The sequence below is a fragment of the Saccharopolyspora sp. NFXS83 genome (assembly GCF_026241095.1).
Taxonomy (GTDB): domain Bacteria; phylum Actinomycetota; class Actinomycetes; order Mycobacteriales; family Pseudonocardiaceae; genus Saccharopolyspora_C.
On the sequence record NZ_JAPFGB010000008.1, the window covers coordinates 227,674 to 284,590 of the forward strand.

At 71.3% G+C, this 56,917-nt stretch carries 51 protein-coding genes (2 of these 51 running past the window's edge); 21 read left to right on the forward strand and 30 right to left on the reverse strand.

The window, feature by feature from the left end; all coding sequences use genetic code 11:
• Positions 1 to 467: the 3' portion of a DUF349 domain-containing protein gene (locus tag OOZ19_RS11970; protein ID WP_266090146.1), read on the forward strand. The gene continues 862 nt to the left of window position 1, outside the view; the window shows 467 of its 1,329 coding nt (coding positions 863-1,329); its start codon lies off the left edge, out of view; it ends in the stop codon at positions 465 to 467.
• A gap of 233 nt (positions 468 to 700) precedes the next feature.
• On the opposite strand, the gene OOZ19_RS11975 is transcribed toward OOZ19_RS11970, so the two are convergent.
• Both OOZ19_RS11975 and miaB read right to left on the reverse strand, forming a co-directional pair.
• Complete coding sequence (locus tag OOZ19_RS11975; protein WP_266090147.1) at positions 701 to 1,291, reverse strand: Rv2732c family membrane protein; 591 nt, start codon at positions 1,289 to 1,291, stop codon at positions 701 to 703.
• Positions 1,288 to 2,769, reverse strand: a complete 1,482-nt coding sequence (miaB, locus tag OOZ19_RS11980) for a tRNA (N6-isopentenyl adenosine(37)-C2)-methylthiotransferase MiaB (protein WP_266090148.1) — start codon at positions 2,767 to 2,769, stop codon at positions 1,288 to 1,290. Before miaB ends, OOZ19_RS11975 begins: the two co-directional genes overlap by 4 nt.
• A 701-nt stretch (positions 2,770 to 3,470) precedes the next feature.
• Between miaB and OOZ19_RS11985 the strand changes: the two genes are divergently transcribed.
• From OOZ19_RS11985 to OOZ19_RS12000, 4 genes are all read left to right on the forward strand, one after another.
• Positions 3,471 to 4,199, forward strand: a complete 729-nt coding sequence (locus tag OOZ19_RS11985) for an amino acid ABC transporter ATP-binding protein (protein WP_266090215.1) — start codon at positions 3,471 to 3,473, stop codon at positions 4,197 to 4,199.
• A gap of 71 nt (positions 4,200 to 4,270) precedes the next feature.
• Complete coding sequence (locus OOZ19_RS11990; RefSeq protein ID WP_266090149.1) at positions 4,271 to 5,164, forward strand: glutamate ABC transporter substrate-binding protein; 894 nt, start codon at positions 4,271 to 4,273, stop codon at positions 5,162 to 5,164.
• A gap of 63 nt (positions 5,165 to 5,227) precedes the next feature.
• Positions 5,228 to 5,878 (forward strand): amino acid ABC transporter permease, encoded by a 651-nt coding sequence (locus OOZ19_RS11995; protein ID WP_266090150.1) that lies wholly within the window; start codon positions 5,228 to 5,230, stop codon positions 5,876 to 5,878.
• Positions 5,875 to 6,738: an amino acid ABC transporter permease gene (locus OOZ19_RS12000; protein ID WP_266090151.1), complete on the forward strand. Its 864-nt coding sequence runs from the start codon at positions 5,875 to 5,877 to the stop codon at positions 6,736 to 6,738. The genes OOZ19_RS11995 and OOZ19_RS12000 overlap by 4 nt, the downstream gene beginning before the upstream one ends.
• Before the next feature lie 13 nt (positions 6,739 to 6,751).
• Here OOZ19_RS12000 and OOZ19_RS12005 read toward each other — a convergent pair whose 3' ends face one another.
• Positions 6,752 to 7,369 carry a transporter substrate-binding domain-containing protein gene (locus OOZ19_RS12005; RefSeq protein WP_266090152.1) on the reverse strand — a complete coding sequence of 206 codons (618 nt, stop codon included), beginning with the start codon at positions 7,367 to 7,369 and terminating at the stop codon, positions 6,752 to 6,754.
• Between the two features lie 555 nt (positions 7,370 to 7,924).
• On the opposite strand from OOZ19_RS12005, the gene edd reads away from it, so the two are divergent.
• The 4 genes from edd to OOZ19_RS12025 all read left to right on the forward strand — a co-directional run bounded on the left by edd (position 7,925) and on the right by OOZ19_RS12025 (position 12,828).
• The gene (edd, locus tag OOZ19_RS12010) at positions 7,925 to 9,781 is read left to right on the forward strand and encodes a phosphogluconate dehydratase (protein WP_266090153.1); all 1,857 of its coding nucleotides are present in this window, start codon (positions 7,925 to 7,927) and stop codon (positions 9,779 to 9,781) included.
• Between the two features lie 105 nt (positions 9,782 to 9,886).
• Entirely contained in the window at positions 9,887 to 10,510 is a 624-nt protein-coding gene (gene eda / locus OOZ19_RS12015; RefSeq protein WP_266090154.1) for a bifunctional 4-hydroxy-2-oxoglutarate aldolase/2-dehydro-3-deoxy-phosphogluconate aldolase, read from the forward strand.
• Between the two features lie 129 nt (positions 10,511 to 10,639).
• Positions 10,640 to 12,058, forward strand: coding sequence for a polysaccharide deacetylase family protein (locus OOZ19_RS12020; protein WP_266090155.1), 1,419 nt, complete (start codon positions 10,640 to 10,642; stop codon positions 12,056 to 12,058).
• Positions 12,059 to 12,084: 26 nt separating this feature from the next.
• Entirely contained in the window at positions 12,085 to 12,828 is a 744-nt protein-coding gene (locus OOZ19_RS12025) for a hypothetical protein (protein ID WP_266090156.1), read from the forward strand.
• A 5-nt stretch (positions 12,829 to 12,833) separates the two neighbouring features.
• Here the strand turns inward: OOZ19_RS12025 and OOZ19_RS12030 are convergent, their stop codons facing one another.
• Positions 12,834 to 13,499, reverse strand: coding sequence for an HAD family hydrolase (locus OOZ19_RS12030; RefSeq protein ID WP_266090157.1), 666 nt, complete (start codon positions 13,497 to 13,499; stop codon positions 12,834 to 12,836).
• 112 nt (positions 13,500 to 13,611) lie between these two features.
• Here OOZ19_RS12030 and OOZ19_RS12035 point away from each other — a divergent pair, with 112 nt between their 5' ends.
• Positions 13,612 to 14,133, forward strand: coding sequence for a GNAT family N-acetyltransferase (locus tag OOZ19_RS12035; RefSeq protein ID WP_266090158.1), 522 nt, complete (start codon positions 13,612 to 13,614; stop codon positions 14,131 to 14,133).
• 73 nt (positions 14,134 to 14,206) lie between these two features.
• On the opposite strand, the gene OOZ19_RS30155 is transcribed toward OOZ19_RS12035, so the two are convergent.
• The 3 genes from OOZ19_RS30155 to OOZ19_RS12050 form a co-directional block, all read right to left on the reverse strand.
• Positions 14,207 to 14,965, reverse strand: coding sequence for a regulatory protein RecX (locus OOZ19_RS30155; protein WP_416309422.1), 759 nt, complete (start codon positions 14,963 to 14,965; stop codon positions 14,207 to 14,209).
• 104 nt (positions 14,966 to 15,069) lie between these two features.
• Positions 15,070 to 16,113, reverse strand: coding sequence for a recombinase RecA (gene recA / locus OOZ19_RS12045; protein WP_266090159.1), 1,044 nt, complete (start codon positions 16,111 to 16,113; stop codon positions 15,070 to 15,072).
• A gap of 500 nt (positions 16,114 to 16,613) precedes the next feature.
• The gene (locus tag OOZ19_RS12050) at positions 16,614 to 16,808 is read right to left on the reverse strand and encodes a DUF3046 domain-containing protein (RefSeq protein WP_266090160.1); all 195 of its coding nucleotides are present in this window, start codon (positions 16,806 to 16,808) and stop codon (positions 16,614 to 16,616) included.
• Between the two features lie 42 nt (positions 16,809 to 16,850).
• On the opposite strand from OOZ19_RS12050, the gene OOZ19_RS12055 reads away from it, so the two are divergent.
• Positions 16,851 to 16,976, forward strand: coding sequence for a hypothetical protein (locus tag OOZ19_RS12055; RefSeq protein WP_266090224.1), 126 nt, complete (start codon positions 16,851 to 16,853; stop codon positions 16,974 to 16,976).
• Here the strand turns inward: OOZ19_RS12055 and OOZ19_RS12060 are convergent, their stop codons facing one another.
• The gene (locus OOZ19_RS12060) at positions 16,977 to 18,749 is read right to left on the reverse strand and encodes an Hsp70 family protein (protein WP_266090161.1); all 1,773 of its coding nucleotides are present in this window, start codon (positions 18,747 to 18,749) and stop codon (positions 16,977 to 16,979) included.
• 139 nt (positions 18,750 to 18,888) lie between these two features.
• On the opposite strand from OOZ19_RS12060, the gene OOZ19_RS12065 reads away from it, so the two are divergent.
• Positions 18,889 to 23,475, forward strand: coding sequence for an ATP-dependent helicase (locus OOZ19_RS12065; protein ID WP_266090162.1), 4,587 nt, complete (start codon positions 18,889 to 18,891; stop codon positions 23,473 to 23,475).
• Here OOZ19_RS12065 and OOZ19_RS12070 read toward each other — a convergent pair whose 3' ends face one another.
• From OOZ19_RS12070 to OOZ19_RS12080, 3 genes are all read right to left on the reverse strand, one after another.
• Positions 23,476 to 23,991, reverse strand: coding sequence for a GNAT family N-acetyltransferase (locus OOZ19_RS12070; protein ID WP_266090163.1), 516 nt, complete (start codon positions 23,989 to 23,991; stop codon positions 23,476 to 23,478).
• Positions 23,992 to 24,272: 281 nt separating this feature from the next.
• Complete coding sequence (locus tag OOZ19_RS12075; RefSeq protein ID WP_266090164.1) at positions 24,273 to 25,055, reverse strand: maleylpyruvate isomerase mycothiol-dependent enzyme family protein; 783 nt, start codon at positions 25,053 to 25,055, stop codon at positions 24,273 to 24,275.
• Positions 25,052 to 25,582, reverse strand: a complete 531-nt coding sequence (locus tag OOZ19_RS12080) for an SAV_6107 family HEPN domain-containing protein (protein ID WP_266090165.1) — start codon at positions 25,580 to 25,582, stop codon at positions 25,052 to 25,054. The genes OOZ19_RS12075 and OOZ19_RS12080 overlap by 4 nt, the downstream gene beginning before the upstream one ends.
• A gap of 378 nt (positions 25,583 to 25,960) precedes the next feature.
• Here OOZ19_RS12080 and OOZ19_RS12085 point away from each other — a divergent pair, with 378 nt between their 5' ends.
• A complete protein-coding gene (locus OOZ19_RS12085; RefSeq protein ID WP_266090166.1) occupies positions 25,961 to 26,530 on the forward strand; it encodes a GNAT family N-acetyltransferase in 570 nt (189 codons plus the stop codon).
• A 49-nt stretch (positions 26,531 to 26,579) separates the two neighbouring features.
• Here OOZ19_RS12085 and OOZ19_RS12090 read toward each other — a convergent pair whose 3' ends face one another.
• Positions 26,580 to 28,259, reverse strand: a complete 1,680-nt coding sequence (locus OOZ19_RS12090) for a DUF885 domain-containing protein (protein ID WP_266090167.1) — start codon at positions 28,257 to 28,259, stop codon at positions 26,580 to 26,582.
• Between the two features lie 114 nt (positions 28,260 to 28,373).
• On the opposite strand from OOZ19_RS12090, the gene OOZ19_RS12095 reads away from it, so the two are divergent.
• The 3 genes from OOZ19_RS12095 to crtI all read left to right on the forward strand — a co-directional run bounded on the left by OOZ19_RS12095 (position 28,374) and on the right by crtI (position 31,761).
• On the forward strand, positions 28,374 to 29,054 hold the full coding sequence (locus tag OOZ19_RS12095) for a DUF3153 domain-containing protein (protein ID WP_266090168.1): 681 nt from the start codon (positions 28,374 to 28,376) through the stop codon (positions 29,052 to 29,054).
• Between the two features lie 170 nt (positions 29,055 to 29,224).
• The gene (locus OOZ19_RS12100; protein ID WP_266090217.1) at positions 29,225 to 30,301 is read left to right on the forward strand and encodes a polyprenyl synthetase family protein; all 1,077 of its coding nucleotides are present in this window, start codon (positions 29,225 to 29,227) and stop codon (positions 30,299 to 30,301) included.
• On the forward strand, positions 30,301 to 31,761 hold the full coding sequence (gene crtI, locus OOZ19_RS12105; protein ID WP_266090169.1) for a phytoene desaturase family protein: 1,461 nt from the start codon (positions 30,301 to 30,303) through the stop codon (positions 31,759 to 31,761). The genes OOZ19_RS12100 and crtI overlap by 1 nt, the downstream gene beginning before the upstream one ends.
• Positions 31,762 to 31,996: 235 nt before the next feature.
• Here crtI and OOZ19_RS12110 read toward each other — a convergent pair whose 3' ends face one another.
• On the reverse strand, positions 31,997 to 32,476 hold the full coding sequence (locus OOZ19_RS12110; RefSeq protein WP_266090170.1) for a VanZ family protein: 480 nt from the start codon (positions 32,474 to 32,476) through the stop codon (positions 31,997 to 31,999).
• Positions 32,477 to 32,959: 483 nt separating this feature from the next.
• Positions 32,960 to 33,325 (reverse strand): Rv2175c family DNA-binding protein, encoded by a 366-nt coding sequence (locus OOZ19_RS12115; protein WP_266090171.1) that lies wholly within the window; start codon positions 33,323 to 33,325, stop codon positions 32,960 to 32,962.
• Positions 33,326 to 33,518: 193 nt separating this feature from the next.
• On the opposite strand from OOZ19_RS12115, the gene pknB reads away from it, so the two are divergent.
• On the forward strand, positions 33,519 to 35,531 hold the full coding sequence (gene pknB, locus OOZ19_RS12120) for a Stk1 family PASTA domain-containing Ser/Thr kinase (protein WP_266090172.1): 2,013 nt from the start codon (positions 33,519 to 33,521) through the stop codon (positions 35,529 to 35,531).
• 106 nt (positions 35,532 to 35,637) lie between these two features.
• Entirely contained in the window at positions 35,638 to 37,251 is a 1,614-nt protein-coding gene (mptB, locus tag OOZ19_RS12125) for a polyprenol phosphomannose-dependent alpha 1,6 mannosyltransferase MptB (protein WP_266090173.1), read from the forward strand.
• 75 nt (positions 37,252 to 37,326) lie between these two features.
• Here mptB and OOZ19_RS12130 read toward each other — a convergent pair whose 3' ends face one another.
• The 9 genes from OOZ19_RS12130 to OOZ19_RS12170 all read right to left on the reverse strand — a co-directional run bounded on the left by OOZ19_RS12130 (position 37,327) and on the right by OOZ19_RS12170 (position 47,096).
• Positions 37,327 to 38,322 (reverse strand): zinc-dependent alcohol dehydrogenase family protein, encoded by a 996-nt coding sequence (locus OOZ19_RS12130; RefSeq protein WP_266090174.1) that lies wholly within the window; start codon positions 38,320 to 38,322, stop codon positions 37,327 to 37,329.
• 342 nt (positions 38,323 to 38,664) lie between these two features.
• The gene (locus OOZ19_RS12135; RefSeq protein ID WP_266090175.1) at positions 38,665 to 39,480 is read right to left on the reverse strand and encodes a carbohydrate ABC transporter permease; all 816 of its coding nucleotides are present in this window, start codon (positions 39,478 to 39,480) and stop codon (positions 38,665 to 38,667) included.
• Complete coding sequence (locus OOZ19_RS12140; protein WP_416309423.1) at positions 39,477 to 40,400, reverse strand: carbohydrate ABC transporter permease; 924 nt, start codon at positions 40,398 to 40,400, stop codon at positions 39,477 to 39,479. Before OOZ19_RS12140 ends, OOZ19_RS12135 begins: the two co-directional genes overlap by 4 nt.
• Positions 40,397 to 41,752 (reverse strand): ABC transporter substrate-binding protein, encoded by a 1,356-nt coding sequence (locus tag OOZ19_RS12145; RefSeq protein ID WP_507028806.1) that lies wholly within the window; start codon positions 41,750 to 41,752, stop codon positions 40,397 to 40,399. The genes OOZ19_RS12140 and OOZ19_RS12145 overlap by 4 nt, the downstream gene beginning before the upstream one ends.
• A gap of 22 nt (positions 41,753 to 41,774) precedes the next feature.
• Positions 41,775 to 42,536: a DeoR/GlpR family DNA-binding transcription regulator gene (locus OOZ19_RS12150; RefSeq protein WP_266090177.1), complete on the reverse strand. Its 762-nt coding sequence runs from the start codon at positions 42,534 to 42,536 to the stop codon at positions 41,775 to 41,777.
• A 406-nt stretch (positions 42,537 to 42,942) separates the two neighbouring features.
• A complete protein-coding gene (locus OOZ19_RS12155; protein ID WP_266090178.1) occupies positions 42,943 to 44,328 on the reverse strand; it encodes a class II 3-deoxy-7-phosphoheptulonate synthase in 1,386 nt (461 codons plus the stop codon).
• 200 nt (positions 44,329 to 44,528) lie between these two features.
• On the reverse strand, positions 44,529 to 45,566 hold the full coding sequence (locus tag OOZ19_RS12160) for a 6-phosphofructokinase (protein WP_266090179.1): 1,038 nt from the start codon (positions 45,564 to 45,566) through the stop codon (positions 44,529 to 44,531).
• A 181-nt stretch (positions 45,567 to 45,747) separates the two neighbouring features.
• Positions 45,748 to 46,248, reverse strand: coding sequence for a polyadenylate-specific 3'-exoribonuclease AS (locus OOZ19_RS12165; RefSeq protein ID WP_266090180.1), 501 nt, complete (start codon positions 46,246 to 46,248; stop codon positions 45,748 to 45,750).
• Between the two features lie 80 nt (positions 46,249 to 46,328).
• The gene (locus OOZ19_RS12170) at positions 46,329 to 47,096 is read right to left on the reverse strand and encodes a lysophospholipid acyltransferase family protein (RefSeq protein WP_266090181.1); all 768 of its coding nucleotides are present in this window, start codon (positions 47,094 to 47,096) and stop codon (positions 46,329 to 46,331) included.
• A 176-nt stretch (positions 47,097 to 47,272) separates the two neighbouring features.
• On the opposite strand from OOZ19_RS12170, the gene OOZ19_RS12175 reads away from it, so the two are divergent.
• Complete coding sequence (locus OOZ19_RS12175; protein WP_266090182.1) at positions 47,273 to 48,040, forward strand: alpha/beta hydrolase; 768 nt, start codon at positions 47,273 to 47,275, stop codon at positions 48,038 to 48,040.
• On the forward strand, positions 48,037 to 48,480 hold the full coding sequence (locus OOZ19_RS12180; RefSeq protein ID WP_266090183.1) for a DUF308 domain-containing protein: 444 nt from the start codon (positions 48,037 to 48,039) through the stop codon (positions 48,478 to 48,480). The genes OOZ19_RS12175 and OOZ19_RS12180 overlap by 4 nt, the downstream gene beginning before the upstream one ends.
• A 22-nt stretch (positions 48,481 to 48,502) precedes the next feature.
• Here OOZ19_RS12180 and OOZ19_RS12185 read toward each other — a convergent pair whose 3' ends face one another.
• The 5 genes from OOZ19_RS12185 to OOZ19_RS12205 form a co-directional block, all read right to left on the reverse strand.
• Positions 48,503 to 49,465, reverse strand: coding sequence for an ROK family protein (locus OOZ19_RS12185; protein WP_266090184.1), 963 nt, complete (start codon positions 49,463 to 49,465; stop codon positions 48,503 to 48,505).
• Positions 49,459 to 50,043: a hypothetical protein gene (locus OOZ19_RS12190; RefSeq protein WP_266090185.1), complete on the reverse strand. Its 585-nt coding sequence runs from the start codon at positions 50,041 to 50,043 to the stop codon at positions 49,459 to 49,461. Before OOZ19_RS12190 ends, OOZ19_RS12185 begins: the two co-directional genes overlap by 7 nt.
• Positions 50,040 to 51,278 carry an ArsA family ATPase gene (locus OOZ19_RS12195; protein ID WP_266090186.1) on the reverse strand — a complete coding sequence of 413 codons (1,239 nt, stop codon included), beginning with the start codon at positions 51,276 to 51,278 and terminating at the stop codon, positions 50,040 to 50,042. Before OOZ19_RS12195 ends, OOZ19_RS12190 begins: the two co-directional genes overlap by 4 nt.
• Before the next feature lie 182 nt (positions 51,279 to 51,460).
• Positions 51,461 to 51,901 (reverse strand): SRPBCC family protein, encoded by a 441-nt coding sequence (locus OOZ19_RS12200; RefSeq protein ID WP_266090187.1) that lies wholly within the window; start codon positions 51,899 to 51,901, stop codon positions 51,461 to 51,463.
• A gap of 85 nt (positions 51,902 to 51,986) precedes the next feature.
• The gene (locus OOZ19_RS12205; protein ID WP_266090188.1) at positions 51,987 to 52,775 is read right to left on the reverse strand and encodes a metallophosphoesterase family protein; all 789 of its coding nucleotides are present in this window, start codon (positions 52,773 to 52,775) and stop codon (positions 51,987 to 51,989) included.
• A 234-nt stretch (positions 52,776 to 53,009) separates the two neighbouring features.
• On the opposite strand from OOZ19_RS12205, the gene OOZ19_RS12210 reads away from it, so the two are divergent.
• A complete protein-coding gene (locus tag OOZ19_RS12210; RefSeq protein ID WP_266090189.1) occupies positions 53,010 to 54,812 on the forward strand; it encodes an AMP-dependent synthetase/ligase in 1,803 nt (600 codons plus the stop codon).
• 308 nt (positions 54,813 to 55,120) lie between these two features.
• Here the strand turns inward: OOZ19_RS12210 and OOZ19_RS12215 are convergent, their stop codons facing one another.
• Together OOZ19_RS12215 and OOZ19_RS12220 are read right to left on the reverse strand one after the other, a co-directional pair.
• Positions 55,121 to 56,377, reverse strand: coding sequence for a basic secretory protein-like protein (locus OOZ19_RS12215; protein ID WP_266090190.1), 1,257 nt, complete (start codon positions 56,375 to 56,377; stop codon positions 55,121 to 55,123).
• 144 nt (positions 56,378 to 56,521) lie between these two features.
• Positions 56,522 to 56,917 carry the final stretch of a C40 family peptidase gene (locus OOZ19_RS12220; protein ID WP_266090191.1) on the reverse strand. It continues 657 nt past the right edge of the window, so the window shows 396 of its 1,053 coding nt (coding positions 658-1,053); the start codon falls outside the window, past its right edge; its stop codon occupies positions 56,522 to 56,524.

Below are 56,917 nucleotides of genomic sequence, written 5' to 3' on the forward strand. Positions count from 1 at the left end.
GGTTCCGCTCCGCGCAGGACGCGTTCTTCGCCCGCCGCTCGGCGGCGTTCTCGGAACGCGACGCGGAGTTCGCGGAGAACGCCAAGCTGAAGGAGGCGCTGCTCACCGAGGCCGAGACGATCGACCCCGGTGCGGGCCTGGCCGCCGCGCAGGCGCACCTGCAGCGGATCCAGCAGCGCTGGGACGAGATCGGCAAGGTGCCCCGGGAGCGGATGCGCGAGCTCGAAGGCCGGTTGCGCACGGTCGCCGACCGGGTGCGGTCGGCGTCGGACGCGCAGTGGCGGCGCACCGACCCGGAGGCGCAGGCGCGGGTCGACCAGTTCCGCGAACGGGTGGAGCAGTTCGAGGCGCAGGCCGAGAAAGCTCGCGTGGCGGGCGATGAGAAGCGCGCCAAGAAGGCCGACGAGCAGGCCGGCCAGTGGCGCGTGTGGCTCTCCGCCGCGGAGCAGGCCCTTGCCGACCGCTGATCGATCCGCGGTGGGCGCCGATCGGCGCCCACCGCTCGGGGCCGCCCCGGAAACCTCACGACCTGTTCTTGCCCGCGAGCGACCGCGCTACGTGCCAACGGGTTCGTTGTTCGGTCAGAGGCGAAGCCGCTGGGCACCGGAGCAATCGGCATGGCAGTGGGTTCGCGGCGTTCTTCTCGCCGCGTAGAACGCCGCGGTTCCGCCGACCCCGTCCCCTGCGCGAAATCAGAACCTCAAGGCCGGGTCAGCACCACGCGGATCCATTGCACGGCCAGCACCACCATGCACAGCGCGGCGAGCACCAAACCCCACGAGGGGCCGCCCGAGGGCACGGTCTGGCGCGACCAGATCGCGATCATGCCTTCGAAGGACACGATGATGGCCGCCATCCCGGCCACCCACGCGATCGCCCAGCGGCGGGTGATGAGCGCCAGCGCACCGATCAGCACGCCGACGATGGTGGCGTTGAGCGCGAACAACCTGGGCAGCAGGCCGACGTCCAGAGCCGGGTCCGCTTGCCCGAGCAGGATCTCCAGGCCGGTCGAGTCCCCGATCCACGGCAGCAGCGAGCTGACGATCAGGACCAGGATGACGGCCGCGATGGTGACGGCCTTGCTACCGGGGTCGATGCGCCGGAGCAGGTCGCGTTCGGCCTGGGAGAGGCTCCGCCGGTCGGCGCGGTCCTGGTCGGTTCCGCTCGTGTCCGATGGTTCCGTGCGCTGCACGTCGGTCCCTTCCTGAGCGTCGAGGTCCGGGCGATCCGAGTCGCCGGGTTCCGCCGGTTCTTCCGGCTCGGGACGGGATCGCCGCTCGTCGTCGCTCAACAGCCACATCCTTGGTCGGTCGCGGGCGGCGCCGCCGGGGCGCCGAAGGTGGGCAGCCCCAGGCTGGTCCCGGAGGTCTTGGGCTTGCGCCCCTCCTCCCACCGGTCGCCGGCCTTGGTGCGCCGGTGCGCGGTGAGTTCACCGTCCGCGACGAGGTGGTGCGGGGCCGCCCTGGTGATGCTGGTGTGCACGATGTCGCCGGGCCGGATCTCGCGGTCGATGGCGCCGCCGGGGTGGAAGTGCACGAGCCGCCCGTCGCGGGCCCGCCCGGAGAGCCTGCGGGTCTCGACGTCCTTGCGGCCTTCGCCTTCGGCGACGAGCAGTTCGACGTCGTGGCCGACGAGACCCTTGTTGAGCTCCCAGGACATCTCGTTCTGCACCGCGACGAGCCGTTCGTAGCGCTGCTGCACGACTTCCTTGGGCAGCTGGTCGGGCAGCTCGGCGGCGGGGGTGCCGGGGCGCTTGGAGTACTGGAAGGTGAACGCCGTGCTGAACCGCGCCTGGCGGACGACGTCGAGGGTCGCTTCGAAGTCCTCTTCGGTCTCGCCGGGGAAACCGACGATGAGGTCGGTGGTGATCGACGCGTCCGGCATCGCCTCGCGCACCTCACGCAGGATGTTCAGGTAGCGGTCCGAGCGGTAGGACCGGCGCATCGCCTTGAGCACCCGGTCGGAACCGGATTGCAGCGGCATGTGCAGCTGGTGGCAGACGTTGGGCGTCGCGGCCATCGCCTCGATCACGTCGTCGGTGAAGTCGCGCGGGTGCGGCGAGGTGAAGCGCACGCGTTCGAGGCCGTCGATCTCACCGCAGGAGCGCAGCAGCTTGCCGAACGCGAGCCGGTCGCCGAACTCGACGCCGTAGGCGTTGACGTTCTGGCCGAGCAGCGTCACCTCGAGCACGCCCTCGTCGGCCAGCGCCTGCACCTCGGCGAGCACGTCCCCGGGCCTGCGGTCCTTCTCCTTGCCGCGCAGCGCGGGCACGATGCAGAACGTGCAGGTGTTGTTGCACCCCACCGAGACCGACACCCAGCCGGAGTAGGCCGATTCGCGCCGGGCGGGCAGCGTGGACGGGAACGTCTCCAGCGATTCGAGGATCTCGACCTCGGCCTCGTCGTTGTGCCGGGCGCGTTCGAGCAGCGTGGGCAGCGAACCGAGGTTGTGGGTGCCGAACACGACGTCGACCCAGGGCGCGCGGCGGACGATCTCACTGCGGTCCTTCTGCGCGAGGCAACCGCCGACGGCGATCTGCATGCCGGGGTGTTCCTGCTTCGCGGGGCGGAGCCTGCCGAGGTTGCCGTAGAGCCGGTTGTCGGCGTTCTCCCGGACCGCGCAGGTGTTGAACACGACGACGTCGGGGTCGTGGTCCTTCGCGGCGCGCACGTAACCGGCGTCTTCCAGCATTCCGGACAGCCGCTCGGAATCGTGCACGTTCATCTGGCATCCGTACGTGCGGATGTCATATGTCCTGGAAACGCTCATCGTGCTCACCCCGCCACCATATCGGCTGCTCAGGAGCGTTCGATGGCCGCCCGGAGACCAGTGCCGACGGCAGTGGCCGGTCCCGCGCGGGAGCTCCCGGAGCTGGGACGACCGCCGATTTCGGACGGGCGGCGAGCTCGTGCTCGCCGCCCGCCGACCGGCGCCGAACGATCGCCGCGCGGCGGAATCCGCGCGGACCCGCGCACCCCGGGAGCTTTCCGGACCGGCGCGGAAATCGAATGAAACGCCCCGCCGCACGGGCCGGTTCATTCATAGTGGGCATTGTTCGATCCGGTCGGCGGGCCCCGGCCGCGAGCACGAGATGAGTGGCGAATGGCGCAATCGAGCCTCACCCGCAAGCGCTACTACCAGTCACGCACGAACACCACCGCGCGGGCGAACCGGGAATCTTGCGAGTACGGACAGTCACCGGGCAGGGGCCGTTGGTACGCTCGGAACGATCATCGACCACGCGCCGGAACCACTGGCGGCGAGATGCTTACACGCAGTTGGCAGGCCTGCGGACAGATCTTGTAAGAAGCCGGGAAAACCCTCGCCTTCTCCGGACGCGTAACCGAGTTGCAACCTGCATTAACCCGCACCATATGGACTAATCGTGTCCGGCGGCTTAAATTTTCGCCATCAGATCCGGACTTCTCGGGCTAGGAGAGTGCATGACCGCAGGTTCCCCGGATTCGCCGATGATCCGCATGTCCTCGGTCGACAAGCACTTCGGGTCCCTGCACGTGCTGCAGGACATCGACCTGACCGTGCCGCCCGGCCAGGTCGTGGTCGTGCTCGGCCCCTCCGGATCGGGCAAGTCCACGCTGTGCCGCGCGATCAACCGGCTCGAACCGATCGACTCCGGCACCGTCGAGATCGACGGCAAGCCGCTGCCCGCCGAAGGACGCGCGCTCGCCGAGCTGCGCGCCGACGTGGGCATGGTGTTCCAGCAGTTCAACCTGTTCGCGCACAAGACGATCCTCGAGAACGTGCTGCTCGGCCCGATCAAGGTCCGCAGGCTCGACAAGGCCACCGCCGAGCGGGAAGCGACGGCACTGCTGGATCGGGTCGGCATCGCCGACCAGGCGCAGAAGTACCCCGCCCAGCTCTCCGGCGGCCAGCAGCAACGGGCGGCGATCGCCCGCGCTCTGGCGATGAAGCCGAAGGTCATGCTGTTCGACGAGCCGACCTCGGCGCTCGACCCGGAAATGGTCAACGAGGTGCTCGACGTGATGGCCGGGCTCGCCGCCGAAGGCATGACGATGCTCGTCGTCACGCACGAGATGGGCTTCGCCCGCCGGGCCGCGCACCGCGTGCTGTTCATGGCCGACGGCCGCATCGTCGAAGACTCCACGCCGAGCCGGTTCTTCGAGGCACCGGAGAGCGCACGGGCCCAGGACTTCCTGAGCAAGATCCTCACCCACTGACCTCGCGGTCCCCGCGCACGTCGCAGGACGCGCGCGGAGCGTTCGGTTCACCTCAGAGAGGGGCATTCGAGATGAAAGCGCGGAGCATGCGCTGGGGCGTGCTGGTGGCATCGGCGGCGCTGGCGTTGACCGCCTGCGGAGGCGGCGGGGGGAATCAGCTCGCGGGCGGCACCGACATCCCGGTCGACGCGAACGCCGAGTTCGCACCCGGCACCACGATGGCGAACCTGAAGCAGGCGGGCAAGATCCGCATCGGCACCAAGTTCGACCAGCCGCTGTTCGGCCTCAAGGGCCTCGACGGCACGCCGCAGGGCTTCGACGTCGAGATCGGCAAGATCGTCGCGGCCAAGATCGGCCTCTCTCCCGAGCAGATCGAATGGGTCGAAGCCCCGAGCAAGACCCGCGAGGAGATCATCGAGCAGGGCCGGGTCGACATGGTCGTGGCCACGTACACGATCAACGACAAGCGCAAGGAGCGGATCAGCTTCGCCGGGCCGTACTACGAGGCCGGGCAGGACCTGATGGTCAAGGGCGACAACGCCGAGATCACCGGACCGGAGTCGCTGCGCGCCAGCGGCGCCAAGGTCTGCTCGGTCACCGGCTCCACCCCCGCCGAAGAGATCAAGAAGTACGTCGACCCGCAGAACCTGACGCTGTTCGACGTCTACTCGAAGTGCTCCGACGCGCTGCGCACCGGCCAGGTGCAGGCCGTGACCACGGACAACGTGATCCTGATGGGTCTGGTGGAGAACAGCGGCGGGCAGTTCAAGCTCGTCGACAAGCAGTTCACCGCGGAGCCCTACGGCATCGGCATCAAGAAGGGCGACGTGCCGTTCTGCCAGTTCATCGACGACACGCTCACCAAGGCCGCGGGCGACGGGACCTACGAGAAGGCCTGGCAGTCCACCGCGGGCAAGGTGTCGCCGCAGACACCGGCGCTGCCGCAACTGGCCCCTTGTAGCTGATCGGATTCCGGTGCGGGGCGCCGCGACGGCGCCCCGCACCTGGCCGCAGAGCCGGAGACAACCGTGCACGTCATCACCGACAACCTGCCCCTGTACCTGAGCGGACTGCTGCGCACGCTGCAGATCTGCCTGTACGCGGGAGTGCTCGCAGTGGTCCTGGGGACCGTGATCGCGGCGTTCCGGGTGGCACCGCTGCCACCGTTGCGCGCCACCGGCACCTCGTGGGTCACCGTGTTCCGCAACTGCCCGCTGACCGTGGTGCTGTTCTTCATGGCCTTCGGGCTGCCCGAACTCGGGCTCAACGGCTCGTACTTCTGGTTCGGGACCATCGGTCTCGCCCTCTACACCTCGGCGTTCGTGTGCGAGGCGATCCGCAGCGGCATCAACGCCGTGCCGCCCGGCCAGGCGGAGGCGGCGCGCGCGATCGGCCTCGGGTTCGGCCAGACGCTGGGGCTGGTCGTGCTGCCGCAGGCGGTGCGCACCGTGGTTCCGCCGCTGGGCAACGTGATCATCGCAATGATCAAGAACTCGGCGATCGTGGGCGCGTTCGGCGTCGGCGGGGACCTGTTCGCCGTCGGCGACACGCTGACCTCGGCGCGCGGTGAAGCCGTGCTGCCGGTGCTCATCGGGGTGGTACTCGGCTACCTGGTGATCACGATCCCGGCCGGGCTGCTGCTCGGCGTCCTGGAGCGGAAGGTGGCGATCGCCCGATGACGAACTCGGTGCTCTACGAGGCTCCCGGCCCGGTCGCGAAGCGGCGTGGACTGGTGGTCAGCGTCGTCGTGGGCGCGCTGCTGCTGGCGCTGCTGGCGTGGGTGCTGGTGACGCTCGGCGCGAACGGCCAGCTCACCGTGGACAAGTGGGGACCGCTGATCGACCCCACCAACGGGACGTTCACCGCGCTGTGGAGCCTGCTCGGCACCGGGCTCGGCAACACGCTGCTCGCGGCCGTGCTGGCGATGGCGTTCTCCCTGATCACCGGCACGCTGCTCGCGGTCTCGCGGGTCGTGGCGGCGCCCTGGTACCGGTGGGCGGTGGTCGGTCTCGTCGAGCTGCTGCGCGGCGTGCCGGTGGTCATCGCGGTCTTCTTCGCCAGCCGGGTGCTGCCGTCGTTCGGCCTGGACATGCCGGTGATGTGGTACCTGGTGATCGGGCTGACCGCGTACAACTCGGTGATCATCGCCGAGATCGTGCGCGCCGGGATCCTGTCGCTGCCGCGCGGGCAGAGCGAGGCGGCTTACGCGATCGGGCTGCGCCGCTCGCAGGTGCTGCGCACCGTGGTGCTGCCGCAGGCGTTCCGGGCGATGCTGCCCGCGCTGATCAGCCAGCTCGTGGTGATCGTGAAGGACACCTCGCTGGGCTTCATCATCTCGTACGTGGATCTGGTGCGGCAGGGGCAGATCGTCATCCAGAACCTGAACAACCCGATCCAGACGTACTTCGTCATCGGCGTGGTGTTCGTGCTGCTCAACTACGCGTTGAGCCGCGCCGCAGTGTTCACCGAGCGCAGGCTCAGCCAGGGGCGCAAGGGCGGGTTCACCGCGCCTCGGAAGGCCCCGGCGGCCGGGGAGTGACCGGCGAAGCCGTTTAGCGCGGAGCGGGGCGGGCCTGCACTCCGGCCGGAGCGAGCGTGCCGTCGTAGGCCCGCTGCCAGCCGCCACCGCGCACCACCGCGGCGAGCGCCTCGGAGAGCTGATCGCGCATCGCGTCGTCACCGGACTTGATCACCAGGTAGTGCTCGGCACCGTCCGCGGTGACCGCGTACGGCCCGATCCCGGAGACGCCGGGGCCTGCCGGGTCCAGGCCGGCGAACTGCAGGTCCACGCTGCCCCCGGCGAGGGCGTCGGCTCGCAGCGTCTTCGGCAGCAGCCGGTAGGAGACCTGGGTGTCCGGGTTCAGGCCGAGCTCCTGGGCCACCAGCTTCGCGACCTCGACGTCGAATCCGCGGTAGCCGCCAGCGCCGTCGCGCGCGGCGAAGTCCGGCTCCTCCGCGCGGAGTCCGACCAGCAGCGAACCGCGCCTGCGGATCTTCTCCAAGGTCGGTGAGGCGTCGAGCTCCACCGGAGGCGGCGGTGCCACGCTCGTCGGGGGCGCCACCGGGGGCGGCGCGGCGTCGGGCGACCGCTCCGGTTCGCCGCCGCCGCCGGAACATCCGGCCAGCGCCACCGCGCTCGCCAGCACCACTGCCACCACACCGCTGCGCATGCGCCCATCCTGCCAGCCGGGCGGATCTTCGGGAGCCCCTCCACCGAACCGGCCATCCCGAACACGATCGGTGATCAACGGCGCGCCGATCCGGCGAGTCCGCCGCGCGACTCCGCCCGATCGAAGGCGAATCTCGCTCCACCGCGCGTCCGATTTTCGGGACCCGATCCCGAAGAGGTGATCTTCATCGGCGGGATCGCGGCCCCGAGAGGTCGTCGCAACCGGTCGGCAACGGCACCGCCACGCCGTCGACGCCCGGATCCGGGCTGATCGGCGGACTCGGGAAATCACCAGAACCTCGCTGGCCTCCTACGAGCGCCCGCCACGATCCGACATCTCGGACGCGTGAGCGTCGCTCCAGGTCAGTGCCGCTGAACGGACGCGTACCGCGGCTCGTCATCCATCCGACATCCCGAATTCACGATCACCGCCTGCTCTTTATCGGTTTTGATTTCCGCATCACACCCGTTAGTGTGGCTGGCGTCACGCAGATCAGAGGCGCCAGCGTCGTCGCCCGTGTGCGAAAGCAGCACCGAATCCGTCAGGAGGCGACGAATGGCGACGCGAGCGGCCATCCACCCCGTCGTGCAGCAAGTCACGGACCGTATCCGCAGCCGCAGCGAGCAGACCCGGCGCGACTACCTCGAACGCATCAGCGCCGCAGCGGCCGACGGACCGGTCCGATCCGGAATGCCCTGCAGCAACCTCGCCCACGGTTTCGCGGCGTGTAGCGGCGCCGACCGGATCGCGGTGCGCGGCGAGACCAAGCCGGGCGTGGCGATCGTGTCGGCCTACAACGACATGCTCTCGGCACACCAGCCCTACGCCGAATACCCGGCGCAGATCAAGGATGCGGTGCGCGAAGCCGGCGGGGTCGCCCAGTTCGCCGGTGGGGTTCCCGCGATGTGCGACGGCATCACCCAAGGCCGGGCGGGCATGGAGCTGTCCCTGTTCTCGCGCGACGTGATCGCGATGGCCACCGGCGTCGCGCTGTCCCACGAGATGTTCGACGGCGCGCTGCTGCTCGGGGTCTGCGACAAGATCGTGCCCGGCCTGCTCATCGGCGCCCTCGCCTTCGGGCACCTGCCGACGATCCTGGTGCCCGCGGGCCCCATGGCATCCGGCCTGCCCAACGGGGAGAAGAGCCGCATCCGGCAGCTGTTCGCCGAAGGCAAAGCCACCCGCGAAGACCTGCTCGAAGCCGAATCCGCCTCCTACCACTCCCCCGGCACCTGCACGTTCTACGGCACCGCGAACTCCAACCAGCTCGTCGTCGAAGTGATGGGGCTGCACCTGCCCGGATCCAGCTTCGTCGCGCCCGGCACCCCGCTGCGCCGAGCTCTCACCGAAGAGGCCTCGCGGCGCGTCGTGCGGCTCGCCGCCGGCGAGGAGCACACCCCGATCGGCCGGCTGCTGGACGAACGCGCGCTGGTCAACGGGGTCGTCGCGCTGCTGGCCACCGGCGGCTCGACCAACCACACGCTGCACCTGCCCGCCATCGCCGCCGCCGCGGGCATCGAACTCACCTGGGACGACTTCGCGGAGCTCTCCGCGATCGTGCCGTCGCTGTCGCGGGTCTACCCGAACGGTTCCGCCGACATCAACCACTTCGCCGCCGCCGGAGGCGTGCAGACCCTGGTCGGCCAGCTGCTCGACGCCGGACTGCTGCACCCCGACGTGCACACCGTCGCCGGGTTCGGCCTGGACCACTACCGCAAGCAGCCGTTCCTCGAAGACGGCGAGCTCGTCTGGCGCGACGCTCCCGCCGAGAGCCTCGACCCGGACGTGCTGCGCGGAGTGCAGGACCCGTTCGCGCCCGACGGCGGGTTGCGGGTGCTGCGCGGCAACCTCGGCAGCTCCGTCATCAAGGTCTCCGCGGTCAAACCGGAGAACCGCGTCGTCACCGCGCCCGCGCGCGTCTTCGACGACCAGCACGACTTCACCGCGCTGTTCCGGTCCGGCGAGCTAGACCAGGACGTCGTCGTCGTGATCCGCAACCAGGGGCCGCAGGCCAACGGCATGCCCGAACTGCACGGGCTCACCCCGGCGCTGGGCGTGCTCATGGACCGCGGGCACCAGGTCGCGCTGGTCACCGACGGACGGATGTCCGGGGCCTCCGGCAAGATCCCCGCCGCCATCCAGCTCACCCCGGAGGCGACCGCGGGCGGTCCGCTGGCGCGGGTGCGCGACGGCGACATGATCAGGCTGGACGCCGAGCAGGGCACCCTGGAAGTGCTCGTCGGCGACGAGGACTTCGCGGCCCGCGAACCGGCTCGCGGTGCCCCCGCCACCCAGCACGGCACCGGGCGCGAGTTGTTCGCGGCGTTCCGCCGGGCCGTCGGTCGCGCCGACCAAGGCGCTAGCGTGTTCGCGCAGCAGCGCACCGACGCGCCGAGCGACCTGCCCGTCTGATCCTCCGCCGAGAGCCGCGAACCTCCCGCGGCCCGCGCACGACATGACAGGATCAGTGCGATCGACCGCCTGAACTGGCGTTTACGGAAACAGGTGAACCCCGCCATGAACACTGCCTCCGAAGTGCTCGACATCAGTCCCGTCGTTCCCGTCGTCGCCCTCGACGACGCCGCCCACGCGGTCCCGCTGGGGCAGGCGCTGCTGCGCGGCGGCATCCGCACCATCGAAGTCACCCTGCGCACGCCCGCCGGGCTGCCCGCGATCGAACAGCTCGCCGCCGAAGTGCCGGAGATCGTCGTCGGCGCGGGCACCGTCACCGAGGTCGGGCAAGCCGACAAGGCCCGCGAAGCCGGGGCGCGCTACATCGTCACGCCGGGCAGCACGGATCGGCTGCTCGACGACATCGACGCCACCGGCCTCCCCTACCTCGCCGGGATCAGCACCGTGTCCGAGGCGATGCGGCTGGCCGAGCGCGGCGTGACGGCGATGAAGTTCTTCCCCGCCGAAGCCAGCGGCGGCGTGCCCTACCTGAAGTCCATCGCCGGGCCGTTGCCGCAGCTGCGCTTCTGCCCCACCGGCGGCATCGACACCGACAACGCCGGGCGCTACCTCGCGCTGCCCAACGTGGGCTGCGTCGGCGGGTCCTGGCTCGCCCCGAAGCAGCTGCTCGCAGCCGGGCAGTGGGGCCAGGTCGAGGCGCTCGCCCGGCAGGCCGCGGCCCTCGGCTGAGCACGACCGGTGCCATCCGCGGCTCGTCGCGGATGGCACCGGCACTCGTGCGAACGCGGTAGGTGGTGTCCCCTCCGCAGGCGATCCGGGCAGCCGTCGCCGGCTCGTAGCGTCGAAGGACCTCGACGCTTGGGCGGTCACCGAATGCACCTGCGCGACATCCGACACCGCTTGCCGGATCGCTTCGCCACGCACCGGCGAGCACCCGGCGCCCTGCTGCTGGCCGCCCTGCTCGGACTCGCCGCGGCGAGTCCGGTCACCGCCGCACCCGCGCAGCACTCCCCGCAACCGAACACCGTGGTCACGTTCACCTTCGACGACGGCAGCGCCTCGCAGGCCACGGGCGCCGAAGTCCTGCAGCGGCACGGGATGCACGGCACCTTCTACATCATCTCCGGCGCCGTCGCGAGCCCCGGCTACCTCGGTCACGACGAGCTGCGGCGCATCGCTGAGGAAGGCCACGAGATCGGCGGGCACACCGTCACGCACCCGGACCTGACCCAGGTCAGCTCCGACGAGATGCGCAGGCAGATCTGCGACGACCGCGCCAACTTGAGCCGGTGGGGCTACCAGGTCACCTCGTTCACCGCGCCGTTCGACGAAGTCGACGACGACGTGCGCGCCGCGGTCGATCGGTGCGGCTACAGCAGCGCGCGCACCATGGGCGGGCTCCGCGCGCCGCGCGACTGCCCGGACTGCGTCGACGCCGAATCCATGCCGCCCGCCGACGCCTACGCGATCAGGTCGCCGGGCATGCTCACGCGGGAAACGACCGTCGACGAGCTGAAGGAAACGGTGACCCGCGCGGACGACTCCGGGGGCGGCTGGGTGCCGTTGGTGCTGCACCAGACCTGCGACATGTGCGGTCCGCTGGCGGTGAGCCCGGGGGTGCTCGACGAGTTCGCGGCTTGGCTGCACGACCGCGGGACCGCCGTGCGCACCGTGCACGAGGTCATCGGCGGCACCGTCGCGCCGGTCCACCGGGCGCCGCCGCCGCAGCAGCGGGACCGGCCGGTGAACGCCTCGCTCGAACGGGCCGGTCCCGACGGCGTCCCGCTCGGGTGGGAAACCGGGGGCTGGGGCAAGAACACCCCGGTGTGGACCAGGACGCGCGATGCGCACGACGGGGAGTGGGCGCAGCGGCTGGACATGCCGCGGTTCACCGACGGGGACGCCAAGCTCATGTCCACCTTGGACCTCGGCGAGTACGCGCTGCCCGCGCGGAAGGGGCAGAACTACTCGCTGAGCACCTGGTACAAGTCCACCGCGCCCACCCAGCTCGCGGTGTACTACCGGGACCGCGTCGGCCAGTGGCGGTACTGGGCGGCGGGCCCGACGTTCGCGCCGGCCGAGCAGTGGGCGCAGGCGTCCTGGACCACTCCGCCCGTGCCCGAGGAGGCGACCGGGATCAGCTTCGGGCTCGCCCTGTTCTCGCGCGGTTCGCTCACCACCGACGACTACGGGGCGAGGGTGAACGCCGAAGCCAGCAACGACAGCGCCTGCCGTGAACTGGACTGGTGGGTTCCCCGGAGGTGGCTGTGCTTGTGATCTGCCCGGGACCGGGGTGAGCGCGCATGCCGCTGCCCCGGAGGCGCGCGACGGCGGCGCTGGCCGCGGCACTGTTCACCGCTTCCTGCTCGGGCGGTGAACAGGTGCACGGCCGCCAGTACCCGTGGCACACCGGCATCGTGGCGACGACCTTCTGGGTCGGTGAGGTCCTCGACCCGGACACCTCCGACGGCAGTCAGGTCATCTCGACCTACGACTCCGCCTGGCAGCAGCACTACGGCGGCTGCGATGGGGTCCTGCTCGACGGCCGGTGCGACACGGAGCCGCGGACCGCCGCCAACGGCTACTTCCCGACCAGGATGACGCCGCGGGAGAACCCGTTCTACCTCGATCTCCCCTTCGACGACCTCAACGACCCGATCGCCTTCGAGCAGCGCGGCGCCGTGGTGCCCTGGAGCCGGGACCCGGGCTACGCCGGGCGCGAACGGGACGAGTCGTTCAGCTACCTGAAGAACCGCTGGGTGCAGCTCACCAGGGGCGACGCCGTCTGCTTCGGGCAGGTCCAGGACGCCGGGCCCGCCGAATACCACGACGCCCGGTACGTCTTCGGGCACGACGACCCCCGACCGGTGAACACCCGGTTCAACGGGGCCGGGCTGGACGTGTCCCCCGCGTTGAACGGCTGCCTCGGCTTCACCCACCTCAACGGCGCACAAGATCGGGTCGACTGGCGTTTCGTCGAGGGGGCCGACGTTCCCGACGGCCCCTGGCGACGCGTCGTCACGACCTCGCCGCCGACGCTGTACTGATCCGGCTAGGCCGCGAGGTTCGTGGAGATCCGGTCCACCGCTTCGGGGATGGAATCGACGACGGGGACTCCGGCGGTTTCCAGCGCGCGACGGCTCATGACGCCCGTCGTCACCAGGACGCAGCCGGTACCGACCCGCTCGGCCGCGAGGGCGTCGTCGAGCACGTCGCCGATGAGCACCACGTCGGCCGGGTCGAGCGCCTGTTCCGCGAGGTGGTGGCGCAGGTGCTCGGCCTTGGCGCCGCCGCCGACGTCGGTGCGCAACCCGTCGACCCGTTCGAACAGCGGCAGCAGCTCCAGCCGGGTGATCAGCGGGACCAGCTCGTCGTGGAACCACATCGACAGCAAGGACTGCGTCCGGCCCGCTTCGCCCCACTCGCGCAGCACGTCCGGGACGCCCGCGGCCAGCTTCGCCGTGTGCAGCAGTTCCCGGTAGTGCTCGTGGTAGAGCACGTCGAGCCTGCTCCAGTCGGCTTCGGTCAGCGGGCGGTCCAGCAGCCGCTCGTAGCACTGCTGCAGCGGGCGGCTGAAGATCGACCGCCACTGCTCGAGGTCGACGTGCTCACGCCCGAACTCGGCGCACACGGCGTTCACCGCCGAGACGACCGCGTCGTTGTCGTCCAGCAACGTGCCGTTCCAGTCCCACACGATGTGCCGTGCCGCTGAAGTCATCCCACCGCCGACTCGCATAACGCCCCTGTCCCGATCGACTGCCGCCGCCCGATCCGGCAGCCTAGCGAAACCGGACGATCTCCCGTCATCCCCCGAACCCCGGAGAACGACCTTGCCCTACTCGCACCGCCTCGCCACCCGCGACGACCTTCCGGCCATCGTCGACATCTGCAACGCCGCCATCCCCGCCAAGACGAGCACGTGCGACCTCGAACCGATCGACGTCTCGGCACGCGTAGCGTGGTTCGACGAGTCGCACCCTGAGCGTCGTCCCATCTGGGTCGGGCACGAACCGGGATCGCCGCGAACGGTGACCGGGTACCTGTCGTTCGACCCGTTCCTCAACGGACGGGCCGGGTACGACGTGACCGCCGATCTCGCGATCTACCTGTACCCGGATCACCGCGGACGTGAGCAGGGCCACCACCTGCTGGACATGGCGATGGCACACGCTCCGAAGCTGGGAGTGCGCACCCTCGCGGCCAGCATCTTCGCCGCCAACGAGGCCAGCATCCGGCTCTTCCGTTCGCACGGATTCCAGCAGTGGGGACTGCTGCCGGGCGTCGCCGACCTGGACGGCGTGGTCCACGACCTCGTGTTCGTCGGACGCTCCGCCGGTGGCACGGCGCCATGAGCCGCGTCCGGCGGGTCAGCCCGTCGATCAGGCCGAGCGATCGGAAAGGCGGTGCGGGTGAAAGTCGTGTGGTTCACGGCATTTCCGGGTCTTCCGCACCGGCTTCCAGTTCCGATCGGTCGAGTTCGTCCTTGACCACCCGGAAGGCCATGCCTTCCGGGTAGCCCTTGCGGGCAAGCATTCCGACGAGACGGCGCAGCCGCTTCTCCGGGTCGTCCACGGTGATCGAGCGGAGCTTGCGGCGCACCAGTTCCCGCGCCCGCTCCTCTTCCGCATCCGCGTCCACAGTGGAGAGAGCTTCGGCGACCAGGTGTTCCTCGACGCCTTTGCGGCGCAACTCGTAGCCCAGCGCCTTGCGGCCCAGGCCCTGGTTGCGCTGCCGCTCGCTGACCCACGCCTCGGCGAACTCGGCGTCGTCGACCAGGCCCGCGTCGACGAACTTCTGCAACACCGCGTCCGCGACGTCCTCGTCGATCTCCTTGCGCAGCAAGGCCTGGCGCAGCTCGGCCCGGCTGCGGGCGCGCACCGCCAGCATCCGGTACACCACGTCGCGGGCCGACGCCTCCGGGGACTGCGGTACTCCCGGCGGGCACTCGTCGCGCTGCCGCCGCTTGCCGGTGCGCCCCGACGACCGAGCCGCTGACGATTCCGGGGACTCCGAGGATTCCGACATGGCACTGCGGCGGCGGCGCTTGCCGGTGCCCCGCGCGGCGGAGCCGTCCGGTTCAGCGGTCTCCGCCGCAGCCCGCGTCGTCGCGGTCTCCGCTTCGGATGAGCTCAGCCCCGCACCGGCGCCCGGCGAACCGGGCGCGTGGTCGGTACTGCGCCACACGCCCCGCCCGGAACGGCCGCCGCCGCGCTGCGAACCCGACGAACCCGCACGGGGCCGCGATCGGGGGAACTCCGCGGAGTCGTCGTCTGCCGACACCGCCGGGCTCAGAACTCGACGGGAGCCGGGTCCGCGGCCTCTTCGGCGTCCACCTTCGCCCCGATGCCGACCTTCTCCTTGATCCGCTTCTCGATCTCGTTGGCCACGTCCGGGTTCTCCCGCATGAACTTGCGGGCGTTCTCCTTGCCCTGGCCCAGCTGGTCGCCCTCGTAGGTGTACCAAGCGCCGGACTTGCGGATGATGCCCTGCTCCACGCCCATGTCGATCAGCGAGCCCTCGCGGCTGATCCCGATGCCGTAGATGATGTCGAACTCGGCCTGCTTGAACGGCGGCGCGGTCTTGTTCTTCACCACCTTCACCCTGGTGCGGTTGCCGACCGCGTCCGAGCCGTCCTTGAGCGTCTCGATCCGCCGCACGTCCAGCCGCACCGAGGAGTAGAACTTCAGCGCCTTGCCACCGGTGGTGGTCTCCGGGCTGCCGAACATCACGCCGACCTTCTCCCGGAGCTGGTTGATGAAGATCGCGGTGGTCTTGGCGTTGTAGAGGGCCGCGGTCAGCTTGCGCAGCGCCTGGCTCATCAGCCGGGCCTGCAAGCCGACGTGGCTGTCGCCCATCTCGCCCTCGATCTCAGCGCGCGGCACCAGCGCGGCCACAGAGTCGACCACGATGCAGTCCAGCGCGCCGGAGCGGATCAGCATGTCCGCGATCTCCAGCGCCTGCTCACCCGTGTCGGGCTGGGAGACCAGCAGCGCGTCGGTGTCGACCCCGATCGACTTCGCGTACTCCGGGTCCAGCGCGTGCTCGGCGTCGATGAACGCGGCGGTGCCGCCGAGCCGCTGCGCGTTGGCCACCGCGTGCAGCGCGACCGAGGTCTTACCGCTGCTCTCCGGGCCGTAGATCTCCACGATGCGCCCCCGCGGCAGGCCACCGATGCCCAAGGCCACGTCCAGCGCGATGGACCCGGTCGGGATGACCTCGACCGGTGCCCGCGTCTCGTCGCCGAGACGCATCACCGATCCCTTTCCGTACTGCTTGTCGATCTGGGCGAGGGCCAGTTCGAGCGCCTTGCCCTTGTCCGGTGTCGCTGCCATCGGGGGTCCACCTCGGTCAAGTCGAAGCTTCGTCGTGTGCGCACGACGCTACGGGTAGGGACCGACACTCCGGTGGACTGCCCTGGCCACCCGGCCGCCCGTTGCCCGGCGACGGGGCCCGGCGAACACCGAGGTCCGATCCGCGAATCCGATCATAGGCGAACGGATGTTCGATCATCGAGCCGACACGCCAACACCGTCACCCTTCCGCGTGAAGCATGATCGCCATCGAGCGGCGGCCTCCGCCTTCTACAGCGGCGAAGCCGTGCAGTAGGGCGGGGGCGGGCGAAGCCACGCCTGCCTCGCGGCCGAAGGCCGTGCCTGTACGCGCGCCAGCGCATAGCCCACGTCGAAAACCTGGTCACCCGCGGGTTCTCAGCGGCTTCCTCGCGAGGACGGCTTTTTCCCTCGTGGCGGGGCCACTCGGGAAAAAGATCCCGCAGCGAGGAAACCGCTGAGGTTCCGCCACCCCACCACCTACGCAAATCAAGCGAGGAGATTCAACGACGCGCGGTGGGCACTTCGAAGGTGTCGCAGAGGGCCAGCCACACCTGCTTCGGCGAGAAACCCGCTTCCAACGCCTCGTCCACGGTTCGGCCGCCGAGCTCCGACATCACGTGGTCCTCGGCGAGCATCTCGGCTCGCAACCGGCCGAACTCATCGGCCATGCGTTCGCGGAAATCGGTGTGTCGCATCGCGTCCAGCCTACCGAGGGCACCCGCGGGTACGGTCGTGGTGTGCTGCTGATGCAAGCCGACCCGACCGGACTGTCCGGCCCGCTGGGACAACTCGTGATCGCGGCGATGCTGCTGGTCGCGATCGTCGTCGCGCTGCGCTGGCTGTGGAACCAGCGCGGGCGCTGATCACGCCGCGCCCGGCTGCACGGTCCGCTCGAACTCGTCGGCCAGCGCGTCCGGCGTCAGCCGCCCGTCCCGGTTCGGCGCCAGCACCATGCCCACCACCGGCCGGTCGGCGACGGTGAACACCAGCGTCCCGGCGGTCTCCCCGGTGACCGCCCGGTAGCGGCCCGAGTAGCCGTTGCCGGACCAGTTCGCCTGCACCTGGTCACCGGTGGCGCCGTGGAACATCAGCAGCAGGTCCGCCCGCAGCCGCGCCTCCTCCGGCGAGTCCAGGTGCGTGTAGATCACCAAGGTGTCCTCGTTCGGGTTCCCCTCCGCGCAGGACACGACGGTGCCGTCGAGATCGCGCAGCCCGGCGACGAAGCGCTGCCAGCCCGGCACGCAGTTGGACCGCTCCGGCAGATCCCCGGCGAGCCTGCTCAGGCACGGCGTGAAGCCGGCGGCGTCCTCGGTGGTGGTGTCCCGGCACTCCTCAGCGGTGGGCGCCGCACCGCCCCCGCCGAGGACGGCCGCCAGCACCACGACCGCCACGAGCAGCAGCACCGCCGCGATCGACCCGCCGATCAGCCACGGGCGACGACCCCCGCGCGACGGTGGCCGCGGGCCGGGCGGACCGGGCGGCGCGGGCGGCTGCGCGACCGGCTGCGGAGGGCCGAACGCGACCTGCGGCGGGACGCCGCCGAGGTCGCCGGTGCGCAACGAGGCCCCGTCACGCAGGACGTGGTGCGCGCCGAGCGCCACCGCGGTCTCCGGTTGGTCGAGGCTGGTGGCGACGACGTTGAGCTGCTCCCCGATCAGGCTCGCCACCAGCGGCAACCGGCTCGAACCGCCGACCAGGTAGAGCCCCGCGAGGTGCTGCGGCGTCATCCCGTTCGCCTGCAGCAGCGCGGCGAGCATCTCGACGCTGCGGCGCAGGCTCGGCCGGGTCAGCGCCTCCAGTTCCTGGCGGGTGACCAGCACGTCGGCGAACGGTTCCGGCATGGGCACTTCGGTCTGCACGTGCCGGGACAGCACCTCCTTGGCCTCCCGGACGTCCTCGCGCAGCGTGCGCTGGGTGCGGCGGTCGGCGGTGGAGGCAGGGCGCAGCAGCGCCTGCCAGCGCTGCGGATCCTTGTTCGAGACCTGGCGGCCGACGTGTTCGAGCAGCGCCTCGTCGACGTCCAGCCCGCCGAGGTCGGCCAGCCCGTCCTCGGCGAGGACCGCGAAGCCGCTGTGGGTGGCGCCGACGATGGCGCAGTCGAAGGTGCCCGCTCCGAGGTCGTAGACCGCCAGCGCGCGGCCCTGCGGCAGCGAGCGGTCCGGGAAGGACGCGAAGTGCGCCGCGGCGGCCACCGGTTCCGGCACCAGCACCAGGTTGCTGCCGAAACCGGCGAGCCGGGCCGCCGACAGCAGCACGTTGCACCGGGTGGTGCCCCATTGCGCGGGGTGGGTGAGCCGCACCTCGTCGGGCTGGACGCCGCCGAGCTGGCGGGTGGTCTCCTCCGCGACGCGGTGCAGGACTGCGGCCATCGCGTCGGTGACGGTGATGATCGTTTCACCGAGCAGCAGGGTGCCTTCGTCGATGCGGCGCTTCGGGTTCGGCTCGAACCGGGACGGGTCGAGGCGCGCTCGGCGTTCCGCGTCGCGGCCCACGATGATCGCGCCGTCCTCGGTGGCGAACACCGCCGAGGGCATCGTCGACGAGCCGTCGACCTCGATGACCCTGGGTGGCCTGCCGTGCGCCGAAAGCACCGCCACCGTGTTGGAGGTGCCGAGATCGACCGACAACACGCGCACCGGTTTCGTCCTTCCGTAGCCAGATCCGGGGTGCACTCACCCGTTCTGCGGAATGTTGTCACGGTGGACGATCACAGGTGGGTGGTTCGGGCGAATCGCCGTCGGCGACGTTGTCGGTGCGGTGGTCCAGCATGGAGGGGTGAGCGACCCGCTGGACGACTTCTCCCCCGCGACCCGCGAGTGGTTCCGGGGCGCGTTCGACGCGCCGACCCAGGCCCAGGCCGGGGCGTGGCGGGCGATCGGCGCGGGCGAGCACTCGCTGGTCGTGGCGCCGACGGGGTCCGGCAAAACGCTCGCCGCGTTCCTGTCCGCGCTGGACGGGCTGGCCTCGGCGCCACCGCCGGAGGATCCGCAGCGGCGCTGCCGCGTGCTGTACGTGTCGCCGCTGAAGGCGCTCGCGGTCGACGTCGAGCGCAACCTGCGCGCCCCGCTCACCGGCATCCGGCAGGCCACCCAGCGCCACGGCGGGGTGCCGCCGGAGATCCGGGTCGGGATGCGGACCGGGGACACGCCCGCCGAGGAACGGCGGGCGTTCAACCGGACACCGCCGGACGTGCTGGTGACCACCCCCGAGTCGCTGTTCCTGCTGCTGACCTCGGCCGCGCGGGAGTCGCTGCGCGGCGTCGAGACGGTGATCGTGGACGAGGTGCACGCGGTGGCGGGCACCAAGCGCGGGGCGCACCTGGCCTTGTCGCTGGAACGGCTGGACGAGCTGCTCGCGGAACCGGCGCAGCGGATCGGGTTGTCGGCCACGGTGCGCCCGGTCTCCGAGGTGAGCACGTTCCTGGGCGGCGGCCGTCCGGTGCGCGCGGTGCAGCCGGAGCACGCCAAGCAGGTCGAGGTCACCGTCGAGGTCCCGGTGCCGGACCTGGCCGAGCTGGGACAGCCGACCGGTGAGGTGACGGGGTCGGCCGCGGGCGCCGAGCAGCGCACCTCGATCTGGCCGTCGGTGCAGGAACGCATCCTGGACCTGATCGGGCGGCACCGGTCGACGATCGTGTTCGCGAACTCGCGGCGGCTCGCGGAACGGCTGACGGCGGGCATCAACGAGCTCGCCACCGAGCAGGCGGGCGAGACCGCCGAGCAGACCGGGAAGTTCCCCGCGGAAGCGGTGGGCGGTTCCGGGGTCACCTCCGGCGCGGCGGTGACGGTGGCGCGAGCGCACCACGGGTCCATGTCGAAGGAGCAGCGCTCCGCGGTGGAGGAGGAGCTGAAGTCGGGCCGGTTGCCGTGCGTGGTGGCGACCTCCTCGCTGGAGCTGGGCATCGACATGGGCGCGGTGGACCTGGTGGTGCAGGTGGAGACGCCACCGAGCGTCGCCTCCGGGATGCAGCGCATCGGCCGGGGCGGGCACCAGGTGGGCGCGGTCTCGCACGGGGTGGTGTTCCCGAAGTTCCGGGGTGACCTGGTGGGCTGCGCGGTGGTGGCGGAGCGGATGGCCGCCGGGCTGATCGAATCGCTGTCCTTCCCTCGGAATCCGCTGGACGTGCTGGCCCAGCACGTCGTGTCGATGGTGGCGATGGAGCCGTGGGGCTTGGAGTCGCTGGCAAGGGTGGTGCGGCGGGCGGCACCGTTCGCGGGCCTGCCGGATTCCGCGCTGTACGCGGTGCTGGACATGCTGGCGGGGCGGTATCCGAGCGAGGAGTTCGGCGAGCTGCGGGCGCGCATCGTGTGGGACCGGGTGCAGGACGAGCTGCGGGCGCGGCCGGGCGCGCAGCGGCTGGCGGTGACCTCGGGCGGCACCATCCCGGACCGGGGCCTGTTCACGGTGACGACGCCGGGCGACGAGGAGGCCGGTCGCGGCGGCGTGCGAGTCGGCGAGCTGGACGAGGAGATGGTCTACGAGTCGCGGGTGGGCGACACGTTCCTGCTGGGCACCTCGTCGTGGAAGGTGCAGGACATCACCCACGACCGGGTCGTCGTGGTGCCCGCGCCGGGGCAACCCGCGCGGATGCCGTTCTGGAAGGGCGACTCCCCCGGCCGGCCGCTGGAGCTGGGCCGCGCCCTGGGCGCGTTCGTCCGGGAGCTGGTGGCCGCGGACCGGGAGGCGGCGACGGAGCGGATGACGCGCGCCGGACTGGACGAGTGGGCGCGGGACAACCTGCTGGCGTACCTGGCCGAGCAGCGGGACGCGACGCGGCACGTGCCGGACGATCGGACGATCGTGGTGGAACGGTTCCGCGACGAGCTCGGCGACTGGCGGATGGTGGTGCACTCGCCGTTCGGCGCGCAGGTGAACGGGCCGTGGGGCTTGGCGATCGGCGCCCGGTTGCGGGAGCGGCGCGGCATCGATCCGCAGGTCGCGTCCTCCGACGACGGGATCGTGGTGCGGCTGGCGGACGCGCTGGACGAGTCGGGCGCGGACGTGCTGCCGACCGCGGAGGACGTGCTGCTGTCCCCGGACGAGGTGCAGCGGGTGATCACCGATGAGGTCGGCGGCTCGGCGTTGTTCGCGGCGCGGTTCCGGGAGTGCGCCGCGCGGGCGTTGCTGCTGCCGCGGCGGGATCCGCGGAAGCGCTCACCGCTGTGGCAGCAGCGGCAGCGGTCGGCGCAGCTGCTGGCGGTGGCGGCGCAGTACGAGCAGTTCCCGATCGTGCTGGAGGCGATGCGGGAATGCGTGCAGGACGTCTACGACGTTCCGGGCCTGACGGAGCTGATGTCGCAGATCGCCGCCCGCAAGGTGCGGGTGGTGGAGGTGGAGACGCCGTCGCCGTCGCCGTTCGCGCGCAGCCTGCTGTTCGGCTACATCGGCATGTTCCTGTACGAGACGGACGCGCCGCTGGCGGAGCGCCGGTCGGCGGCGCTGAGCCTGGACTCGACGCTGCTTGCGGAACTGCTCGGGTCGGAAGCGCTGCGGGAGCTGCTGGATCCGGAGGTGATCGCGGAGGTCGAGCAGCAGTTGCAGCGGCTCGTCCCGGAGCGGCACGCGAAGGATGCGGAGTCCGCGGTGGACCTGCTGCGGTTCCTGGGCGACCTGTCCACTGCGGAGGCCGAGGAGCGCGGGACCCGCCCGGAATGGCTGGCGGACCTGCACGCGCAGCGGCGCGTCCTGGAAGTGCGCGTGGCCGGGGAGCCCCGGTGGATCGCGGTCGAGGACGCGGGCAAGGTCCGGGACGCGCTGGGGGTGGCGTTGCCGGTGGGCGTGCCGGAGGCGTTCACCGAACCGGTCGCGGATCCGTTGGGGGAACTGCTGATCCGGTACGCGCGCTGCCGCGGCCCGTTCGCGGCGGAGTCCGCGGCGCGGCGCTTCGGGTTGGGCGTCGCGGTGGTGCACGACGTGCTGGATCGGCTCGCGGGTTCGGGCCGGTTGGTGCGCGGCGAGCTGCGCCCGCTGGAATCCGGCGGCGGCCGGGCGCTGGAGTACTGCGACGCGGAGGTGCTGCGCCGGTTGCGGCGCGGTTCGCTGGCTCGGTTGCGGGCCGAGGTGGAACCGGTGGAACCCGCGGCGCTGGGCCGGTTCCTCCCGGTGTGGCACGGCGTCGGGGCCCGGTTGCGCTCGGCGCCGACGGTGGACGACGTGTATGCGGTGGTCGAGCAGCTGGCGGGCGCACCGGTGCCGGCGAGCGCGTTGGAGTCGCTGGTGCTGCCCGCCAGGTTGCCGGGGTATTCGCCCGCGCTGCTGGACGAGTTGACCTCCACCGGAGAGGTGACCTGGGTGGGTTCGGGCGCGCTGGCAGGCGGTGACGGGTGGATCGGGCTCGCCCCCACCGACGTGGCGGACCTGTTGTTGCCGGATCTGCCGGAGGCGACCGCGGACACCCCGCTGCACGGAGCGCTCCTGTCCACTTTGGACGGCGGGGCGCAGTTCTTCCGGACCTTGGCCGACCGGGCCGGGGCGATCGTCGTGGAAGGCGGCGAGCAGGCGCCCGCGGACGACGCGGTGATCGCGGCGCTGTGGGACCTGGTGTGGTCCGGCACGGTCACCAACGACACGCTGGCCCCGCTGCGCGCGCTGGTCTCCGGCAGGGGCGCCGCGCACAAGCCGCGACGCAGCGCTCCGCGCGGCCGGTACGCGCGGTTGCGCGCCGGGCGCCCGTCGATGCCGAGCCGCAGCGGCCCGCCGACGGTGTCGGGCAGGTGGTCGCTGGCACCGGCACCGGCGGCCGAACCGACCCGGCGGGCGCACGCTCGAGCCGAGGCCTTCCTGGAACGGCACGGCGTGCTGACCCGCGGCGCGCTGGAGGCGGAACGGGTCACCGGCGGATTCTCCGCCGTGTACAAGGTCTTGCGGGCGATGGAGGAATCCGGGCGGTGCCGCCGCGGCTACGTCGTCGAAGGCTTGGGCGCGGCCCAGTTCGCGGTGCCCGGCGCGATCGACCGGGTGCGCGCGCTGTCCGGCCCGGAAGAGCGGGAGGACCGTTCGGTCGTGGTGCTGGCGGCGGCGGACCCGGCGCAGCCCTACGGTGCCGCGTTGCCGTGGCCCGATCCGGTGGGCGACACCCGGCACCGGCCGGGCCGCAAGGCCGGTTCGCTCGTGGTGCTGGTCTCCGGAGCGGCCGTGCTGTACGTGGAGCGCGGCGGGAAGTCCTTGCTGTCGTTCACCGAGGACGAGCAGCCGCTGCGGGACGCGGCGGGCGGGCTCGCGCGGGCGGTGCGGGAAGGCTGGCTGGAGCAGTTGGCGGTGCAGCGCGCGGACGGCGCGGGCGCCTGGGGTTCGCGGATGGCCGACATCCTCACCGACGCCGGGTTCCGCGCCACCCCGAAGGGGCTCCGGTTGCGCGCGTGATCACAGTTCCCGGAACGGGAGCGCGTAGTCGAAGGTGCCGGTGATCTCCGGGGTGTGCGCGGTGAGCGCGCGGACCTGGAAGTGCGCGGCCCACTCGGGATCCGGCGGGGTGATGCCGAGATCCGTGGACGGCACGAATCCGAAGCGCGGGTAGTACTCGGTGTGGCCGAGCAATGCGACCAGCGGTTCGTCCCGCGCGTCGGCGGCGGCCAGCACGGCGTGCATCAGGGCGCTGCCGACGCCGCGGCGCTGCACCCGGCGCAGCACCCCGAGCGGCCCCAAGCCCAGCGCGGGCCGATCACCGACGTGGCCGCGGGTCGCCACGACGTGACCGATGACCTCGCCGCCGCGTTCGACGGCCACGATCGACAGCGCCGGGATCCAACCGTCATCGGCGCGCAAGGCGTCGACCAGCCCGACCTCGACCGGAGTGGTCCCCTCCTCGGTGGCGAAGGCGTCGCGGTGGACGGCTCGCACGGCTTCCGCATCAGATGCGCGTTCACGCCTCAGCAACATGCCGCTCACCTTGCCCACCTGCACCATCCCCAGGCAAACGGATTCAACAGCGAGAGCATCCACTGTGGACGGAGCCGAGAAGTCCGCCCACACTGATCTTTCGATCACCGCCCTGCCGGCGGCGACCACCCGAGCAAAACGACCATCGGCGGGTTCTCAGCGTTCTTCTCGCGAGGACAGCTTTTCCCTCGTGGCGGAGCCACTCGGGAAAAAGATCCCGCAGCGAGAAGAACGCTGAGGTTCCGCCACCCGACCCACTGCGCAGACCGACCACGAGAGGCCTAGCGGGTGGCCAGGCGGAGCAGGCCCCAGAGTTGGGCGATGGCGTCCTGGTCGCCGGCGGTGGTGATCTCCCGGTCCGGGAGGCGTCCCCACAACCAGAGGTAGATCAGGACGGGATCGCCGCTGATCAAGGCGTCGGCGGCGACCGACTCGTGCGCGCCGGTGCGGCGCACGACGGTGCGGGTCGGGTCCGCGCAGACCACCCATTCCGCGTCCTCGGTGGACACTCCGACCGAGCACGGGCGCGTGGAGGTGATGCCGACCGCGTGCAACCGGTAGCCGAGCCACAACCGCAGGGCTTCGTCGATGCCGTCGAGCGCCACGTCCACGTCGATGCCGGTGCGGCGCACCCCGGCGGCACTCTGCACGTCGACCCGGTGCACGGTCGTCGCGTGCAGCACCCGGCGGATCCAGAACCGCACCGCGTGCTCCTCCGGCCACCAGGTGGGGCACGCGTCCTCGGGCGGGCGGGTGCCGAACTCGGCGAGCAGTTCGGCGAGGCGGGCGGTGAATCGGGCCGTCACCTCGCGCAGGCTCACCGGATCCGGCACCTCCCACGCACCGGCGGTCTGCTCGGAAGCGCCCATCCAGGTCAGCACGTCCTCGCACTGCCCGCCGAGGAACCAGATCGTCTCGGCCACCGTCCTGCCCGAAGCACCCTGGACCGGCGCGTCCGGAGGCACGTCGTGCGTCGCCGCGGTGAGCAGCTGACCTTCCACTCCGATCAGATCCAGCATCCGACCGGGGTCGATGGACACGTCCGCGGGCGGGTTCACCATCATCGGGCGGCCCCGGACAGGCTGCGATCCACGATGTCGACGAACTCGACGGCATGCCGCAGGCAGGTGTCGGCTTCGCCGGGGGTGATGCCGGGGCTGCCCGCCTCGGCGGCGGCACGCCGCAGCGAGCCCGCGGTGAAGTGCGCGGCCCACTCGCGCAGTTCGGGCGCGACCCCGGTGAGCTGGAGCCAGACGCTTCCCGAGCCCCGCGACCGGCGGCGCCAGGACCGCGCGACGACCACGGCGGTCGCGGCCCGCAGCGCGGCCATGTGCGCGAACACGTAGCACTCGGTCGCCCGCGTCGCGATCCGCGCGTCGCGCAAGCACGCACGCGCCTGCTCCAGCAGGGAACGAGCGCCCGCGGGCGGTGCGGGCGCGGTCACCGGCAGCCATTCGTCACCCTGCCCGCGCCGGTGGTCGCGACGGGTGGGCGGGGTGTCGCACTGCCTGCTCGGCGCGGTGCCACCGGGGCGGCGCTGCGCCGGGATGGGCAGTGCGGCCGGGCTAGGCGAGTGTGCGGACTGGGACATCGGTGTTCTCCGCTCGGTCACGACGATGCCGGTCCGGACGCCGCAGGGACGTCCTGGACCGCGATGGGCGTGGTGAGCCGGGGGGAAGCCGGCCGTCCGGCAGCGGAGCGCTTCCCCCACCCCGCCGCCGGACGTGACAGGCGAACCGAAGCCGATCGGGCCGCCGGAAACGACGACTCGAACTTCAGTTCGACTGACTTCAGAGTAGACCGGCGTGCCGCGGAGCTCAAGACCTGAGCACTAGATCACCTGTTCGAGTCACGTCACAGTCAGGTGCGCCCACCAGCGCCGACGCTCCCGCCCCTGGCACGCCACCCACCGCCGGTTGATCAAGACCGGACGCCGCCGACGCTTGCCACACCCTCTAGTGTTCGGCTCGTGACAGCCGCGCCCTCACCGCACATCGACCGCATCGTCGAGCTGACCACCGACCAGCTCAGGGCACGCTTGGCCGAAGCGCTCCAGGTCTACGTGGACGCGATGGGCTACCCGCCGTCCACCGCGCAGCAACGCGCTCCCATGTGGTCGGCGCACATGATGCGAGCCGGCTGGCGCTGCGTCGCCGCGTTCAACGACGCCGACGAGCTCGTCGGCGTCGGCTACGGCTACCTCGGCGTGCCCGGCCAGTGGTGGCACGAGCAGGTCTTCCGCGGGCTGCTCACCGTCACCCCGCGCGCCGAAGCCGAGCAGTGGATGCGCGACTACTTCGAACTCACCGAACTGCACGTCCGGCCCGACAGCCAAGGCGGCGGCCTCGGCGAAACCATCCTGCGCCGGCTACTGGACGGAGCCCCCGGCAACACCGTCCTGCTGTCCACCCCCGAAGGCCCGACCCGGGCCTGGAAGCTGTACCGCAGGGTCGGTTTCGGGGACGTGCTCCGCCACTACCAGTTCACCGGAGATCCCAGGCCGTTCGCCGTCCTGGGCCGCGGCCTTCCCCTGCCCTGAGCCCGGAAGCCCCCGGCCGGACGTCCGACCGGGGGCTTCCGGAGACCGCTCACAGCTCGGCGAGCTGCTCCCGGAGGGTGTCGAGGCCCATCGAGCCGAGCTCGAGGGCTCGGCGGTGGAAGTCCTTCGAGTCGAAAGCCGCGCCGTAGCGGGCCCGCGCGTCGTCCCTGGCGGCCCGCCAGAGGCGTTCGCCGATCTTGTAGGACGGCGCCTGCCCGGGCCAGCCCAGGTAGCGGTCGATCTCGTCGTGCACCTGCGCCGGCTCGGCCACGGTCCGGGTGAGCATGAACTCCGCGCCCAGCTGCGGCGTCCACCGCTGCCCTTCGTGGAAGCCGGTGCCCGCGGGGATCTCCAGCTCCAGGTGCATCCCGATGTCGACGATCACCCGCGCGGCGCGGAACAGCTGGTCGTTGAGCATCCCCAACAGGTCACCGTCGTCGCCGAGGTAGCCGAGCTCGCGCATCAGCCGCTCGGCGTAGAGCGCCCAGCCCTCGGCGTGACCGGAGACCACGCAGGCCAGCCGCTGGAACTTGTTCAGCCGGTCCGCCTGGTGCACGGCAGTGGCGATCTGCAGGTGATGTCCCGGCACGCCCTCGTGGTAGACGACCGTGGTCTCCCGCCACGTCGGGAACTCCTCCCGGTCCGCGGGCACCGACCACCACATCCGGCCCGGCCGGGTGAACCCGTCCGTCGGGCCCGTGTAGTAGGCGCCGACGCCGCCGCCGGGCGGGGCGATGCGGCACTCCAACGCCATCAGCTCGTCCGGGATGTCGAAGTGCGTCCCGCGCAGGTCCTGCAACGCCTGGTCGGACAGCCGCTGCATCCACTGCTGCAGCCCGTCCTGGCCGTGCACCCGGTACCGGGGGTCGACGTCGAGCTGCGCGGCGGCCTCGGCGAGCGTCGCGCCGGGGCGGATGCGATCGGCGACCTGCTTCATCTCGGCTTCGATGGAGGCGAACTCCTCCCAGCCCCACTCGTAGGCCTCCCGCAGGTCCAGCGCGGCGCCGGTGAAGTACCGAGACCACAACCGGTACCGCGACTCGCCCACCGCGTCGGCCTGCGGCGCCTTCGGCGCGAGTTCGGTGCGCAGGAACTCCGCGAGCTCCGCGTAGGAACGCGCCGCTCCGGTGGCCGCCGCGTCCAGCTCCGCGCGCAGCGAATCCGCGACCTCCGCGCGGCCGACGAGGCTCGCGAAGTACGAGCTGCGGCCACCGGCCCCCGCCCAGGTCTCGCACTGCTCGGCGACCTTGGTGACCTGGCGGATCGCGGCCACGTCACCGCGCGCCGCGGCCTCCGTGAGCCCGGCGCGCAGGTTCGACACGGCCTCCGGCATCCGCTCCAGCCGCCGCGCGATGGTGCGCCACTGCTCGGGCGCTTCGGTGGGCATCAGGTCGAAGATCTGCCGCAGGTTCTGCACCGGGCTGGCGATCACGTTCAGCGCGGCCATGTCCGCACCGGCCTCGTGCAGCTCCACGTCCAGCCCGATGCGCTCCAGGAACACCGCCTTGGCGGCGCGCTCCGCGGCATCGATGGGTTCGGCCGCCGCCATCTCCGCCAGCGACCGGCGGGCCAGCTCACCGCGAGCGCGATGCGCGTCGGGCGAGTAATCGGTCAACAGCTCATCACCACCCGGAAGGCCGAGGGCCGTCGCCTCGATCGGGTCCAGCACGGCGAGTTCGTCCACGAAACGGTCGCTGATCTGGTGCACGCCATTGCTCTCGGATGCCATGTGGCGAAGGTTATCGCGCTGCGGAACGGGCTTCGCCACCTTCAGTGTTCGCCGGTGATCGCGCGCCCGCCGCGCGCTCGGCGATCAGCCGGGGCCGGTGCGAGCATCACCGGCGTGCGAGGCGAAACGATGCGCGGCGGCCCACGGGCCACCCTGATGTTGCTGATGGCCCTGGTCGGCGTGCTGCTCAGCGGATGCCTGCACGCCGACGCGTCGATGACGCTCGCCGACGACGACACGGCGTCCGGCGAGCTGCTGCTGACCACCGATACCCCGGACGGCCAGGTGCCGTTCCGCCTGCGCCCGCCGGACGACCTCGCCGACCGGGTGCAGGTCGCGCCGTACTCCGAACAAGGCCGGGTCGGGTCGCGGCTGTCGTTCCGCCAACTGGACTTCGAGGAGCTGGAACGGCTCAGCAACGCGCTCAGCCCGTCCGATTCCCGGTACAACGTGCACCTGGAGCGGCAGGGCTCGCTGGTGGAGTTCACCACGATGCTGGATCTGACCCCGCTGGCCGACACCGACTCGTCCGTCCAGATCGAGCTGACCGCACCGGGCGAAGTGACCACCACCAACGGCAAGGAGAGCTCCGGCGTGGTCACGTGGGCGCCGGAACCGGGCGAGGTCAGCGAGCTGACCGCCACGTTCCAGTACTCCGGCTCCGGGATGGGCGTCGGCTTCGTGTGGACGATGCTGCTGGCCGGGCTGACGTTGTGCGTCGTGGTCGCCGTCGCCTTCCTCGCGCAGCGCTCGCACGAGCGGGAACGCGCCGAACCCGACGAGCGCGTGCTCTGATCGGATCCGGCTGATCGCAACGGCCGCCCGGCCCCGTTCACGGCCGGGCGGGACGCGTCCCGCAGGATGGAGCCGTGCCCATCAAGGAATCCGCACCGCAGCTGAACCGCCCCGAGGATCCGGCCCGCACCGGCGGAGCGCGGAACGAGGACACCACCATCGAGGACCCCGTGGAATCCGACCTTCCCGGTCAGGTGCAGCGCACCCTCACCGAACACCTGGAATCCCGGCTGGCCGAGTGCGCCGAACTCGACGGCGGGTTCGCCGCGGCGGTGCGCGAGCTGAGCAGGTTCGTGCTCGGCGGGGGCAAGCGCATCCGGCCCACGTTCGCGTGGTGGGGGTGGCGCGCGGCGGGCGGCGACGCGACGGGCCTCGCCGCCGAGGCGATGCTGCGGGCCGCGAGCTCGCTGGAGCTCATCCAGGCCTGCGCGCTGGTGCACGACGACCTGATCGACGAATCCGACACCCGCCGCGGCCACCCGACGGTGCACCGCAAGTTCGCCCGGACGCACTACGAGGAGCGCTGGGCCGGAGGTGCCGCGCAGTTCGGCATGAGCGCGGCGGTGCTGCTCGGCGACCTGGCCCTGGCCTGGGCTGACGACATGCTGCACACCTCCGGGCTCGAACCGGCCGCGCTGACCCGCGGGCTGCGGCCGTGGCGGGCGATGCGCACCGAGATGCTCGCCGGGCAGTACCTCGACGTGTTCAGCCAGGTCCGCGGGGACGAGACGCCGGAGGCCGCGCTGCGGGTCGCGGAGCTCAAATCCGCCTCCTACACGATCGCTCGACCGCTGCAGCTCGGCGCGGAGATCGCGGGCGCCGATCAGCCGACGCTGGCCGCGCTGGAGAGCTTCGGCCACGACCTCGGAGTGGCGTTCCAATTGCGCGACGACCTGCTGGGCGTGTTCGGCGACCCGGAGGTCACCGGCAAGCCCGCCGGGGACGACCTGCGGGAGGGCAAGCGCACGCTGCTCATCGCGGAGGCGGTCCGGGCCGCCCGCGCGCAGGGCGACGACCACGCCGTGGCGGAGCTGCGAGCGGTGCTCGGCGACCCGGACGTCTCCGCCGACCGGATCGAATCGGCCCGTGCGCAGCTGGTGCGGCTCGGCGCGCAGCACGCCGTGGAGCAGCGCATCGCCGAGCTCACCCGCGGCGCGCACCGGACGCTGGAAGCGGCCGGCTTCGCCGAACCGGCGGCGACCAGGCTCGGAGAGCTCGCGGTGGCCGTCACCGACCGGACCCACTGATGCGCCGGGTTCCGGGTCGCACCGGGCACGTCGTGGTGGTCGGCGCAGGCCTGGCCGGCCTCTCGTGCGCGCTGCACCTGGCCGGCGCCGGGCGCGAGGTCACCGTCGTCGAACGCGAGGCGCTGCCGGGCGGGCGGGCCGGGCTGCTGGAACTCGACGGCTACCGCGTGGACACCGGACCGACCGTGCTGACCATGCCCGCACTGGTCGACGAGGCGCTGTCCGCGGTCGGCGACTCGCTCGCCGACCGGCTCGACCTGATCCCGCTGCACCCGGCCTACCGGGCGCGCTTCGCCGACGGCTCGGCGCTGGACGTGCACACCGACGCCGACGCGATGGAGCAGGAGGTCCGCCGGTTCGCCGGCGCCGAGGAGGCCGCCGGGTACCGGCGGCTGCGGCGCTGGCTCACCGAGGTGCACCGGGCCGAGATGGGCCGGTTCATCGACGCCAACTTCGACTCGCCGCTGAACCTGGTCACGCCCGAGCTGGGCAGGCTGGCCGCGCTGGGCGGCTTCGGGCGGCTCGGCCCCGCGATCGGGCGGTTCCTGCGGGATGAGCGGCTGCGCCGGGTGTTCTCCTTCCAGGCCCTCTACGCGGGGCTGGATCCGCGGCGGGCGCTGGCGCTGTACGCGGTGATCTCGTACATGGACACCGTCGGCGGCGTGTGGTTCCCGCGCGGGGGCATGCACGCGCTGCCCACCGCGATGGCCGACGCCGCGGCAAGCGCCGGGGTGCGGTTCCGCTACGGCGCCGAGGTCGGCGGGCTGGAGCAGCGCGGCGGGCGGGTCGTGGCCGTGCGCGCGGGCGGCGATCGGATCGAGGCGGACGCGGTGGTGCTCACGCCGGACCTGCCGGTGGTGCACCGGCTGCTCGGCGGCCGGGCGCGCCGGTTGCGCTGGTCGCCGTCGGCGGTCGTGGTGCACGCGGGCACCACCCGCAGCTGGCCGGGCACCGCGCACCACACGATCTCGTTCGGCGCGGCCTGGGAGGGCACCTTCACCGAGATCATCCGGCGCGGCCGGTTGATGAGCGACCCGTCGCTGCTGGTCACCCGCCCGACGGCGAGCGATCCGGCGCTGGCGCCGGACGGCAGGGAGCTGCACTACGTGCTGGCCCCGTGCCCGAACCTGCGCACCGCGGACTTCGACTGGGAGCGGATCGGCCCGGCCTACCGGGACGAGCTGTTCGCGACGCTGGAGGCCCGCGGCTTCGACGGGTTCGCCGCATCGGTGGACGTGCAGCGCACGGTCACGCCCGTCGAGTGGGCCGCGCAGGGGCACGCCGCGGGCACGCCGTTCTCCGCCGCGCACACCTTCGCCCAAACCGGCCCGTTCCGGCCGCGCAACCTGCTGCGCAGCCCGGAGAACGTGGTGCTGGCGGGTTCCGGCACCACTCCGGGAGTGGGAGTTCCACCAGTGCTGATCTCCGGGAAGCTCGCGGCCCGGCGCATCACCGGATGATTCTTCCGCGCGAATAACACATCTGGAACATGGAATTCCCCGGAATCGACCTGGCTTGTTCCTCGTTCCGCCGCGACGCCGATTCGAATGAACCGCCCGCGATCGCGCGATCACGAGAGGTGCGCCATCGGGAACATTCGGGAAGTCCGGCGAGGAAAGCGGCGCGCTCGACGTTCAAGGCGAGGACCGTCCGGTCCTCGCCTTGACTTCGCGCGCAACGGCCGCCGCCGACCGGTCAGATCCCCGAGCGGGCGTACTGCGGACGCAGCGCGTGCCGCGGCCGAGCGCTCGGCCGGGCCGCGGTGAGCGCCTGCGGCAACCGGCCCCACCACGGCCTGGTCACCAACGCGCCGAGCACCGCACCGGTGGCGTTGAGCAGCACGTCGTCGGCCGAGACCACCCGGCCGGTGAGCACGGTGTGCTGCAAGAACTCGATACCGCAGGTCACCGCCAGCGCACCCAGCGAAATCCGGGTCCAGCTGCCGAACCAGGACGCCCGCACCGGCACCAAGGCCCCGAACGGCGCCAGCAGCAGCAGGTTGCCGACCAGCTGCAACCACGGCAGCAGATCACCGGGCGCCGCCTGCAACGCCACGCCGAGGTCGGCGCCGGGCATCAGGCGCACCGCGCCACCGGACATCGCCGGCTGCGGCGCGGCGACCAGATATCCCACCAGGAACAACGAATAGAGCAGAACGGCATCGACTACGGACACGAACAACGCGGGAACAACGGTGAACCTGCGACTGCGCACTATCACGGCGAACACTGCGGCGGCAACCGTCAACAGCAGGTACGAGGTCGCCGCCGGGACCAAGGCACTCCAGACCGTGGCGAATGGGCGCACCGATTCACAGTCCTTCCTTTTCCGGCCGCGCCCCATCGCCACGCGTAACGCAGGAGCGGGCGCGACGATGCGGATCCGAGTTCGCCCACCATGAGAACATCTGAACGTGTCATCACGTTTCAATCACGGGGCCCATTCGGTGAACGAACACCCGCATCGCCGGATGGCGCGCCGCGATCCCGTTCCGGCCCTCGGCCCGCCGTTCGCGCGCTGCCCTGGGAGAACAACGGTGCCGGGTCGCTTCGAAGCGACCCGGCACCGGGGTGGAACGGATGTCGGCTGTTATTCATCTCTCCGGGTCAGCCGAAGCCCGGACGCGGTGTGCGGAAGCGGCCTCCGCGCGACCGCGGTCTAGAAGCCCATTGCCTGCGCCCTCCGCTTCACCTCACGTCCGCGGTCTCCGCGCAGCGCGTCGATCGGCGTGCCCGGCAGCGTGTCGTCGGCGGTGAACAACCAGGTCAGGATCTCGTCCTCGTTGTAGCCGTTGTCCCGGAGCAGGGTGATCGTGCCACCCAGCCCCTTCACGACCGCGGTCTCGCCGAGGAACGCGGCGGGCACGACGAGGATGCCGTCCCGGCGCATGGCGAGCAGGTGTCCGTCACGGATCATTTGGTGCACCCGGGTGACCACCAGTCCCAGACGTTCGGCGACGTCGGGCAGTGGTGTCATCTCCACATCAGGAGCAAGCACATCCGGGGCAGCGGGGATAGCACTCACCCGGGACACGATGCCATAACCCCGCGGCGGGAGCGTGCCCCGGAAGGGTCATCATCGGCACCGCCCGGCACCCGCCGAACGCGCTCCGCCACCGAACGACGCCCCGGTGCGCACCGGGCGGAGGTACGGTCGGTGACTCCTGGAACAATCGTCGCAGGCAAGCGGACATCCCTGCGGTTGGCGGACACACACCATGACCCCTGAAACACGACCCGGACGCGGTACGGAGCTCGTCGGGGCCATGCTGGAGCGCCGCTACCGGGTGGATTCGGTGATCGCGCGCGGCGGGATGTCCGTCGTCTACCGCGGACTGGACACCCGGCTGGACCGGCCGGTCGCGCTGAAGGTGATGGATTCGCACTACTCGGCGAACCCGTCGTTCGTGGAGCGCTTCGAGCTGGAGGCCCGCTCCGCCGCCCGGCTGCACCACCCCGCGGTGGTCGCCGTGTACGACCAGGGCGTGGACCGGGAGATCGACGGGGACCACGTGTACCTGGTGATGCAGCTCGTGGAGGGCTGCACGCTGCGGGAAGTGCTGCTGGACCAGGGCGTGCTGTCGCTGCCGATGGCGGTGAGCGTGCTGCGCCCGATGCTGTCCGCGCTGGCCGCCGCGCACCACGCGGGCATGGTGCACCGGGACATCAAACCGGAGAACGTGCTGGTGGGGCTGGACGGCTCGGTGCAGGTCGCCGACTTCGGACTGGTGCGCGCGACCGCGTCGGCGGGCAGCACCACCGGCAACGTCATCCTCGGCACCGTTGCCTACCTGTCCCCGGAGCAGGTGACCACCGGTGACGCCGACGCGCGCACCGACGTCTACTCCGCCGGGGTCGTGCTCTACGAGCTGCTGACGGGCCGCCCGCCGTTCGGCGGGGACACCGCGCTGTCGGTGGCCTACCAGCACGTGAACTCCGACATCCCGCCGCCGAGCGAGGTCACCCCGGAGCTGCCGCCCGCGATCGACGACCTGGTGCTGCGCGCGACGCGGCGCGACCCGGCGGGCCGCCCGGCCGACGCCGCGGCCTTCCTGCACGAGCTGGAGCGCATCAGCAGCGAGCTGGGCTTGCGCCCGGTGCCGGTGCCGGTGCCCGTCTCGGAGCAGCGCACGGAGATGGTCTCCACGGACGCGGGCGGGCCGCCGACCGAGCGGATCGCTCCCATCACCGAGGCCTCCGTGCCGGAAGCGACCGCCCCCTACGACCACGGCGGCCCGCAGGGCACCCGCGCGATGCCGCGCCCGGTGGCCGACGAGGAGACCACGCACGAGATCGCGGCGGTCCGCCCATCGCCCGCCGAACTGCACGAGCAGGAACGCAGGCGCGGTGGCCGCCGGTTCGCGCTGTGGACGCTGGCGATCCTGGTGATCGCGGGTCTGCTCGGCGGGACCGCGTGGTGGATGGGCAGCGGTCGCTACATCCAGGTGCCGCGAGTGGCCGGGGAGACCGAGGAAGTGGCGTCGCAGGTGCTGCGCGGCGCCGACCTCACCCCGGAGATCACCCGGCAGCTCGACGACGACGTGCCCGCGGGCACCGTCATCAGCTCCTCGCCGAAGCAGGGCTCGCGGATCCTCAGCGGGCAGTCGGTGGAGCTCGTGGTGTCCTCGGGCAGGCCGAAGGTCCCCGACATCGCGGCGGGTACCAGCGTCGACGAGGCGCAGCAGGCGTTGCGCGCCGCGTCGCTGCAACCCGAGCGCGACACCTCCGCCGACCAGTACGACTCCTCCATCCCCGAGGGCGCGGTGATCAGCGTCGATCCGGGGCCGGGCACCGAGCTGGCGATCAGCTCGCCGGTGCGGCTGATCGTGAGCAAGGGGCCGCCGCCGGTGCCGGTGCCGGACGTGACGGGGGCGAGCAAGGACGAGGCGTTCGCCGCGCTCAGCGCGGCCGGGTTCGAGCCGTACGAGTCGGGGCGGCAGTTCGACTCGAACGTCGAGGCCGATCACGTGATCACCACCGATCCGGCGGCGAACACGGTGGTGAAGTTGTCCGGGAAGCCCCGGGTGGGCGTGGTGCTGTCGAACGCCGTCACGGTGCCGGACCTCAACGGCAAGGGCACGCAGGAGGCCCAGCAGGAGCTCGCGGCGCTGGGCTTGGGGCTCGAGGTGCACTCGTTCTTCCAGCGGCCGGACGCCTTGATCATCGGTCAGCTGCCGCTGCCGGGCAGCAAGGTCGAACCGGGCTCGACGGTGGGCGTCACGGCACTGTGACCGAAAGTTGATCACACATTAACCGACACCCGGTTGATCACGAAGTGGTCAACCGGGTGTGGTCTCGACCGGTGGCTGATCGCCGTGTGGAAACATGGTGCGCACGATGCCCCCGAGTCCAGCCAGCCGACTGGGCGCCCCGGCCGAGGCCCACCGGGCCCGACGCGGTGCCGACGCAGCCACCCTGAAACCTGGTTCCCCAGGACGCGATCAGAGCACCCCGCGCAGCCGATTACCACTGCGGACCATCGCGCTGGGGACGATCGGTTCGCTACTGCTGCTGGCAGGCTCGTTCGGGGGCGCCGGAGTCCTGGTGCACGATCCGATCCTCGGGTCCGGTCCGCTGTCGGCGATGCGCTACGGCCACGGCCGGGACCTCGCGCTGGCCGTGCTCTACACCGGTTTCGGCGTGCTGGTGTGGGCGTGGGTGCGGCTGGGCCGCGGCGTGCTCGCGAAGCTCGTGGACGCGCGCGGAGTGCTCGCGGCCACCGCCGCGTGGATCCTGCCGATGCTGATCACTCCACCGCTGTTCACCAGGGACGTCTACAGCTACCTGGGCCAGGGACTGCTCGCGTTGCACGGGATCGATCCCTACTCGGTCGGTCCCTCGACGCTGACCGGCCCCATCCCGGACAACGTGCACCCGACGTGGCAGACCACTCCGGCGCCGTACGGCCCGTTGTTCATGGGCATCGCCAAGGGCGTCATCCTGATCGCCGGCGACGGCATGATCTCCAGTGTCATCGTGATGCGCCTGGTGCTGCTCTGCGGACTGGTCATGTTGATCTTCGCATTGCCCGGCCTGGTGCGGGAACTCGGGGGCCGGTTGCCGGTGGCGCTGTGGCTCGTCGCGGCCAGCCCCATGACGGTCGTGCACCTCGTCGGCGGGCCGCACAACGACATGCTCATGATCGGCCTGCTGGCGCTCGGCACCCTGCTGATGCTGCGCGGCAAGCACGCGGGCGGCATCGCGCTGGTGACGCTGGCGATGACCATCAAGGCGACCGCCGGAGTGGCGTTGCCGTTCCTGGTGTGGATCTGGGCGGCCCGGATGCCGGGTGGCCGCTGGGAACGCCTGCTGCGCGCGGGCGCCGCCTCGGTGGCGATCTTCGTCCCGGTGTTCGCCGCGACCATGGCGCTGGCCAAGGTCGGCTTCGGCTGGCTGCCCGCGCTGTCGGCGCCCGGCATGATCGTGAACTACCTGTCCGCCCCGACCGGCGTGGGCCAGGCCGTGCACAGCCTGGTGTCGCTGTTCGTCGAGGTGGATCGCGGGCCGTTCGTCGACGTGGGCCGCACGTTCGGTTCGCTGGCCTTGGCCGGGGTGCTGATCTGGCAGTGGTGGCGGGCCCAGGAGGGCGGGACGACCGCCGTGCGCCGCGCCGCCATCGCCCTGCTGGCCGCGGCGCTGCTCTCCCCCGTGGTGCTGCCCTGGTACCTGACGTGGGGCTTGGCGCTGGGCTGCGCGCTGCGGTGGACACCGCGGGCGCTGTCCTACGTGGTGGGGTCCTCGGTGGCGCTGGTGCTCGCCTACTACCCGGACGGGGAGCAGGCGATGTACAACTGGCCGTTCGTGGCCGTAGGCATCGGCGCCGCGGTGCTCGCCGGGTTGTCGCTGGTGCGGTTCGACCCGCTGGGCCTGAACCGCCTCCGCCGCGGCGCGGACGGCCCCGCCGAGTTCGACGGGATCGGCCCGGTGGCCCAGGACTCGGCCAGGGGCTGACCCCGCGAACTCACCTGCGGCGGAGGGTCCGCCGCCGCCCGGCCGGACGGGGGTGGGCCGGGCGGTGGCGGAAGGTCATGCCGAGGGCAGGACCTGGGTCTTGAGGCCCGCGCCGGTGCGGAACTCCTCCAACGCGGACGCGTAGTCGTTCAGGCCCGCCGTGTTGGTGATCAGCGCGTCCGAGTCGACGGCACCGGAGACCAGCAGGTCCCGCGCCCGGTCGAAGCTGTTGTGCACCGCCATCGAGCCGACGATGGTGATCTCCTCGTTGTAGACCTTGAACGGGGAGAAGTTCGCGCTCGCCTTCGCGTCCGCGACGCCGAACTGCAGGAACGTGCCCGCCTTGCGGACCCGTCCCAGGCCGTCCTCGATGGCGGCGACCACTCCGGTCGCGTCCACGACGAGGTCCCAGCCGTCGCTGTCCAGCGCCGCAGCGTCGGTGGCCACCGCGCTCACGCCCATCGAGCCGGCCACGTCGAGCCGGTCCTGCCTGCGGTCCACCACCGACAGCGTGTTGACCCCGGCCCGCTTGAGCAGCTGGGCCAGCAGCAGCCCCATCGTGCCCGCGCCGTAGATCAGCACGTCATCGGTGAGGTCGTGCGGCACCTTGTCCAGCCCGTGCACCGCGCAGGACAGCGGCTCGATCAGCGCCGCCGCGGTCGCCGGCGTACCGGCGGGCAGCGGGTAGCACTTCTTGGCCTGCACCTGCACGTACTCGGCCGCACCACCGGGCGAGCTGATGCCGATCGCCTGCCACGGCTCGCACAGGTTGCCCTTGCCCTTGCGGCAGTACCGGCACTCACCGCAGGGCAGCGACGGGTCGACCGCCACGAGATCGCCCTCGGCGAGGCGGGTGACCTCGCCGCCCACCGCGACCACTCGCCCGGCGAGCTCGTGGCCCGGGGTGATCGGGTAGTTCACCACCGGGATCTCCCCGTCCACCAGGTGGAGGTCGGTGCCGCAGAGCCCGCAGGCGTCCACCGCAACCACAACATCGTTGGGCCCCGGAGTCGGGTCGGGCACCGTGGTGACCGTGATCTGACCGGGACCTTCGACGACGACCGCACGCATGCCGGCCATCCTTTCCTCTCGCCTCTCCCCAAGCGGACGCGTCGCGCCACCCGCTCATTGCAAGCCGCCACCGGGGCCCGGTGGGTGTTCCACCGCGGCCTCGCCTACCGGCGTAGTGAGGTGAACGGCTTCGCCGCCTTCTCGACGGCCAAGCCGGTCACCTCGACCGGATCGCCCGGAACGCCCCGGGGAACCGGTGGTCGTGGCGGGCCGGTGGCACTGCGTCCAACCAGCCCGCCACGGTCGCGACCACCGGCGGCGACACCGCCACGTCGATCGGTGTCGCCGGAACCGGCGGTCGCGTCGTTCAGCTCGGGTCCGGTCGAACCGGACCCGGGCCGATCACTTCAGGGCGCCCATGGACAGGCCGCGCACCAGCTGGCGCTGCGCGATCCAGCCGACGATGACCACCGGCAGCACCGCCAGCGTCGCCGCCGCCGACAACCGGGCCCAGTACAAGCCCTCGCTGGTGATGAACCCGACCAGGAACACCGGCACCGTCGGCCCGTTGATCGCCGTCAGGTTCACCGCGAAGAAGAACTCGTTCCAGGCGAAGATCGCGCAGATCAGCGCGGTCGCGGCGATGCCGGGAGCCACCATCGGCAGCAGCACCTTGGTGAGCTCCGTGCGCAGCCCGGCACCGTCGATCTTCGCCGCTTCCAGCACCTCCGCGGGTACTTCCTGGAAGAACGAGCGCATCATCCACACGGCGATGGGCAGGTTCATGCCGGTGTAGAGCAGCACCAGCGCCCACACGTTGTCCAGCAGGTTGATCTGCTGGGCCGCCACGAAGATCGGCACGATCGCCGCGACGACCGGCAGCATCTTCGTGGAGATGAAGAAGAACAACGCGTCCTTGGTGCCCTTGACCGGCCGGATCGACAGCGCGTAGGCCGCCGGAACGGCCAGCGCCACCACCAGCAGGCAGGACACCACGGTGGCGATCAGCGAGTTGGCCAGGTACGGCCCGAGCCCGCTGCCGAAGACCAGCTTGTACTGGTCCAGGGTCGGCGCGAACACGAACGTGGGTGTGTCGGTGTAGGCGTCGGCTTCCTGCTTGAACGAGGTGAGCACCATCCAGAACACCGGGAACACGAACATGATCCCGAGCGCCCAGGCGATGATCGTCAGTGCGGTCCCTCCCGCGCGGCGCTTCATTCCGAAACCTCCTTGCCGGAAATGGCGGTGAAGATCGCGCGCAACGCGAAGGTGGCCACGATGATGGTCAGGATCACGACCACGACGCCGAGCGCAGCCGCCTGGCCGACGTCGAAGCCCTGGAAGACCCGCTGGTACAGGTAGAACGGCAGGTTCGTGGTGGCGATCCCCGGACCGCCCTGGGTCATCATGAAGATCTCGTCGAACGTGTTCACGACGTAGATCGAGCCCAGCAGCCCCGCGAGCTGGATGTAGCGGCGCAGGAACGGCAGCGTCATGAAGCGGAACGTCTGCCAGTTGCTCGCGCCGTCCATCTTGGCGGCTTCCAGGATGTCCCGCGGCTGGCTCTGCAACCCGGCCAGGATGATCAGCATCATGAACGGCGTCCAGCGCCAGACCAGCGCGGCCAGCACCGAGGCCATCGGGTACTCGCCGACCCAGTCGATTCCGCCGAGCCCGATCGGGCCGAGCACGGCGTCCACCAAGCCGTAGGTCGGGTCGAGCATGCTGGTCTTCCACAGCAGCGCGGAAGCGACCGGCATGATCAGGAACGGGGTGATGAGCATGGTGCGCACCACGCCGCGCCCGAAGAACGGCCGGTCCAGCAGCAGTGCCAGCCCGAGGCCGAACACCAGCGCCACCAGCACGCAGCCGACGGTGACGATCACCGTGTTCAGGGCAGCGGTGTAGAACTCGCTGTCGGTGAACACGTCGGCGTAGTTGGACAGCCCGGTGAAGCCCCACGAACCGGGGTTGAGCAGGTTCCACGAGTGCAACGAGTAGAAGATCGTCGCGAGGAACGGAGCCTGCGTGATGATGATCGTGAAGATCAACGCGGGCAGCAACGGCCCCCGGCGGGACCACTTCTCCTTGCGGCTGAGGGTGGCGCCCTTCGCCGCGGTCATCTCAGCAGTGGTCATGGCCGGTAGTTCTCCCCCACTGTCTCGGCGTACTGCTGCGCCTGCTCCAACGCTTCGTCCACGGTCTTGGCCCCGGAGATGGCAGCGGACATCTGCTGGCTCACCCGGGTGCCGAGGTCGACGAACTCGGGGATGCGCACGAACTGCAACCCCTCGTAGGGCGTGGGCTGGGAACTCGGCTCGGTCTGGTCCACACGGCTGATGCCGTGCAGGGTCTGCTGGCCGAAGGCCGCGGCGGCCTTCTTGTACTCCGGCATCTCGTAGGTGGACTGGCGGCTGCCGGGCGGCAGGTTCTGCCAGCCGAGGCGTTCACCGACGGTCCGCAGGTAGTTCTTCGACGTGGACCAGGCGATGAAGTCCCAAGCCTCGTCGGGCATCTCGGTGGTCTTCGGGACCGCGAGCGCCCAGGTGTAGAGCCAGCTCGCCGGCTTGCCACCGGGGCCGGTCGGCGCGTTCGCGTAGCCGACCTTGCCGGAGACGTTGCTCTCCTTCGGGTCCTCCAAGGTGCCCGCCGACGACGTCGAATCGAACATCATCGCCGCGTTGCCCTGGCCGAACTCGGTGAGGCATTCGCTGAAGCCGCTGCTGGACGCGCCCGGCTCACCGTGATCGCGCACCAGGTCGACGTAGAAGTTCGCCGCCTCGCGCACCTCCGGCGAGTTCAGCTGCGCGTTCCACTGCGGGTCGAACCAACGGCCACCGAAAGAGTTGATCATGGTGTTGAGCGGGGCCATCACCTCGCCCCAACCCGGGAGCCCGCGCAGGCAGATGCCCGCCCGGCCGCTGGCGTCGTCGTCGAGCTTCGCCGCCAGGTCGGCGACCTGCTGCCAGGTGGGGTTCTCCGGCATGGTCAACCCGGCCTGCTGGAACAGGTCCTTGCGGTAGTTCAACAGCGCCGTCTCGCCGTAGAACGGGGCGGCGTGCATGCGTCCCTGGTAGGACAGCGACTCCCGGATGGACGGGATGAAGTCGTCCTTGTCGTAACCCGGAGTCGCGGTCATCCGCGGGTCCAGGTCGTGCAGCCACCCGTTGGCCGCCCATATCGGGGTCTCGTAGTTGCTGACCATCACCACGTCGAACTGGCCGCTACCCGTGGCCACCGACTGGGTGATCTTGTCCCGCGCCTGGTTCTCCGGCAGCGAGATGAACCGCACCCGCACGTCCGGATGTTGCTCCTCGAACTCCCCTACGAGTTCCTGCATGTCCTCCATCTGCGGGTTGGACACCACCGCCACCCGCAGCACCCGGCGCCCATCGCCGGAGCCGATCGCCCCCGCTCCCGCGCAACTCGCGGTGAGCAGCACTGCCGCCATCATGGCGACCAGCGACCACCATTTCCTGCCGAAATTCATCGGCATCCCTTTCTGCCGTTGCTCACGCTCGCACCACCTGCGGGCCGATCGCCTCGATGTCCTCGGCGATGCCCTGGTCCAGCCCGGTGTCGGTGACCAGCACGTCGATCTCGGAGAGTTCGCCGTACCGGTGCAGCGACACCGGGCCGATCTTGCTGTGGTCCGCGAGCAGGACCCGTCGTCGCGCCCCGCGCAACATCAGTGTTTTGATCTCCGCTGAGTTCTGATCCGGAGTGGTCAGGCCCCGATGCAGGGAAATCCCATCGGTGCCCAGAAATGCGACATCGGCGAAGACCTCGCGCCATCGCTGCGCGGCCCAGGATCCGACACCGCCGTTGGTGGTCACGCGCACCCGTCCACCGGGGGTGAGCACGGACAGGTTGGGTCTGGCCGCCAACGAGACGGCGATGCTCAAGCTGTCGGTGATCACGGTCAGCGGACGGTCGGCAGGCAGCAGTTCGGCGAACCGGGCACACGTGGTGCCGGACTCGATGAGGACGGCTCCCTCGGCGGGCAGTTCACCGAGAGCGGCCCGCGCGATGCGGGTCTTCTCGGCGACCATCACGTTCTCCCGGGCGGAGAGCTGCGGATCGAAGCTCCACCGCTCCACCGGAATCGCACCCCCGTGCACGCGGTGCAGGAGTCCGTGCTCCTCGAGCACGGTCAGGTCCCGTCTGATCGTCTCCGGGGTCACCTGGAGTTCCCCCGCGAGCCCGGTCACGTCGACGCGGCCCTCCTGCCTCGCACGCTCGACGATGAGCTGCTGGCGTTCACGCGCGTACACCCAGGCGGCCTCCGGTCTCGACCCCGATTCCGATGCCCGAATCGGTCTGCTTTCATCTGACCGCGTTTGTTTATCTTGTGGTTGCAGTCACCGTCAAGGGTGCGCGACTAGCAATATGGCCAGGTTCAGCGCCGACAGCCCAGGTCCGCATTCGGAGGGTGACCACAGAAACACACACGGAAACAAACCGACTCGGAAACGATCGACGCGTACCGATGGGTACGCCCATCCGGCGCAGGCGGCTCGGCAACGGGCACCACGCTCCCTCGCCCCGGCCGTCGCGCCCGCCCCGAGCCGGACGAACATCCCATTCGCGCAACGATGCGCCCCGCGCACGCCGACGGGCCGGGGTGCAGTCACCCCGGCCCGTCGAGTTCGGTGCGGCCTCAGCGCCGCGCGATCCGCATCAGGTGCGCAGCATCTCCGCGACGAGGAAGGCGAGCTCCAGCGACTGCTGCGTGTTCAGCCGCGGGTCGCAGGCCGTCTCGTAGCGGCCCGCCAGGTCGGTGTCGGAGATGTCCTGAGCGCCACCGAGGCACTCCGTGACGTCCTCACCGGTCAGCTCGATGTGGATGCCACCGGGGTGGGTCCCGAGCCGGTGGTGCACCTCGAAGAAGCCCTGCACCTCGTCTACGACGCGGTCGAAGTGCCGGGTCTTGTAGCCGGTGCTGGCCTCGTGGGTGTTGCCGTGCATCGGGTCGCACTGCCACACCACCTGGTGCCCGGCGGCGGTGACCTTCTCCACGATGGGCGGCAGCAGGTCGCGCACCTTGCCGTTGCCCATCCGGCTGATCAGCGTGAGCCTGCCGGGTTCGCGGTTCGGGTCGAGCCGCTCCACGTACTCCACGGCCATCTCCGGCGTGGTCGTCGGCCCGATCTTCAGGCCGATCGGGTTCGCGATCTGCTCGGCGAACGCGACGTGCGCGTGGTCGAGCTGGCGGGTGCGGTCCCCGATCCACAGGAAGTGCCCGGACAGGTCGAACAGCCGCGGCGTGCCCTGCGAGTTGTCCAGCCGCAGCATGGCCCGCTCGTAGTCCAGGACCAGGGCCTCGTGGCTCGCGTACAGGTCGACCGCGTGCAGGCTGGAGTCGTCCACTCCGCAGGCCGCCATGAACCGCAGGCCCCGGTCGATCTCCGCGGCCACCGACTCGTAGCGCTCCCCGGCGGGCGAGTTGAGCACGAAGTCCTTGTTCCAGTCGTGCACCTTCGTCAGCGCCGCCATGCCACCGCTGGTCATCGCGCGGGACAGGTTCATCGCGGCGCTCGCGTTGGCGTAGGCCCGGATCAGCCGCGACGGGTCGTGCTTGCGGGCCTCCTCGGTGGCGATCAGCGAGTTGACCATGTCGCCGCGGTAGCTGGGCAGGCCGAGCGCGTCGGTCGAGCTGGAACGCGGTTTGGCGTACTGCCCGGCGAGCCTGCCGAGCTTCACCACGGGCATGCTCGCGCCGTAGGTGAGCACGACCGCCATCTGCAGCAGGGTGCGGATGTTGCCGCGGATGTGCGGCTCGGTGTTGTCCGCGAAGGTCTCCGCGCAGTCTCCGCCTTGCAGCAGAAACGCCTCACCGCGAGCGACGGCGGCGAGCTGGCCGCGCAGCCGGTCGACCTCGGAGGGGACGGTCACCGGCGGCACGCTCTCCAGCACCTTGCGGACCTTGGAAACCTGTTCCTCGGGCCACTCGGGCTGCTGTGCGGCGGGCAGCGTCAGCGCCTCGTCCAGGCGGGCGCGCATCTCAGGGGGCAGCGGAGGAAGTTCCGGCAGCTCATCAACCGGAACATCGACGGTCCAATTCACATTTGCCAGGATAGGCCGTGTTGGCCAGTGATTTTCACGCGGGAGAGACGGAACGCACGTCGATCACCCGCAGGACGAATCGATTCACCTGTTCAACCGCCCCCGGCGGCTCGCCCGGATCGCGCGGTCGCACCTGAACGCGAACGCCGCCCCTCCGGCGAGTTCCCGGCGGGGCGGCGTCATCGGCCCTGGTCCGGCCGTCAGCCGAACAGGACTTCGGCTTCCGCGTAGCGGGACAGCGGGACGGTCTTGAGCTTCGCCGTCGCCTCGGCCAGCGGGACCCGCACGATGTCGGTGCCGCGCAGCGCGACCATCTTGCCGAACGCGCCTTCGCTCACCGCGTCCACGGCGTGCAGCCCGAACCGGGTGGCGAGCACCCGGTCGTAGGCGGTGGGCGTGCCGCCGCGCTGGGTGTGGCCCAGGACCACGGCGCGGGATTCCTTGCCGGTGCGCCGGGACAGCTCGTCGGCCAGCCAGGTTCCGACGCCGCCGAGCCGGACGTGGCCGAACGCGTCGGTCTCCCCGGTCTGCAGGACCTCCTCGCCGTCCTGCGGGATGGCTCCCTCGGCGACGACGATGATCGGCGCGTACTGCCGCTCGAAGCGCTGCTGCACCCATTCGCAGACCTGGTCGACGCTGAACCGCTTCTCCGGCCCGAGGATCACGTTCGCTCCCCCGGCCAGCCCGGCGTGCAGCGCGATCCACCCGGCGTGGCGGCCCATCACCTCCACGACCAGCGCGCGGTGGTGCGACTCGGCGGTGGTGCGCAGCCGGTCGATGGCCTCGGTGGCGATGTGCACCGCGGTGTCGAAGCCGAAGGTGTAGTCGGTGGCGTCGAGGTCGTTGTCGATCGTCTTCGGCACGCCCACCACCGGAACGCCGTCCTGGGTGAGCCGCTCGGCGACGCCGAGGGTGTCCTCGCCGCCGATCGCGATCAGCGCGTCCACCTCGTGCTCGGCGAGGGTCCGCTTGATCCGCTCGACCCCGTCGGTCTCCTTGTACGGGTTGGTGCGCGACGAGCCGAGGATCGTGCCGCCGCGGGCGAGGATGTCCTCCACCGCGTCCAGCCCGAGCGGCATGGTGCTGCCCTCCAGCGGCCCTTGCCAACCGCTGCGAAATCCCACGATCTCGTGCCCGTGCACCGCGATGCCCTTGCGCGTCACCGCGCGCAACACCGCGTTCAACCCGGGACAGTCGCCGCCACCGGTCAACACACCGATACGCGTTCCAGCCGGCATCGTCGCCGCCTCCCTTGATCCGCTCCACAGTGATCTGGATCTCGTGGCGAGCCTGTCACGGCCTGTATCGGTGCAGCAAGTACTCCGTCCGGGCGACAGACCGGGCACCGCACCCACTCGGGTGATCGAAACCCCTGGTCAGCGCGAGCTCATGCGACGCGGCCCGGCGGCCGGCGCAGGGTCACAGGGGGAAGCCGCGCTTGCGCTGCACCTCTTCGATGATCTTCCACCGGGTGAGGTTGTGGCGAGCGTCGGCGAGAGCGTCGTGGGCGTTGGCCGGCGCGGACGGCAGCCGCGGCTTGCCGACGTCCTCCCAGCGCTGCCGCAGGTCCCTGGTGAACTTCGGGATCCGCGGCGGCAGCGCGGGCATCGCGCCCCACAGCTGCGCCAGCGCCACGTGGTCGTAGGAAGCCAGCCAGGCCCACAGCTCGATGTCCTGATCGCGTGCGGTCAGGAACTCGTAGAGGTCGTCCCGGATCCGGCTGCGGGAACGCCAGGACCGGTCCGCGGGCGGCGGCAGCTGCGGCAGGACGTTCCTGCGCACCCACTGCCCGGCCCGGGACTCGTCGAACTCGGTGGACACGGCGTAGAACTCCCGCCCCGTCTCGTCCACCACCCCGATCGACACCAGGTCGATGGTCTGACCGTCCTCGATGAATTCACAGTCGTAGAAGAACCGCACGGTTCCAGCGTAAAGAGGCCGTTCACCCGGCAGGGGCCGCCCCGGTCACCGCCGCCGGACCCGTGGTGTGCTGCGCCCGCTCAACCGGCCTGGGAGCGGGGAACCCGGTCGGCACCGCCGGGGGTCTCCGAGCGGCCCTGGACGGTCCAGCCCGCGACGTGCTTGCCCTCGGCCGCCAGGTCGTCCTTGGCCTTCGAGGCGTAGACGTCCACGTACTCCTGGCCGGACAGCTCCATCAGCGCGTACATGATCTCGTCGGTGATCGAGCGCTCCACGAACCGGTCGCCGGCCAGCCCCTCGTAGCGGGAGAAGTCCAGCGGCTCGCCCACCTTCACGGTGACCTTGTGCGGGTACCACATCTTCGAGCCGATGGGGTTGACCTTGTCGGTGCCGAACATCGCGATCGGGATCACCTGCACGTCGGCTTCCAGCGCCATCCGCGCCACCCCGGTCTTGCCCTTGTACAACCGGCCGTCAGGGGAACGGGTGCCCTCCGGGTAGACGCCGAGCAGCTTGCCCTCCTGCAGCAGCCGCACCCCGGTGTCCAGGGCGGCCTGCGCGGCGGCGCCGCTGGAGCGGTCGATCGGGACCTGGCCGACGCCGGAGAAGAAGTACTTCTGCAGCTTGCCCTTGATCCCGGTACCGGTGAAGTACTCGCGCTTGGCCAGGAACGTCACCCTCCGCGGCATCATCAGCGGCATGAAGAACGAGTCGGCGACCGCGACGTGGTTGCTGACCAGGATCGCCGCGCCGGACTCCGGCACGTGCTCGACGCCCTCCACCCGTGGACGGCAGAACAGCTTCATGAGCGGACCGAGCACAATGCGCTTCATCACCCAGTACAGCACGCGCCGCTGCCTTTCTGAACACCCGGAATGCCTCGTTCAAGGTTACGGAGCCCGGTCACCGCGCACAATGCGACCCCGGTTGAGATGGATCAGGCAGCTGGAGATCGCCCCGCGGACGCCTCCCGCGTGCGACGATGAACGAGTAGCGGCGGACTGATTGCGGTAGGGAGGCTGCGGTGCCCGTTCTTCCCGGCGCCGAACCGTTCGTGCACGACGGGTCCGATGACATCGGTGTGCTGCTGTGCCACGGGTTCACCGGAACGCCGCAGAGCATGCGGGACTGGGGTGAGCACCTGGCCGCCGACGGGATCACGGTGCGCTGCCCTCGGCTCCCCGGCCACGGCACGGACTGGCGGGACCTCAACCGCACCGGCTGGGCCGACTGGTACGCCGCGGTCGACCGGGAACTCGCGGAGCTGAGCGGGCGGTGCCGCTCGGTGTTCGCGTTCGGGCTGTCCATGGGCGGCACGCTGACGCTGCGGCTCGCCCAGAACCACCCCGAGCTGTCCGGGATCGTGCTGGTGAACCCGTCGGTGACGACGCTGCGACGCGACGCGTTCCTGCTGCCCGCGCTGTCCCGCGTGGTGCCCTCGATCGCCGGCGTGGCCGGCGACATCGCCAAGCCCGGGGCCGTCGAGGTCGGCTACGACCGGACCCCGCTGCGCGCCGCGGCGAGCCTGCAGCGGTTGTGGCGGCTGGTGCGCGGGGACCTGGGCCGGGTGCGGCAGCCGGTGCTGCTGATGCGCTCGGCGACCGATCACGTCGTCGAACCCGTGAACTCCCGGATCGTGCTGGACGGCATCCGAAGCGGCGACGTCACCGAAGTCGTGCTGCGGGACAGCTTCCACGTGGCGACCCTCGACCACGACGCGCCGTCGGTGTTCGCCGGTAGCGTCGAGTTCGTCCACAGGATCCACCGCGAGCGCGTCGAGGAACCAGCATGAGCACGCGTCACGAGAACGCCGATGGCCCCGAGGACATCGACGCCGCCTTCGCCGAGATCGTCGCCGGCCTGGAACGGGACGAGCCGATGGCGCGCTGGCCCGAGGAGTCGACGCGCACCAGCTCCGACACCCCGCAGCCGGCCCCCGAACCGGAGGTCGCCGAGTCCGCGCCGCGGGATTGGACTCCGCCCGCGGACGCCCCCGACGAGGGCCACTACGAACCGCCGGAACCGCCGCCGATGCCGCGGCCGACGGTGACGACCATCGGTGGGATCACCTTGGTCGTGATCGGGATGACCTTGCTGCTGGTGCCGGGCCTGGTGGGCTTGGGCGCCACGGCCGCGCTGCCGATCGGTCTGGTCGCGGTGAGCTCCGGCATCGGCTGGCTCCTGTTCCGCATGCGCAAGACACCCCCGGACGACGACGGCGCCCAGCTCTGAGCCCGGCTCGGGGTCCGGGTGGTCAGCGGGTGGAGGTTCGCGCCGTGCTCGCGATGTGTTCGCGGGCGAGGGTGGCGGCTCCGACGATTCCCGCTTCGTCGCCGCGTTTCGCCACTCGGACCTGGGCGAGCGGGCGGTGGCCTGCGCCGGTGATCGCTTCGGCGTAGTGCCTGCGGGCCTCGGGCAGGAACAGGTGCGCCGAACCGGAGACGCCGCCGGCGAGGACCACGACCTCCGGGTCGTAGACGTCCGCGACCAGCGCCAGTCCCTCACCGAACCAGCGGGCGAGTTCGCCGACCGCGCGGACCGCCACCGGATCGCCCTGCTCGGCGGCCTGCGCCACGCGTTCCCCGGTGATCTCGCCCGGGTCTTTGGCGGCCTCCGCCGCCAGCGGGGACGACGAGTCCTCCGCGAGCATCTCCAGCGCGGTGGTGGCCAGCGCCGTCCCGCTGCAGTAGCGCTCCCAGCACCCCCGCTTCCCGCAGGGGCAGGCCCGGCCGCCGGGGACGAGGCGCAGGTGCCCGAGTTCGGGGGCGACGCCGTGGGCGCCGCGGAACACGTCGCCGCCGAGCACGAGCGCGCCGCCGATGCCGGTGCCGAGCGCGACGAGGGCGGCGACCTTCGCGCCCTCGGCGGCGCCGAAGCGCTGCTCGGCGATCGCCGCGGCGTTCGCGTCGTGCTCCAGGACGACCGGCAGGTCCACGCGGGCGGCGATGTTGTCGGCGACCGCCACGTGCCGCCACGGCAGGTGCGGGGCGAACCGCACGACCCGCCGGTCCTGGCTGACGAACCCGGCCACGGCGAGCCCGACGCCCGCCACCGGGTACCGGTCGGCCAGGCACAGCACGGTGTCCGCGATCGCGGAGTCGAGCTCGGGACCGGTGCCCGCGGACGGGACCCGCAACGTCTCCAGCACGGTGCCCTGCGGATCGACGACGCTGGCGCGCAGGCTGGTGCCGCCGACGTCGACGCCGACCGTCAGCACTCGGGCTCCCCGGTCGCGGCGGCCCGGCCCGCGCCGGGAGCGTGCGCGGCGGCCCGGCCGCGGACCCGGCGCACGTCGATCCGCTGCACCTTCGGCGCCGATGGCTCCGCGTCCCCGGAGTCGCCGGGAGCGGCCGGCGGCGCCGCCGGCTCGGCGGGCGCGCGGCGGTGTTCGGCGAGGGACTCCCGCAGCAGGTCGACCAGCCCGGCGAGCTGCTCGGTCAACCGGGAGGTCAGCTCCGGGCGCTCACCGCGCAGCAGCGCGACGACCGCGCAGATCGGGCACCAGCCGCACGAGGAATCCGCTTCCGATCGTCGCCGGTCCGAGTCCTGGCCGGTCCCGCCCGCGTCGTCGGCGACGTGCTCGGCGTGCTCGGCGTGCTCGGGCCCGCCGACGCCGCGCAGGTACTCCTCGGCCCGCCACGCCGCCGCGTCGAGCAGCAGGCGGAACTCCTCGGCCACCCGGTCCCGCCCTGCGCCCGCGGCCGACGTGCCCTCGGCGGCAGCCGCGCCCGTCCCTGCGGGATCGGGATGTTCACCGCGCATCTGGTCCACCACATCCACTGGTCGGGGCCTCATCGCATCCACTGCTCGGGATCCGGCCGGAACGAGACGACCAGACCGTCGTCACCCGCCACCGCTCCCACCACGGTGCAGCGGCGCAGGACCGCGGGCAGCGCGATCAGCCGCCGCCGGCCGTCGACGGTGATCGCGAGCTCGTCGCCGATCCGGGCCAGGTCCACGTCGGCGTCGTCGTGCAGCGGCAACGCCAACCGCAACGTGTACTCGGAGTCCAGCGCTCGCCCACCACCGCCGAGTTCCATCGCGGGCGCGCTCGCGGCCTCTCGCAGCGGATCGCCGGCGGCGTGGAGCTCGTCGCCGAGTTCCAGCAGCGCCGCCGCGCCGACCGGTTCCGCCGCGCGGTGCAGCACGGTGCGCAGCGGCAGTTCCGTGGCGGCCCGCACCCCGGCGAGCACGTCGTCCTGCTCCTTGCGCCGCGTGCGCAACCAGCTCGCCGCCTCGCCGCGCGCCGAACCCGGGTGCGGGACCAGCCGGTTGACCACCAGCCCGTCCACCCGGATCTGCTGCAGGGCCAGGGCGGTCAGGGTGCGCCTGGTCTCGGCGGCCACCACCGCTTCCGGGGTGAGCACCAGCCGGACCCCGGTGTCCGCGGACAGCAGCATGTCCCGCAGCGCCTGCAACCGGTCCGCGAGCCGCCCCAGCGCGTCGGCCACCGAGTCCCAGCGGTCCACGTTCTCGCTGCCCGCGACCCCGGCGAGCAGTCCGCGCACCATGCGCCGGTGCGTGGGGAACAGCCGCTCCAGGTAGCCGGCCAGCGACTCGGGCAGCGCCAGCAGCCGGAGGGTCTCGGCGGTGGGGCCGCAGTCGACGATCACGGTGTCCCACAGGCCGCTCTCGGCGAGCCGGTGCACTTCGGCCAGCGCCAGGAGGTCCTCGACGCCGGGCAGGACGGTGAGCTCCTCGGCGTCCAGCTCGCTGATCCCCGCACCGAGCAGCATCGTGCGCAGGTGCTCGCGCAGCTCGGCCCACGCCTCGTCGAGCAGCCCGCGGGTCTGCACCTCCGCCGCGTGCAGCCGGGCGCGGCGGCCGGGACCGGCCGCCGCGTCGTCGCGGAGTTCGACCTCGCGGGGCTCGCCGGTCAGCGCGGCGCCGAAGGCGTCGCCGAGGGAATGCGCCGGGTCGGTGGAGACGGCCAGCACCTTCTCCCCGCGTTCCGCCGAGCGCGCGGCGGTCGCGGCGGCGAGGGTCGTCTTGCCGACGCCGCCTTTTCCGGTGAACAAGAGGATGCGCAAGGGCGGTCTCTGGGGGCTCGGGGCTGCGCTGATCAGGGCTGATCAGGGCCGGGCGGAGGCGGAGTCGAACGACCCCGCACCCGGATCGGGAATCCGGGGTGCCTCTGTACTACTGGATCTCCGCTCCCACCGCAGCGCACGGCCGCGTCGACCGGCAGCGGGACGAGCGGCCGAGCCGGGGCTCACGTACCGGATTCGACCCGGCGCTTGAGCTCCTTGAGCGCGGTGTTCATGATCATTTTTTCGGCCTTGCGCTTGAACATGCCGATCATCGGGATCGCCAGGTCCACCGCCAGGCTGTAGGTCACCTCGGTGTCGCCGCCCTGCGGGCTGAGCCGGTAGCTGCCCTGCTGCGCCTTCTGCACCTGACCTTCGGTCAGCGTCCAGCTCACCGAGAGCCCGTCCTCGGCCCACTCGTAGACGTTGACGTAGGTGTCCTTGACGACCCCGGCGTCGAGCACGAACCGCACCTTCTCGGCTTGGCCGGATCCGGTCGTCGAGAGGACCTCGGTCTCCTTGACCGCCTCCGCCCACTCCGGATAGCTGGCGAAGTCCGAGATCACCGCCATGATCTCGGCCGGGGTTGCCTGGATCACGATGGAGTGCGTGGACTGATCGACCATGCCGCGAAGATTACAGGGCGGCGGCAGCCCGCGACGCGACCGGCGGGCGAGTGCCACCGCACTCCGCCGTTCGTGCCGCCGCGGGTCACCACCGCAGCACGTACGGGCGCTCGGTGCGCTTGAAGTGCCCGACGTTGACGCATTCGGTGCGCCCGACGCGGACCCGCTGCGCCAGCGGCTGGTGCACGTGCCCGAACAGCGACCACCGCGGGCGGTCCCGGTGGATGCGCTCCAGCAGCGCCCGCGACCCGTGCTCGGGACGGCGGGCGATGACGTCGTAGACGAGTTCCGGGACCGCGGGCGGCAGGTGCGAGCACAGCACGTCCACCGGGTCGAGGGCGGCGACGGCTCCGTCGTACTCGTCCTCCGGCCGCAGGTACGGCACCCACGCCGCGTCCTTGCGCAGCACTCCGCCCGGCGACAGCACCGTGCCGCCGACGAAGCCGAACCGCAGGCCGCCGATCTCGACGCTCTCGCCGTCGACGAAGCGCACGCCGTCGCGGGCGAACTCCGGCCACAGCCCGGGCTCGTCGACGTTGCCCGCGATCGCGTAGGTCGGCGCGCTCATCGCGGCGAACAGCGTGGCGTACTGCTCGCGGACGGCGTCGCGCACGACCTGCTTCGGGTCGTCCAGCGACGCCCACAGCGAGCGGGCGTAGGCACCGATCTCGGCGCCGCGGTGGCCGCGCCGGAGTTCGGCGAAGTGCGCGACCTTCTCGGCCCCGAACACCGCGCCCAGGATGCCGCGGCCGTGTTCGTGGTAGTCGACGAAGTCGATCAGGTCGCCGAGCACGAGCAGCGCATCGGCGCCGTCACCGGCTCGTTTCAGGGCTTCGGCGTTGCCATGAACATCGGACACCACGTGCACGCGCACGATCTACTCCTCACCGCAGTTCCGCCGACCTGTGCGACAGCCTGCCATGATCCTCGCCACCGGCGGAAACGAGTCCGCCGGGCACCGGTGCGCCGCTGAACCCGGCGTGGCAGGCTGCGGGCGGGCGGCACGAAACGAGCCGAATCAGTTTCGTAATGAGAACTCGGGACTACCGCTCGGTAACTATCAGCGTTAGGTTGTGCGCACATTTCATGTTCCATCGGAGGTTTCAAGGTGCGAGAGTTCAGCGTCCCTGCCACTGAGGCCGTGGCCGAAGACGAGAACCTCACCGACATGGTGTGGGCCAACGCGGAACGTTTCGGTGGCACCGTGAGCTTCCGGCGCCGGATCGACGGCACCTGGGTCGACGTCACGGCCGCCGACTTCGCCGCGCAGGTCCTGGCCGTGTCGAAGGGGATCATCGCCGCCGGGCTGCAGCACGGCGACCGGATCGGCTTGATGTCGCGGACCCGCTACGAGTGGACGCTGCTCGACTTCGCCATCTGGGCCGCGGGCTGCGTCACGGTGCCGATCTACGAGACGTCCGCGGCCGACCAGGTCGAGTGGATCCTCGGCGACTCCGGGGCGCGCGCCGCGTTCGTGGAGACCTCGGCCCACCGCGCCGAAGTCGACACCGTCGCCGAGCAGCTCCCCGAGGTCGCGCACGTCTGGCAGATCGACGCCGACGGCGGAGCCACCGCTGCCATCGACGAGCTGACCGCGCTCGGCGCCGACGTGAGCGACCAGACGGCCCACGAGCGCCGCCGCGAAGTCCGCGCCGACGAGCTCGCCACGCTCATCTACACCTCGGGCACCACCGGCCGCCCCAAGGGTTGCGAGCTCAGCCACCGCAACCTGCTGGCCGAGGTCCGCGGCGACGTGAGCGTGTTCCCGCAGCTGCTGCGGCAGGGCAACTCGATGCTGATGTTCCTGCCGATGGCGCACGTGCTGGCCCGCGCCATCGCCACCGCCTGCGTCTACTCGCGCACCACGCTCGGGCACACCGGCGACGTGAAGGACCTCGTCAGCGACCTCGGCTCGTTCCGCCCGACGCTGATCCTCGCCGTGCCGCGGGTGTTCGAGAAGGTCTACAACACCGCGAAGCAGAAGGCCCACGGCGACGGCAAGGGCCGGATCTTCGACGCCGCCGAGGAGACCGCCGTGGCCTACAGCCAGGCGCTCGACGCCGGCGGGCCCGGACTGGGCCTGCGCGCCAAGCACTTCGTGTTCGACAAGCTCGTCTACGGCAAGCTGCGCGGCGCGCTGGGCGGGCGCTGCCTGGGCGCGGTTTCCGGCGGGGCACCGCTGGGCGACCGGCTCGCGCACTTCTACCGCGGGGTCGGCGTGCCGGTGCTGGAGGGCTACGGGCTCACCGAGACCACCGCCGCCGCGGCCGTCAACGTCGAAGAGGGCTTCAAGATCGGCACCGTGGGCAGGCCCATCCCCGGCACCAGCATCCGGGTCGCCGAGGACGGCGAAGTGCTCATCAAGGGCGACGTGGTGTTCCGCCGGTACTGGAACAACGAGACCGCCACGAAGGAATCGCTGCAGGACGGCTGGTTCCACACCGGCGACCTCGGTTCCCTCGACGACGAGGGCTACCTGCGGATCACCGGCCGCAAGAAGGAGATCATCGTGACGGCGGGCGGCAAGAACGTCGCCCCGGCGGTGCTGGAAGACCACCTGCGGGCGCACCCGCTGATCAGCCAGTGCATGGTCGTCGGCGACAAGAAGCCGTTCATCGGCGCGCTGGTCACCCTCGACCCGGAGTTCCTGCCAGCCTGGCTGAACAACCACAACCGCTCCGCGGACACGCCGCTGACCGAGCTCGTCGACGACCCCGAGGTGCACGCCGACGTGCAGTCGGCCATCGACGAGGCCAACAAGGCCGTGTCCCGCGCCGAGGCGATCAAGAAGTTCCGCATCCTCGCGAAGGACTTCACCGAGGCCACCGGCGAGATGACCCCGAGCATGAAGCTCAAGCGCAACAAGGTCGCGGAGAACCACGCCCAGGACATCGAAGCCATCTACATCTGAGCCTGTTCCCCTCCGGACCTGCGCAGGCGTCCGGGTAGCGGAACCTCAGCGGCTTCCTCGCTGCGGGATCGATTTCTCATGTACGTCCTATGCACCGCGAAATCGCTGTCCTCGCGAGGAAGCCGCTGAGAACCCGCCGGTGGTCCTCGTGCTCGAGCCGGTCACTGCTCAGCGGCTCCGCCGCCGACAAGATCAAAGGATCGTTCGGAGGGGCCTGAGCTCTCAGCCGATGGGCTGCCTTTGCCGATGTTGTTCCGGAAGCCCGCGGTGAGTCGATCGCCGCGGGCTTTCGCGCGTTCGGGGCCTGTTCAGCCGAACCGCTCGCGGAGCTCGGTGCGCCAGGACTCGACGAGTTCGGCCGAGGACAGGCCCGCGAGTTCGCGCAGCGCCGGATCCACTTCGGACGGGGCTCCCACCGAGGCGATGCGGCGGTACAGCTCGACGGTCTTCGGCTCCCCCACCCGCCGAACCAGGTGCTCCACCAGCGACCACGACTGCTGGTAGGCCGCGTCCAGGCCCGCGCCGGAGGTGTGGAAGTCCTGATCTCCGGGCGGCCCGTCGGGCGCGGCGCCGGAGCGGAGCTGGCGCGCCAGGTCCGGCGCGATGCGCTCCGGCGGCAGGCCGCTGTCGCGGTAACCGACGTAGTCCGCGAACCCCTCCAACAACCACATCGGCGCGCCGTCGGCGGTGTCCGCCCGCGCCGCCACGTGCGTCATCTCGTGGCGCAGCACCACCCGCAGCGAGGTGTCCGAGAGCCGGTCCGCGGTGGCGGTGTTGAACACGACCCGCGGGCCCTCCACGCGCCGGTCGGCGACGTTCACCTCGTCGGCGACGGCGACGGCGGCGATGCCGTCCACCGCGAACTCGGCGCCCACCAGCTCCCGCAGCTCCTCCTGGGAGCGCGGCAGCAGCACGCCCACCTGGCGCCGCCAGTCCGGCCCCCACACGTCGGTCACGGCGGCCACCGCCGAGTCGAGCTCGCCCGCCAGCCGGTCCGCGAGCTCCTCGGAGCCGTCGTGCCCGATGATCATTCCGTGCGGGGTGACCCGCACCCGGCACGGCCCGAAGTCCCACGGCCCCCGCCACTCCTGGCCGCGGGCGCGCTCGTCGTCGCTGAGCGTCCAGCGCCCCTCGCGCCGGGTGAAGGTGAACCCCGCCGGGCGCTCCGTGGGCACCGCGTCCACCCCGGCGAGCGCGTAGCGCAGCACCACGTCCGGGTTCGCCGAGTTCGCGGAGGCACCGGAGCCGGGGCGGACGTCGTAGTCCCACTCCGCCAGCGGCACCTCGGCCAGGTTGTGGAACAGCTCGCGCTGCCGGTGCTGGAAGTCGGGCGGAGCCGCCGGATCGAGCGAGGCCGCGAACGCCGCCTCATTCCTCGTGAGAACGGCGTGGGCGCGATCCCGGAGCACTGCCTCCCATTCGTGCTCCAACGTCGCCACGGAGGCGTTCTGGAGCCCGGAAACGGGTGCGGTCGGAGTCTGGGCCGGGAACGGGACGAACGCGCCCACGGCCAAGGCCGCCGCGGCGGCGACCGCCGCAGGCCACCCCCTCGAAGCCCCAGCCACGAGCCGGATCGTAGGTCGGCCGGCTGGCGGCGGCCCGTCGCGAACGCCCGCAGGTCACCCACACGCGGCGAGGGCCGCCGCCCCAGTGGGACGACGGCCCTCGCCGTGCGAACGGTGCCCGCTGAGACGGGCGCGGCAGAACACTCAGCCGACGACGCGCCGCATCGAGGAGACGTCCGCAATGCTGTCGTAGTCGGCGACCTTCACCACGTCGCCCTCGGTCGGGGCGTGCACGGCCTTGCCGTTGCCCACGTACATGGACACGTGGCTGACCGGGCTGTAGTAGAAGATCAGGTCGCCCGGCTGGAGCTGGCTCGCCGAGATGCTCTTGCCCTCGGTGACCTGCGACTTCGTCGAGCCGCCGATGCTCACGCCAGCCTGCTTGTAGGCCCACTGCATCAGGCCGGAGCAGTCGAACGTGCTCGGGCCCTTAGCGCCGTAGACGTAGGACGAGCCCTGCTTGCTCAGCGCGGCGGTGACCGCCTCGGCGGCGGAACCGGAACCGCCGGGCGACTGGTAGTCGGTCTCGCCGCCACCGGT

Excerpts from the sequence above, each read along its gene's own strand:
- OOZ19_RS11985 (WP_266090215.1), top strand. The coding sequence starts at position 3,471 with ATGATCCGCATGTCCTCGGTCGACAAGCACTTCGGGTCCCTGCACGTG.
- mptB (WP_266090173.1), top strand. The coding sequence starts at position 35,638 with ATGCCCCCGAGTCCAGCCAGCCGACTGGGCGCCCCGGCCGAGGCCCAC.
- OOZ19_RS12140 (WP_416309423.1), bottom strand. The coding sequence starts at position 40,400 with ATGACCACTGCTGAGATGACCGCGGCGAAGGGCGCCACCCTCAGCCGC.
- OOZ19_RS12190 (WP_266090185.1), bottom strand. The coding sequence starts at position 50,043 with ATGAGGCCCCGACCAGTGGATGTGGTGGACCAGATGCGCGGTGAACAT.
- crtI (WP_266090169.1), top strand. The coding sequence starts at position 30,301 with ATGCGCCGGGTTCCGGGTCGCACCGGGCACGTCGTGGTGGTCGGCGCA.
- OOZ19_RS12130 (WP_266090174.1), bottom strand. The coding sequence starts at position 38,322 with ATGCGTGCGGTCGTCGTCGAAGGTCCCGGTCAGATCACGGTCACCACG.
- OOZ19_RS12200 (WP_266090187.1), bottom strand. The coding sequence starts at position 51,901 with ATGGTCGATCAGTCCACGCACTCCATCGTGATCCAGGCAACCCCGGCC.
- OOZ19_RS12075 (WP_266090164.1), bottom strand. The coding sequence starts at position 25,055 with ATGATGGTGAACCCGCCCGCGGACGTGTCCATCGACCCCGGTCGGATG.
- OOZ19_RS12000 (WP_266090151.1), top strand. The coding sequence starts at position 5,875 with ATGACGAACTCGGTGCTCTACGAGGCTCCCGGCCCGGTCGCGAAGCGG.
- OOZ19_RS12135 (WP_266090175.1), bottom strand. The coding sequence starts at position 39,480 with ATGAAGCGCCGCGCGGGAGGGACCGCACTGACGATCATCGCCTGGGCG.
- recA (WP_266090159.1), bottom strand. The coding sequence starts at position 16,113 with ATGGCAGCGACACCGGACAAGGGCAAGGCGCTCGAACTGGCCCTCGCC.
- OOZ19_RS12050 (WP_266090160.1), bottom strand. The coding sequence starts at position 16,808 with ATGCGACACACCGATTTCCGCGAACGCATGGCCGATGAGTTCGGCCGG.
- OOZ19_RS12005 (WP_266090152.1), bottom strand. The coding sequence starts at position 7,369 with ATGCGCAGCGGTGTGGTGGCAGTGGTGCTGGCGAGCGCGGTGGCGCTG.
- OOZ19_RS12160 (WP_266090179.1), bottom strand. The coding sequence starts at position 45,566 with ATGCCGGCTGGAACGCGTATCGGTGTGTTGACCGGTGGCGGCGACTGT.
- OOZ19_RS12070 (WP_266090163.1), bottom strand. The coding sequence starts at position 23,991 with ATGTTGCTGAGGCGTGAACGCGCATCTGATGCGGAAGCCGTGCGAGCC.
- OOZ19_RS12180 (WP_266090183.1), top strand. The coding sequence starts at position 48,037 with ATGAGCACGCGTCACGAGAACGCCGATGGCCCCGAGGACATCGACGCC.
- OOZ19_RS12030 (WP_266090157.1), bottom strand. The coding sequence starts at position 13,499 with ATGACTTCAGCGGCACGGCACATCGTGTGGGACTGGAACGGCACGTTG.
- edd (WP_266090153.1), top strand. The coding sequence starts at position 7,925 with ATGGCGACGCGAGCGGCCATCCACCCCGTCGTGCAGCAAGTCACGGAC.
- OOZ19_RS12090 (WP_266090167.1), bottom strand. The coding sequence starts at position 28,259 with ATGGCATCCGAGAGCAATGGCGTGCACCAGATCAGCGACCGTTTCGTG.
- pknB (WP_266090172.1), top strand. The coding sequence starts at position 33,519 with ATGACCCCTGAAACACGACCCGGACGCGGTACGGAGCTCGTCGGGGCC.
- OOZ19_RS12145 (WP_507028806.1), bottom strand. The coding sequence starts at position 41,752 with ATGAATTTCGGCAGGAAATGGTGGTCGCTGGTCGCCATGATGGCGGCA.
- OOZ19_RS12080 (WP_266090165.1), bottom strand. The coding sequence starts at position 25,582 with ATGTCCCAGTCCGCACACTCGCCTAGCCCGGCCGCACTGCCCATCCCG.
- OOZ19_RS12025 (WP_266090156.1), top strand. The coding sequence starts at position 12,085 with ATGCCGCTGCCCCGGAGGCGCGCGACGGCGGCGCTGGCCGCGGCACTG.
- OOZ19_RS11990 (WP_266090149.1), top strand. The coding sequence starts at position 4,271 with ATGAAAGCGCGGAGCATGCGCTGGGGCGTGCTGGTGGCATCGGCGGCG.
- eda (WP_266090154.1), top strand. The coding sequence starts at position 9,887 with ATGAACACTGCCTCCGAAGTGCTCGACATCAGTCCCGTCGTTCCCGTC.
- miaB (WP_266090148.1), bottom strand. The coding sequence starts at position 2,769 with ATGAGCGTTTCCAGGACATATGACATCCGCACGTACGGATGCCAGATG.